General features: G+C 56.5%; 41 protein-coding genes, 1 tRNA gene and 1 pseudogene (2 of these 43 only partly in view). 32 read left to right on the top strand and 11 right to left on the bottom strand.

Translation table 11 applies throughout. The features are described from left to right. Nucleotides 1-491 carry the 5' portion of an HD domain-containing protein gene (locus tag Q3H59_RS19635; RefSeq protein WP_110867889.1) on the bottom strand. Its footprint begins 103 nt before the window's first position, so the window shows 491 of its 594 coding nt (coding positions 1-491); its start codon is at nucleotides 489-491; the stop codon falls past the left edge of the window. A 62-nt stretch (nucleotides 492-553) separates the two neighbouring features. On the opposite strand from Q3H59_RS19635, the gene Q3H59_RS19630 reads away from it, so the two are divergent. The 18 genes from Q3H59_RS19630 (at nucleotide 554) to Q3H59_RS19545 (ending at nucleotide 23036) form a co-directional block, all read left to right on the top strand. Next, nucleotides 554-1018, top strand: coding sequence for a MarR family winged helix-turn-helix transcriptional regulator (locus tag Q3H59_RS19630; RefSeq protein WP_101763807.1), 465 nt, complete (start codon nucleotides 554-556; stop codon nucleotides 1016-1018). Between the two features lie 99 nt (nucleotides 1019-1117). After that, the gene (locus Q3H59_RS19625; RefSeq protein WP_101763806.1) at nucleotides 1118-1546 is read left to right on the top strand and encodes an organic hydroperoxide resistance protein; all 429 of its coding nucleotides are present in this window, start codon (nucleotides 1118-1120) and stop codon (nucleotides 1544-1546) included. Nucleotides 1547-1815: 269 nt separating this feature from the next. Further along, nucleotides 1816-3507, top strand: coding sequence for a kdo(2)-lipid A phosphoethanolamine 7''-transferase (gene eptB, locus Q3H59_RS19620; protein ID WP_309836467.1), 1692 nt, complete (start codon nucleotides 1816-1818; stop codon nucleotides 3505-3507). 103 nt (nucleotides 3508-3610) lie between these two features. Continuing rightward, a tRNA-Pro gene (locus Q3H59_RS19615) sits at nucleotides 3611-3687 on the top strand. 957 nt (nucleotides 3688-4644) lie between these two features. Then, the gene (gene dppA, locus Q3H59_RS19610) at nucleotides 4645-6255 is read left to right on the top strand and encodes a dipeptide ABC transporter periplasmic-binding protein DppA (protein WP_137384883.1); all 1611 of its coding nucleotides are present in this window, start codon (nucleotides 4645-4647) and stop codon (nucleotides 6253-6255) included. Between the two features lie 198 nt (nucleotides 6256-6453). After that, nucleotides 6454-7473 (top strand): dipeptide ABC transporter permease DppB, encoded by a 1020-nt coding sequence (gene dppB / locus Q3H59_RS19605; protein ID WP_101763803.1) that lies wholly within the window; start codon nucleotides 6454-6456, stop codon nucleotides 7471-7473. 9 nt (nucleotides 7474-7482) lie between these two features. Beyond that, nucleotides 7483-8385 (top strand): dipeptide ABC transporter permease DppC, encoded by a 903-nt coding sequence (gene dppC, locus Q3H59_RS19600; RefSeq protein WP_101763802.1) that lies wholly within the window; start codon nucleotides 7483-7485, stop codon nucleotides 8383-8385. 12 nt (nucleotides 8386-8397) lie between these two features. Then, nucleotides 8398-9384, top strand: coding sequence for a dipeptide ABC transporter ATP-binding protein (gene dppD, locus Q3H59_RS19595; protein WP_008104610.1), 987 nt, complete (start codon nucleotides 8398-8400; stop codon nucleotides 9382-9384). After that, nucleotides 9374-10384, top strand: coding sequence for a dipeptide ABC transporter ATP-binding subunit DppF (gene dppF / locus Q3H59_RS19590; protein WP_137384884.1), 1011 nt, complete (start codon nucleotides 9374-9376; stop codon nucleotides 10382-10384). The genes dppD and dppF overlap by 11 nt, the downstream gene beginning before the upstream one ends. 473 nt (nucleotides 10385-10857) lie before the next feature. Continuing rightward, on the top strand, nucleotides 10858-11517 hold the full coding sequence (gene bcsO / locus Q3H59_RS19585; protein ID WP_309836463.1) for a cellulose biosynthesis protein BcsO: 660 nt from the start codon (nucleotides 10858-10860) through the stop codon (nucleotides 11515-11517). Beyond that, complete coding sequence (gene bcsQ, locus Q3H59_RS19580) at nucleotides 11508-12308, top strand: cellulose biosynthesis protein BcsQ (RefSeq protein WP_101763799.1); 801 nt, start codon at nucleotides 11508-11510, stop codon at nucleotides 12306-12308. Before bcsO ends, bcsQ (Q3H59_RS19580) begins: the two co-directional genes overlap by 10 nt. 54 nt (nucleotides 12309-12362) lie before the next feature. Then, nucleotides 12363-14468 carry a UDP-forming cellulose synthase catalytic subunit gene (bcsA, locus tag Q3H59_RS19575; protein ID WP_101763798.1) on the top strand — a complete coding sequence of 702 codons (2106 nt, stop codon included), beginning with the start codon at nucleotides 12363-12365 and terminating at the stop codon, nucleotides 14466-14468. Then, the gene (gene bcsB / locus Q3H59_RS19570) at nucleotides 14465-17002 is read left to right on the top strand and encodes a cellulose biosynthesis cyclic di-GMP-binding regulatory protein BcsB (RefSeq protein ID WP_309836461.1); all 2538 of its coding nucleotides are present in this window, start codon (nucleotides 14465-14467) and stop codon (nucleotides 17000-17002) included. Before bcsA (Q3H59_RS19575) ends, bcsB (Q3H59_RS19570) begins: the two co-directional genes overlap by 4 nt. A gap of 11 nt (nucleotides 17003-17013) precedes the next feature. Continuing rightward, nucleotides 17014-20817 (top strand): cellulose synthase subunit BcsC-related outer membrane protein, encoded by a 3804-nt coding sequence (locus Q3H59_RS19565; protein ID WP_309836458.1) that lies wholly within the window; start codon nucleotides 17014-17016, stop codon nucleotides 20815-20817. Further along, nucleotides 20817-21263, top strand: a complete 447-nt coding sequence (bcsD, locus tag Q3H59_RS19560) for a cellulose biosynthesis protein BcsD (protein WP_008104594.1) — start codon at nucleotides 20817-20819, stop codon at nucleotides 21261-21263. Before Q3H59_RS19565 ends, bcsD begins: the two co-directional genes overlap by 1 nt. Nucleotides 21264-21272: 9 nt before the next feature. After that, nucleotides 21273-22277, top strand: a complete 1005-nt coding sequence (locus Q3H59_RS19555; RefSeq protein WP_309836456.1) for a glycosyl hydrolase family 8 — start codon at nucleotides 21273-21275, stop codon at nucleotides 22275-22277. A gap of 176 nt (nucleotides 22278-22453) precedes the next feature. Continuing rightward, nucleotides 22454-22747 carry a BrnT family toxin gene (locus Q3H59_RS19550; RefSeq protein WP_110867898.1) on the top strand — a complete coding sequence of 98 codons (294 nt, stop codon included), beginning with the start codon at nucleotides 22454-22456 and terminating at the stop codon, nucleotides 22745-22747. Continuing rightward, nucleotides 22734-23036, top strand: coding sequence for a BrnA antitoxin family protein (locus Q3H59_RS19545; protein ID WP_192236869.1), 303 nt, complete (start codon nucleotides 22734-22736; stop codon nucleotides 23034-23036). The genes Q3H59_RS19550 and Q3H59_RS19545 overlap by 14 nt, the downstream gene beginning before the upstream one ends. A 26-nt stretch (nucleotides 23037-23062) precedes the next feature. Here the strand turns inward: Q3H59_RS19545 and bcsC are convergent, their stop codons facing one another. The 5 genes from bcsC to bcsR are packed head-to-tail and all read right to left on the bottom strand — an operon-like array spanning nucleotide 23063 to nucleotide 32271. Beyond that, nucleotides 23063-26452, bottom strand: a complete 3390-nt coding sequence (gene bcsC, locus Q3H59_RS19540) for a cellulose synthase complex outer membrane protein BcsC (protein ID WP_309836452.1) — start codon at nucleotides 26450-26452, stop codon at nucleotides 23063-23065. Then, nucleotides 26445-28736 carry a cellulose biosynthesis cyclic di-GMP-binding regulatory protein BcsB gene (bcsB, locus tag Q3H59_RS19535; RefSeq protein WP_405042125.1) on the bottom strand — a complete coding sequence of 764 codons (2292 nt, stop codon included), beginning with the start codon at nucleotides 28734-28736 and terminating at the stop codon, nucleotides 26445-26447. The genes bcsC and bcsB (Q3H59_RS19535) overlap by 8 nt, the downstream gene beginning before the upstream one ends. Nucleotides 28737-28745: 9 nt before the next feature. Next, nucleotides 28746-31349 (bottom strand): UDP-forming cellulose synthase catalytic subunit, encoded by a 2604-nt coding sequence (gene bcsA / locus Q3H59_RS19530; RefSeq protein ID WP_309836448.1) that lies wholly within the window; start codon nucleotides 31347-31349, stop codon nucleotides 28746-28748. Next, nucleotides 31346-32077, bottom strand: a complete 732-nt coding sequence (gene bcsQ / locus Q3H59_RS19525; RefSeq protein ID WP_309836446.1) for a cellulose biosynthesis protein BcsQ — start codon at nucleotides 32075-32077, stop codon at nucleotides 31346-31348. The genes bcsA (Q3H59_RS19530) and bcsQ (Q3H59_RS19525) overlap by 4 nt, the downstream gene beginning before the upstream one ends. Further along, nucleotides 32077-32271 carry a cellulose biosynthesis protein BcsR gene (gene bcsR, locus Q3H59_RS19520; RefSeq protein ID WP_061719343.1) on the bottom strand — a complete coding sequence of 65 codons (195 nt, stop codon included), beginning with the start codon at nucleotides 32269-32271 and terminating at the stop codon, nucleotides 32077-32079. The genes bcsQ (Q3H59_RS19525) and bcsR overlap by 1 nt, the downstream gene beginning before the upstream one ends. Before the next feature lie 195 nt (nucleotides 32272-32466). Here bcsR and bcsE point away from each other — a divergent pair. The 6 genes and pseudogenes from bcsE (at nucleotide 32467) to Q3H59_RS19490 (ending at nucleotide 41641) form a co-directional block, all read left to right on the top strand. Then, nucleotides 32467-34016, top strand: a pseudogene (gene bcsE, locus Q3H59_RS19515) (cellulose biosynthesis protein BcsE). Continuing rightward, nucleotides 34013-34201: a cellulose biosynthesis protein BcsF gene (locus tag Q3H59_RS19510; RefSeq protein WP_192414390.1), complete on the top strand. Its 189-nt coding sequence runs from the start codon at nucleotides 34013-34015 to the stop codon at nucleotides 34199-34201. The pseudogene bcsE and the gene Q3H59_RS19510 overlap by 4 nt, the downstream one beginning before the upstream one ends. Continuing rightward, nucleotides 34194-35825, top strand: coding sequence for a cellulose biosynthesis protein BcsG (bcsG, locus tag Q3H59_RS19505; protein ID WP_309836443.1), 1632 nt, complete (start codon nucleotides 34194-34196; stop codon nucleotides 35823-35825). The genes Q3H59_RS19510 and bcsG overlap by 8 nt, the downstream gene beginning before the upstream one ends. A gap of 540 nt (nucleotides 35826-36365) precedes the next feature. Next, a complete protein-coding gene (hmsP, locus tag Q3H59_RS19500; protein ID WP_271460988.1) occupies nucleotides 36366-38378 on the top strand; it encodes a biofilm formation regulator HmsP in 2013 nt (670 codons plus the stop codon). A 228-nt stretch (nucleotides 38379-38606) separates the two neighbouring features. Continuing rightward, entirely contained in the window at nucleotides 38607-39887 is a 1281-nt protein-coding gene (locus Q3H59_RS19495) for a dicarboxylate/amino acid:cation symporter (RefSeq protein ID WP_101763784.1), read from the top strand. A 245-nt stretch (nucleotides 39888-40132) separates the two neighbouring features. Next, nucleotides 40133-41641, top strand: a complete 1509-nt coding sequence (locus Q3H59_RS19490; RefSeq protein WP_101763783.1) for a pitrilysin family protein — start codon at nucleotides 40133-40135, stop codon at nucleotides 41639-41641. 3 nt (nucleotides 41642-41644) lie between these two features. Here the strand turns inward: Q3H59_RS19490 and Q3H59_RS19485 are convergent, their stop codons facing one another. Both Q3H59_RS19485 and Q3H59_RS19480 read right to left on the bottom strand, forming a co-directional pair. Next, nucleotides 41645-42517, bottom strand: a complete 873-nt coding sequence (locus Q3H59_RS19485) for an alpha/beta hydrolase (protein ID WP_137384896.1) — start codon at nucleotides 42515-42517, stop codon at nucleotides 41645-41647. 397 nt (nucleotides 42518-42914) lie between these two features. Beyond that, on the bottom strand, nucleotides 42915-43844 hold the full coding sequence (locus tag Q3H59_RS19480; protein ID WP_309836440.1) for a sugar kinase: 930 nt from the start codon (nucleotides 43842-43844) through the stop codon (nucleotides 42915-42917). Nucleotides 43845-44126: 282 nt separating this feature from the next. On the opposite strand from Q3H59_RS19480, the gene pdeH reads away from it, so the two are divergent. Both pdeH and Q3H59_RS19470 read left to right on the top strand, forming a co-directional pair. Next, entirely contained in the window at nucleotides 44127-44900 is a 774-nt protein-coding gene (gene pdeH / locus Q3H59_RS19475) for a cyclic-guanylate-specific phosphodiesterase (protein ID WP_101763780.1), read from the top strand. Nucleotides 44901-44961: 61 nt separating this feature from the next. Further along, the gene (locus Q3H59_RS19470) at nucleotides 44962-47022 is read left to right on the top strand and encodes an AsmA family protein (RefSeq protein ID WP_309836438.1); all 2061 of its coding nucleotides are present in this window, start codon (nucleotides 44962-44964) and stop codon (nucleotides 47020-47022) included. Here the strand turns inward: Q3H59_RS19470 and ppiC are convergent, their stop codons facing one another. Further along, nucleotides 47023-47304, bottom strand: a complete 282-nt coding sequence (gene ppiC, locus Q3H59_RS19465; protein ID WP_008105734.1) for a peptidylprolyl isomerase PpiC — start codon at nucleotides 47302-47304, stop codon at nucleotides 47023-47025. Between the two features lie 72 nt (nucleotides 47305-47376). Between ppiC and rep the strand changes: the two genes are divergently transcribed. Next, nucleotides 47377-49398, top strand: coding sequence for a DNA helicase Rep (gene rep / locus Q3H59_RS19460; protein WP_309836436.1), 2022 nt, complete (start codon nucleotides 47377-47379; stop codon nucleotides 49396-49398). A gap of 184 nt (nucleotides 49399-49582) precedes the next feature. Here the strand turns inward: rep and gppA are convergent, their stop codons facing one another. Then, a complete protein-coding gene (gppA, locus tag Q3H59_RS19455; RefSeq protein ID WP_309836434.1) occupies nucleotides 49583-51067 on the bottom strand; it encodes a guanosine-5'-triphosphate,3'-diphosphate diphosphatase in 1485 nt (494 codons plus the stop codon). 7 nt (nucleotides 51068-51074) lie between these two features. After that, nucleotides 51075-52370, bottom strand: coding sequence for an ATP-dependent RNA helicase RhlB (gene rhlB / locus Q3H59_RS19450; protein ID WP_110867909.1), 1296 nt, complete (start codon nucleotides 52368-52370; stop codon nucleotides 51075-51077). 117 nt (nucleotides 52371-52487) lie between these two features. Here rhlB and trxA point away from each other — a divergent pair, with 117 nt between their 5' ends. The 5 genes from trxA to wecB all read left to right on the top strand — a co-directional run. Further along, a complete protein-coding gene (trxA, locus tag Q3H59_RS19445) occupies nucleotides 52488-52820 on the top strand; it encodes a thioredoxin TrxA (protein ID WP_008105741.1) in 333 nt (110 codons plus the stop codon). Nucleotides 52821-53165: 345 nt separating this feature from the next. Beyond that, nucleotides 53166-54425: a transcription termination factor Rho gene (rho, locus tag Q3H59_RS19440; protein WP_008105744.1), complete on the top strand. Its 1260-nt coding sequence runs from the start codon at nucleotides 53166-53168 to the stop codon at nucleotides 54423-54425. A 278-nt stretch (nucleotides 54426-54703) separates the two neighbouring features. Then, nucleotides 54704-55777: a UDP-N-acetylglucosamine--undecaprenyl-phosphate N-acetylglucosaminephosphotransferase gene (wecA, locus tag Q3H59_RS19435; RefSeq protein ID WP_101763775.1), complete on the top strand. Its 1074-nt coding sequence runs from the start codon at nucleotides 54704-54706 to the stop codon at nucleotides 55775-55777. Between the two features lie 34 nt (nucleotides 55778-55811). Then, a complete protein-coding gene (gene wzzE / locus Q3H59_RS19430) occupies nucleotides 55812-56861 on the top strand; it encodes an ECA polysaccharide chain length modulation protein (RefSeq protein ID WP_309836429.1) in 1050 nt (349 codons plus the stop codon). A 10-nt stretch (nucleotides 56862-56871) separates the two neighbouring features. Next, on the top strand, nucleotides 56872-57671 hold the 5' portion of the coding sequence (gene wecB / locus Q3H59_RS19425) for a non-hydrolyzing UDP-N-acetylglucosamine 2-epimerase (protein ID WP_309836428.1). The gene runs 325 nt beyond the window's last position; 800 of the gene's 1125 nt are visible here — the first part of the coding sequence; the start codon lies at nucleotides 56872-56874; its stop codon lies off the right edge, out of view.

The following is a 57671-nucleotide window of genomic DNA, read 5'->3' as shown; positions in this document are numbered from 1 at the left end:
TCTGCCTGCCGCCAAAGATGGCTATCGCCCTGGCGTAACAGCTGAATCTGAATTTGCTTTTCCACCAGATAGACGCGCGCAAAGTCGGCATCGTACTGCACGATGGCGCGGGTGTTGTCGATGATGTCGGCCAGCTTGATGGTTTGCGCTTGGGGCGAGGCATCGGCGGTGTGGCGAAAATGCGCCAGCTTGCGTGCGGCGCGGTTTTTTGCCGCAGGCTGCGCGCTGTCGGTGAGCTGGTCCACCAGTTCCGCCACGCGCGGGCCGAAATGGCGTTCGATATCGTCAATGGTGCTGGGCGTGTCTTCTACCGTGTCATGCAGCCAGGCGGCGGCAATCATCTGTTCATCATCGGTAACGCTACGCACTAATTCGGCGACGGCAGCCGGATGCACAATGTAAGGCTCGTCAGTGTATTTGCGACGTTGACCCGCAGCGGCATGCGCCTCAGTGGCATAACGGCGCGCTTGCTCTTCCAGTGAATCTCGCATATTTCACTCTCCCAGAGAAAAGTCGCTTGCAATTATCTAGCGCGCTATTTATATTGAAACCCATGAACAGTAATCAAGATGACAAAAAAGTGAAGCAGGCGCCACTTCAGTTAGATCAGCAGCTCTGCTTTGCACTGTATTCGGCGAATCTCGCGATGCACAAAGTCTATCGCCAGCTGCTATCAAAGCTGGAGATTACCTATCCGCAATATCTGGTGATGCTGGTGCTGTGGAGTCAGGACGATGTGACGGTCTCTGAGATTGGCGAGCAGCTGTTTCTTGATTCAGCTACGCTGACGCCGCTGTTGAAACGTCTGGAGAGCGCGGGTTTATTGCATCGCCAGCGTTCCCGTCAGGATGAGCGTCAGGTTGTGGTAACGCTGACCGATGAAGGTCGTGCGTTGCGTGACAAAGCAGAAAGTATTCCGGAAGCCATTCAGTGCGCAACAGCCTGCGATGACCAGGTGATGGCATCTCTGAAAGCTCAGTTAGACGAGTTGCGCGATAGCCTTTACCGCGCCAATTAATAAACAGGGGAAGTCGCTGTCCCGACAACCCAAAAGATGACGTTCAGGTTTGCGCATAATAAGTAGTGCGCGATTATATAGCGAATTAATGAGGTTATTATGTCTTTAGAAAAAGTTGTTTACACTGCAAAAGCTAAAGCTACCGGCGGTCGTGATGGTCGTGCTACTTCTTCCGACAACGTACTGGATGTAAAACTGGGCGTGCCAAAAGAGATGGGCGGCGCAGGCGGCGAAGTGACTAACCCAGAGCAGCTGTTTGCTGCAGGTTATTCAGCGTGTTTCCTCGGAGCGATGAAGTTTGTGGCTGGCCGCGACAAGATTTCGATGCCGAAAGATGCGTGGATTGAAGGCGAAGTTGGCATTGGCCCAATCCCGAACGGTTTCGGTATTGAAGCCAAACTGAATATTCATCTGCCAGAGATGGATGCAGCTGAAGCGCAGAAGCTGGTGGATGCGGCACACATCGTTTGCCCATACTCAAACGCAACGCGTGGCAATATCGACGTGACGCTGAACATCATCAACTAATTGATGTTGTTCACGATAACAGGCTCCTGCGGGAGCCTTTTTCACATCTGAATAAAACGCTAACCGGTTCGATTAGAAAATTTATCTGGTCTTACCATTGGTTAAATGTTCTACTGCTCGGCTTCGCGCCATCGCCCTTTCGCCAGTCGGAATCGTCCCGATCCTGCATCTTGCGTCACGCTTTTACTGCGGTTTAGCGAACTCTGCTGTCTTTAAACAGTCACATAACGGTTGATACAACGACACCAGGTCGGGAATAGAAAATTTTCATGAATTATATTAAAAGTTTAACGCAGCAAAAGCTGTCTCTGCTGCTTGCGTTATATCTCGGTATCTTACTGAATTTACCGATATTTTATCGCCGCTTTGACGGCTTCTTATCGAAATCCAATATCTCTAACTGGCTCTCTGCAGCGGCGGAAGTTATGGCAGCGGTACTGCTGACTTTCTTCCTGATGCGCTTGCTGTCGCTGGGCGGCAAATGGGTTTACCGCATTCTCGCCACACTCACCGTGATCATCTCTGTTGCCGCCGCTTATTACATGGCGTTCTTCAACGTGGTGATTGGCTACGGCATTATCGCCTCGGTGATGACCACCGATATCGATCTCTCTAAAGAAGTGATTGGTCTGCATTTCGTGCTGTGGATGGTGCTGGTGAGTGCGTTGCCGCTGCTGCTTATCTGGCGCAATAAGCTTAGCCAGACACTGATTGAACAACTTAAAACGCCTGGCCAACGTCTTAAGCCGGTAGCCGTTATGCTGCTGAGCGTGGCGCTGGTCTGGCTGCCGATTCGCTATTTCGACAAGCTGCAGAAGGTGAATGAAGAGATCACCAACATCGATTTGCCGAGCTATGGCGGCGTGGTGGCGCACTCGTATCTGCCATCCAACTGGATTGCCGCGCTGGGCCTGTTCGCCTGGACCAAAGTTGATGAAGAGTGGGATGGCCAGAAGTTACTCGATCCGGCAAAAGAGTTTACTTACGTCGCGCCTGCGGGCATCGACGATACCTATATGGTGTTTGTGATTGGCGAAACCACGCGCTGGGATCACATGGGCATGCTCGGCTACGATCGTGATACCACGCCGAAGCTGTCGAAAGAGAAGAACCTGGTCGCGTTCCGTGGTGAATCTTGTGATACCGCCACCAAGCTGTCGCTGCGCTGCATGTTCGTGCGCGAAGGCGGCACCATGGATAATCCGGGCCGCACGTTGAAAGAACAAAATGTTTTCGCCGTGTTGAAAGAGCTGGGCTTCACGTCTGAGCTGTTCGCGATGCAGAGCGAAGTGTGGTTCTACGATAACGCTGACACCAATAACTTCTCGTTCCGTGAGCAGATTGGTTCAGAGAAGCGTAATCAGGGCAAAGCGGTCGATGACATGCTGTTAGTGCCGGAGTTGCAGGCATCGTTACAGCGCTTCCCGAAAGGCAAGCACGTGGTGATTCTGCACACCAAAGGCTCGCACTACCTTTATTCTCAGCGTTACCCGCGAGACTTCGCGCGCTATCAGCCGGAGTGCATGGGCGTTGATGAGAAGTGCAGTAAAGCGCAGTTGATTAACGCCTACGACAACTCGATTTTATACGTTGATACCATGCTGGATAGCGTGCTCGATCAGTTGCGTGATAAGAAGGCGATTGTGTTCTACGCCTCCGATCACGGTGAATCAATCAGCGAGAATATGCACTTGCACGGTACGCCGCGCGAGATGGCGCCACCGGAGCAGTTCCGTGTACCGATGATGGTGTGGGCTTCTGATAAGTATCTTGAAGATCCAACCAACCGCAGCAACTTCGAACGTTTACAGGCCCAGCAGCGCGTGGGTAAAACCCACCGTCATTTTGAGCTGTTCGACACCATCATGGGTTGCCTCGGCTACACCTCGCCGGACGGCGGAATTAAAGACGCAAACAACTGGTGTTCAGCACCTGCGGCCGCGCCTGCTAAAGCGCTGTGATTTTTTGGGGTTGTTGACCGCTGCTTGCTTTCCAGGCGATCAGTTGGGTTTTCGGTAAAAGGCATTGACGCTTTTTTAGCAGCGCAGTAATATGCGCCCCCATCGGCGAGTAGCGCAGCTTGGTAGCGCAACTGGTTTGGGACCAGTGGGTCGGAGGTTCGAATCCTCTCTCGCCGACCATCTTTGAAGAAACCTGCTTTTATAAGCAGGTTTTTTTTCGTCTGTAATTTGTTGGGTCTTGTGCCGATCAGGCTGAAATACAGGGCCGCTCCGTAAAGTCGCCGTGGACACATCCCTGTGGGCTCTGCCGGCGCATCCCTGCGCCGGAAGCTTTACTCCGCGGCCCTGTATTCCATCCTTCTTCAAACTCCTCTGCATTTTTTTAACAGCAAAACAGAAGCCAACCTGGCGATGGGAAGGCGGCTCGGTTAGCAAAGCGTCCGCCGCAGGGATGCGGCGGTCGAGGCTACAGGGACGTATTCACGCCGACTTTGCGTTCGAGCCGCCTTTCCTGAGCAACGCACCGAGCGAACAGCAAAACCCGTCTATTTAACCCTTCCGCGCGTCAAACCAATAATAACCAGTAATATCCCCAGTTTACTCTCTGCATCCCTTGCCAAATCAAACCAACAGGCTTAATTCGCGAAACATTCTTCTTATGACCGGTTTATGCATCATGCTGATTTCTTATGCCATTTCCCTAGCACATTCCGCTGCCTGAACGTCATAACGCACGCAGAATCGTTCAGATATTCAACATTTACCAATAAGTTTTGTGTGTTTTTTAGCGGTGATAATCACTGCTATTTGACTACATAGCCAGATAATCACGCGGCATTGAGCGCTTTATCACCTTTTTTAATTTTGGCTTAGGCTGTGAAGGGTGTTTTTTATCGTTGCTTGCACTTAGTCACACTCTATGTAAATAACCCCACACTGTATTGACGTTCATTGCAACTGTTGACAAATTGATGCGTCAATAAAATGTAGAGAAGGACGTGTCTGACAGATTCCACGGTGCCAGCACAAAAAAATAACCGCTCACATTTTGCTTACTCTTAATTGACCTGCCCGAACCGCATAAAAAAATCAGAGGTCGGGCGACGCACACAACATCACATCACAATGGAGCAAAACATGATCAACTCCCTGGCTAAATCCAGGATGCTGAAGGTCGGTCTCAGCCTGATTGCTATGACCGTTGCCGCTGGTGTCCAGGCGAAAACCCTCGTTTATTGTTCAGAAGGTTCGCCGGAAGGCTTCAACCCGCAGCTCTTCACATCGGGCACCACCTACGACGCAAGCTCGGTACCGATCTACAACCGACTGGTTGAGTTCAAAACCGGTACCACCGAGCTGCAGCCAGGTCTGGCAGAAAAATGGGATGTCAGCGCGGACGGTAAAACTTATACCTTCCACCTGCGTCAGGGCGTGAAGTGGCAAACCACCAAAGACTTCAAGCCAACCCGCACCTTCAATGCCGATGACGTCGTGTTCTCCTTCGAGCGTCAGCTCGACAAAAACAACAAATATCACGGTGTTTCTGGCGGCAGCTACGAATACTTCGAAGGCATGGACATGCCTAAGCTGATCGCCAAAATCGAAAAAGTTGACGATTACACCGTACGCTTCACGCTGACTCGTCCAGAAGCGCCGTTCATTGCTGACCTCGGCATGGACTTCGCCTCAATTCTGTCAAAAGAGTACGCCGACAATATGCTGAAAGCGGGCACGCCTGAGAAGCTGGACCTCAATCCAGTGGGCACCGGTCCGTTTGTACTGCAGCAGTATCAGAAAGACTCGCGCATTCTGTATAAAGCTAACCCAGACTTCTGGGGCACCAAGCCGAAGATTGATCGCTTAGTGTTCTCCATCACGCCAGACGCCTCTGTGCGTTATGCGAAACTGCAGAAAGGCGAGTGCCAGGTCATGCCGTACCCGAACCCGGCCGACATCGCCAGCATGAAGAAAGACGACAAAATTAACCTGATGGAACAGCCTGGTTTGAACGTCGGTTACCTGTCGTTCAACACCGAGAAAAAGCCGCTGGATAACGTGAAGGTGCGTCAGGCACTGACCATGGCGGTGAACAAACAAGCCATCATTGATGCCGTTTATCAGGGCGCTGGCCAGGCCGCGAAAAACCTGATCCCACCCACCATGTGGGGCTACAACGACGACATCAAAGATTACGCTTACGATCCTGAGAAAGCCAAAGCGCTGCTGAAAGAAGCAGGCATGGCTGATGGTTTCTCCATCGACCTGTGGGCAATGCCGGTTCAGCGTCCATACAACCCGAACGCACGTCGCATGGCGGAAATGGTTCAGGCTGACTGGGCGAAAATTGGCGTGAAAGCCAAAATCGTCACCTTCGAATGGGGCGAGTACCTGAAACGGGCGAAAGCCGGTGAACACCAGACCGTGATGATGGGCTGGACCGGTGATAATGGGGATCCGGATAACTTCTTCGCCACGCTGTTCAGTTGTGCAGCGGCGAAAGACGGTTCTAACTACTCACGTTGGTGCTACAAGCCGTTTGAAGATCTGATTCAGCCAGCCCGTGCTGAAGCCGATCACAACAAACGTATTGAACTGTACAAACAGGCTCAGGTAGTGATGCATGACCAGGCTCCAGCGCTGATCATCGCTCACTCAACCGTCTACGAGCCAGTGAGTAAGAAAGTCTCTGGTTATGTGGTTGATCCATTAGGTAAACATCACTTCGAAAACGTCGATATCCAGGAATAACCTTTCGGATTATCGCGGTCAGGGCCAGCATTGCTGGCCCTCGGGCGGCACCTTCGCCGCCCGTATTCCGCTCTTTTTTTCCGGCAAATTCTACTAATGAAGCGCTTCTTGCGTCGCGTCCGCCTTCGGCTGGCTGCGAGTGTTGAGCAATGTTGTCCCCGGCGGTAACGCTGTGGGAAATGTCAGAGAACCAGGCTTATGCTGCAATTCATACTCCGACGTTTGGGCCTTGTCATCCCAACGTTCATCGGTATCACGTTATTGACCTTCGCGTTTGTCCACTTGATCCCCGGCGATCCGGTACTGATCATGGCCGGCGAACGCGGTATCTCTCCTGAACGTCACGCGCAATTGATGGCGCAGTTTGGCCTCGATCAGCCGATGTGGAAGCAATACATCACCTACATCAACGGCGTCTTACACGGTGACCTCGGCATCTCGCTGAAAAGCCGTATCCCGGTTTGGGACGAATTCGTACCACGCTTCAAAGCTACGCTGGAACTGGGCATCTGCGCCATGTTGTTCGCGGTCGCTGTCGGCATTCCTGTTGGTGTGCTGGCCGCGGTAAAACGCGGCTCGATCTTCGATCACACTGCCGTGGGCATCTCGCTCACCGGTTACTCGATGCCGATTTTCTGGTGGGGCATCATGCTGATCATGCTGGTCTCGGTGCAATGGAACCTCACGCCGGTCTCCGGGCGCGTCAGCGACATCATCTTCCTTGACGACAGTCATCCGCTCACCGGATTTATGCTGATTGATACGCTGCTGTGGGGCGAAGAGGGCGATTTTAAAGATGCGGTGATGCACATGATTCTGCCGGCCATCGTGCTCGGCACCATTCCGCTGGCGGTGATCGTGCGTATGACGCGCTCCTCGATGCTGGAAGTGCTGGGTGAAGATTACATCCGCACCGCGCGCGCCAAAGGGCTGACGCGTATGCGTGTGATTGTGGTGCATGCGCTGCGTAACGCCATGCTGCCGGTCGTCACCGTGATTGGTTTGCAGGTTGGTACGCTGCTGGCCGGTGCGATTCTGACCGAAACCATCTTCTCGTGGCCGGGACTCGGTCGCTGGCTGATCGAAGCGCTGCAACGCCGTGATTATCCGGTGGTGCAGGGCGGCGTGCTGCTGGTGGCGATTCTGATCATCGTGGTCAACCTGCTGGTTGATCTGTTGTACGGCGTGGTCAATCCACGTATCCGTCATAAGAAATAAGGGGGAATCATGTCTGCTGTTGATCCCGCAAGCGTAACTGCTGCACCCAAGCCGATGACCCCGTTGCAGGAATTCTGGCACTACTTCAGGCGTAACAAAGGCGCGGTTATCGGCCTGATTTACATCGTTCTGATGCTGTTAATCGCTATCTTTGCTGATGTGCTGGCACCGCACGCACCGGCTGAGCAATTCCGTGATGCCTTGCTGCATCCGCCAGTTTGGCAGGAAGGTGGCAGCTGGAGCTACATCCTCGGTACCGATGACGTGGGCCGCGATGTGCTGTCGCGCCTGATGTACGGCGCGCGCCTGTCGCTGCTGGTTGGCTGCATGGTGGTGGTGCTGTCGCTGATTCTCGGCGTGATATTTGGCCTGATGGCCGGCTACCTTGGCGGCGTGGTTGACGCCATCATTATGCGTGTGGTCGATATCATGCTGGCGCTGCCAAGCCTGCTGCTGGCATTGGTGCTGGTGGCAATCTTCGGTCCGTCGATCGTTAATGCCTCGCTGGCGATTACCTTCGTCGCCTTGCCGCACTATATCCGTCTGACGCGTGCTGCGGTGCTGGTTGAAGTTAACCGCGACTACGTTACCGCCTCAAGCGTGGCGGGTGCCGGTACGCTGCGCCAGATGTTCATCAATATTCTGCCTAACTGCCTGGCACCGCTGATCGTGCAGGCATCATTAGGTTTCTCCAACGCCATCCTCGATATGGCGGCGTTGGGCTTTCTCGGTATGGGGGCGCAGCCGCCAACGCCGGAGTGGGGCACCATGCTCTCCGACGTGTTGCAGTATGCGCAAAGTGCCTGGTGGGTGGTGACATTCCCTGGAGTGACCATTCTGCTAACGGTTCTGGCATTCAACCTCATGGGCGATGGTTTGCGTGATGCACTCGACCCGAAACTCAAGCAGTAAAGAGGCACCGAGATGGCGTTATTAAATGTAGACAAATTATCGGTGCATTTCGGCGACGAAAAAACACCGTTCCGTGCGGTTGACCGCATCAGCTATCAGGTCGAGCAAGGCCAGGTAGTCGGCATCGTCGGGGAATCCGGTTCCGGTAAATCGGTCAGTTCGCTGGCGATTATGGGCCTGATTGATTATCCTGGCCGCGTGATGGCCGAGAAACTGGAATTCAATCAGCGCGACCTGCAGAAAATCTCCGAAAAAGAGCGCCGCCAGTTGGTGGGCGCCGAAGTAGCGATGATCTTCCAGGACCCGATGACCAGCCTCAACCCTTGCTACACCGTGGGTTTCCAGATCATGGAAGCGCTCAAGGTGCATCAGGGCGGCAGCAAACGTACCCGTCGTCAGCGTGCGATTGATCTGCTCGATCAGGTGGGCATTCCCGACCCGGCTTCTCGCCTGGATGTGTATCCGCATCAGCTGTCGGGCGGGATGAGCCAGCGCGTAATGATCGCGATGGCGATTGCCTGCAAACCGAAGCTGCTGATCGCCGATGAGCCGACCACCGCGCTCGACGTGACCATTCAGGCGCAAATCATCGAACTGCTGCTGGAGTTGCAGAAGCAGGAGAATATGGCGCTGATCCTGATTACCCACGATCTGGCGCTGGTGGCCGAAGCGGCTCAGCACATCATCGTGATGTATGCCGGACAAGTGGTGGAGAGCGGTAAAGCGGTGGATATCTTCAAAGCGCCGCGTCATCCCTACACGCAAGCCTTGCTGCGCGCGCTGCCGGAGTTTGCTGCGGACAAAGCGCGTCTGGCCTCGCTGCCTGGCGTGGTGCCGGGTAAATACGACCGCCCAACCGGCTGCCTGTTAAATCCGCGCTGCCCGTATGTGACCGATCGCTGCCGCCGCGAAGAGCCGGAGCTGCGCGACATTCCTGGCCGCCAGGCCAAATGTCACTTCCCACTGGATGATGCCGGGAGACCGACTTATGAGTCTTGATAACGATAAGCAGGATTACCTGCTGCAGGCGATTGACCTGAAAAAACACTACCCGGTGAAGAAAGGTCTGTTTGGCCAGGAACGTCTGGTCAAAGCGCTGGATGGCGTCTCGTTCAACCTCGAACGCGGCAAAACGCTGGCGGTGGTGGGTGAATCCGGCTGTGGTAAATCCACGCTGGGCCGCTTGCTGACGATGATTGAAACGCCGACCGAAGGCCAGCTGTTCTGGCACGGTCAGGATCTGTTGAAACACGATCCGCAGGCGCAGAAACTGCGTCGCCAGAAAATTCAGATCGTGTTCCAGAACCCGTATGGCTCGCTCAATCCGCGTAAGAAAATCAGCCAGATTCTGGAAGAGCCGCTGGTGATCAACACCTCGCTGACCAAAGCGGAGCGCAAGGAAAAAACGCTGGAGATGATGGCGAAGGTTGGCCTGAAAACCGAGCATTACGATCGCTATCCGCACATGTTCTCGGGCGGCCAGCGTCAGCGTATCGCTATCGCGCGTGGTTTGATGCTCGATCCTGATGTGCTGATCGCCGATGAGCCGGTCTCGGCGCTCGACGTGTCGGTGCGAGCGCAGGTGTTGAATCTGATGATGGATTTGCAGCAGGATTTAGGTTTGTCCTACGTCTTCATCTCGCACGATCTCTCCGTGGTGGAACACATCGCCGATGAGGTGATGGTGATGTATCTCGGCCGCTGCGTTGAGAAGGGCAGCAAAGAGGCGATCTTCAGCAATCCGCGTCATCCTTACACGCAAGCACTGCTGTCGGCGACACCACGCCTCAACCCGGACGATCGCCGCGAGCGCATCAAACTGACGGGCGAGTTGCCAAGCCCGCTCAATCCGCCGCCGGGCTGTGCGTTTAACGCGCGCTGCCGTCGTCGTTTTGGCACCTGCGTTCAGCTGCAGCCAAAACTGAAGCAATATGGCGATCAGCAAATCGCCTGCTTCGCGGTGGATCAGGATGAAAATCAGCCGGTAGGCGTGTCATAAATTACTGCCATAAATGAATCAAGGCTCCTGCGGGAGCCTTTCTTTTTGCTGATTAATACATGAGATAAATTAACGACAAAAAGGGTTACCGCGAAAGCCCTGGCAAAAGCATTACGCCACTGCATCTGTGAACAATTGGTCCTGATTAAGATATATAGCGTAAAGGCAAATTCCTATTTTCATCATCATTGTGTGAGCAATGTCACTGTGGAATAAAACCCATAACTTGCAGCGCAGTAGAGGTTTTTCAGTAGCTTAGGTTAAAATCCCCTGCGTGATTATTTCTGTTAATTGATATTAATTAATCTCCGTCCATAAATAACTGCATGCTTTTTGCATTCCCGCTTTTTCAATCTTAAAGATAGAATTCTTTTATTGAATGCGCTGTTTTAGTAATCAGATTTGTCTCACCGTCTTTTAATGTGTGTGATATATTCGCGGAAAATTCCCTCCCGCTTTTACAGGCTCTGATCATGAAGAATTACGACGATCTGCAGCGTTTTAAAGAGAAAACGCAGACGCTTGACATCGCTTTTAAGGATATGTCCGGTCAATCGCAGGAAGCCGATCAAAGTCAGTGGGCGTTACTGCGTCAATTGACCACCGAACAAGAGCCTGAATTAGGCAGCGGTCAGCGCATCGATATGCCGCAACCACAGCCGATTCGCGGGGATGAATTCAGCGCACCGCCGGAACCGGCTCAGGCTGCATCAGCCAGCCCGGCGCGGGCATCGATTCTCGATAGCCTGAACGCACCTGCCGCCGCGCAACCGGAGAGCGGCTCATCACTGTTTCCGCCCGCGCCGTCGGTTAAGCCGCTCTCCTCTGCGACGCCATTAGCGCCGAAAGCCACGCTGGTCGAGCGCCAGGCGACAACCTCACTGTTTCCACCAGCAAAACCTGCCGTCGCGCCAGTCGCTCAGCCTGCTGCTGTTGCCGCACCGGCAGCTCCCGCGCCAATCGCGCCAGTGCCTGCGCCAACCCTGGCCGCTGCGGTTGAACCGGCACGTCCGGCTGCGCCGGCCCCGTCTCGCTTTGGTGCGCTGTTCCGCTCGCGTCCAGCCGAGCCGGCTAACCTGTCAAAAGAAACACCGTTAAAACCGCTACTGGAGAAGATTGCGCTATGCCGTTAGTTTGTGTGTGCTCGCCAAAAGGGGGAGTAGGGAAAACCACCATGGCGGCCAACCTTGCGTGGAGTCTGGCTCGCGCTGGCAGCAAGGTATTGGCAATCGATTTCGATGTTCAGAACGCCTTGCGCCTGCATTTCGGTGTACCGCTGAATGATGGTCGCGGCTTTGTGGCACGCTCTGAAGATCAGGCTGACTGGAGCCAATCGATTCTGACCACCGGCGGCAATATTTTCGTCATGCCGTATGGCGAGGTGAGCGAAGAGCAGCGTGAACGCTTTGAAGAAAACCTGGTAAAAGATCCCCATTTCCTTAAACGCGGGCTGGATACGGTGCTGAATTATCCGGGGCTGGTGATTATCGCCGATTTTCCCCCCGGTCCGGGTCCGGCGCTTAAAGCAATGCAGGCACTTGCCGATATGCATTTAGTGGTGATGTTAGCGGATACCGCATCGGTCTCGTTGCTGCCGCAAATAGAAAATGACCGCATGATCGGTCGACCGCTGAATAATAAACGCGGTCACTATTTTGTCCTTAACCAGAGCGATAACCGCCGCAATATTAGCCGTGAAGTCACCGCTTTTATGCAGCAGCGCCTGGGTGAGAACTTATTAGGCGTGGTACATCGTGATGAAAGCGTCGCGGAAGCCAATGCCTCGCAACAATCGGTTTATGATTTCAGCCCAGCGTCTGCAGCTGCGTTTGATATCGAATTAGTGGCAAAACGCGTAGCCAATATACTGGATATCACCGTGGGTAACGGCGAAGTTCAGGCACCTTTTCGCAGCCACTATTAATAATGAGGCCGACTCCGGCCACATAATAACAACACAGCTTCTTCAGGGTGAATCATGAGTAAACTCGGGTTTTACCTGCTGCTGCTGGTGCTTGCACCGGTGGCGGCGGTAATCGTCATCACGCCTATGGACAGCCAGAAGCAATATATATTTGGCTTAATCAGCATCGGGATGATGTTTTTACTGGGCTTCAGCAAAAGCCGCAAAATAACCATCGTTATGGTTATCTTATCCGCGCTGATGTCGACCCGATATATCTGGTGGCGTACTACGGAGACGCTGCAATTTAATTCTGAGATTGAAGCCATTCTCGGTATCGGCTTATATCTGGCCGAACTGTATGTCTGGCTGATCTTAATTCTCGGCTTCCTGCAAACCACCTGGCCATTAAAACGCACCATCGAACCTTTGCCGGATGATACCAGCCTGTGGCCGACGGTTGATGTTTATGTTCCAACCTACAACGAAAGCCTCGATGTGGTGCGTGATACCGTGCTGGCGGCGCAGTGTATTGATTACCCGCGCGACAAGCTGAAGGTCTATTTGCTGGATGACGGTAAGCGCAGTGAGTTTGCGGTATTTGCCGCCGATGTTGGCGTGGGTTACATCACCCGTGACGACAATAATCACGCTAAAGCCGGCAACCTCAACCACGCGATGAAGATCACCAAAGGTGAGCTGATTTGCATCTTCGACTGCGATCACGTGGCCACGCGCACCTTCCTGCAGGCAACGGTCGGTCCGTTCCTGAAAGACCCAAAGCTGGCGCTGCTGCAAACCCCGCACTACTTCTATTCGCCGGATCCGTTCGAGCGTAACCTGCGCGCGGCGCGCAGCATCCCGAACGAAGGTTCACTGTTCTACGGCCCGGTGCAGCAGGGTAACGATAACTGGAACGCCACCTTCTTCTGCGGTTCTTGTGCGGTGATTCGCCGTAGCGCGCTGGAAGAGATCGGTGGTTTTGCGGTGGAAACCGTGACCGAAGATGCGCATACCGCGCTGAAAATGCAGCGTCGCGGTTGGGGATCGGCCTTCCTGGCAATTCCGCTGGCGGCCGGTCTGGCGACCGAGCGTCTTGGCCTGCACGTCGTGCAGCGTAACCGCTGGGCGCGTGGCATGACGCAGATCTTCCGCGTTGATAATCCGCTGTTTGGCCGTGGATTGAAGTGGCAGCAGCGTCTGTGCTACCTCAACGCCATGCTGCACTTCCAGTTTGGCTTGCCGCGCGTGGCGTTCCTGACGGCACCGCTGGCCTACCTGCTGTTTAACCTGAATATCATTCATTCGTCAGCCTCGCTGATTTTCGCCTACGTCCTGCCGCATCTGGTGATGTCCCTCTACGTCAACTCGCGAATGAACGGCAAGTTCCGTTACACCTTCTGGGGCGAAATCTACGAAACCGTGATGTGCTTCCACCTCGTCATCCCAACGCTGCTCACCATGCTGGCACCGAAGCGCGGTAAGTTTAACGTAACGGATAAAGGCGGCCTGCTCGATCAGGGCTTCTTCGACTTCCACATCGTGCGTCCACATGTGATTGTCGCGGTGCTGCTGTCGATCGGCATCATCGCGGGCGTGGTGCGCGCCACCGCGCATGACTACTTTGGCGTTGATCCTTACGTTATTGCGCTCAACGTCGGCTGGGCGGTATTCAGCCTGGTTATCCTGATGGCGGCGATTGCCGTGGCGCGCGAAACCAAGCAGGTGCGTAAAACCATTCGTATTGAGGTGCAGATCCCGGCGGTGATTCACTACGCCAGCGGCATCTCGTCACGCACGAAAACCAGCGATCTGTCGATGGGCGGCGCGCAGCTGGATGCGCCGGACAATCGTCACGAGCACGATGAAATTGAAGAGATCGATCTGCTGCTGAAGTCGGGCACCATCACCATTCCGGTGAACAAAATCTCCGGCGATGAGGAGAGCATCCGTCTGCGCTTTGGCGATATGCCGCTGTCGCGCCGCCGTGAGCTGGTGCGCGTGGTACTGGCGCGTGCCGATGCGTGGATTCAGCCGGAGTATAAGCAAGACAATCCACTGGTTTCGCTTGGCACCATTATTCGTACCGTCTTTGAGCTGTTCTGGCTGACCTGGAAAGATCGCCGTGAGAAGCGTAAGCGTGACAACCAGCCCGCAGTAAAAGAGGACAGCGCTGCATGAAGAATTTGACGCAAAGGTTGCTGGCAAGCTCGCTGGCAACGGCGCTGCTGCTCGCGCCAGCGTGGGCCGAAACCCCGCCAGTCACTCAGGATAGCGCTGCACTTTCAGACGTGCCGCCGCCGCAAGGTATTGAAAGCGCTGCCGATCCGCAGCTGCAACAGGCGGCGGGCGCTGCACCTTATGCGCCAGCGGAAACCGCACCGCAAACTGCTCCGGAAACCGCACCGGAAACCGTACCGACAACGGAAAACGACGCGCCTGCTGAACCTGCGGCCAGCGAACCTGCTGCTGCTGCCGCACCAGAAATGGTGCTGCCAACGGTAGCGCCAACCGCACCGGCGATGATGCCAGAAACGTCTTCCGTGACGCTTAACCAGCCAATCAGCAGCACCGTTTCGGTGGCGCAGATGGGCCAGCCGCGCGGCATTACGCTGACCGGCGGCCAGCTGCAATCCGGTATCATGTTCACGCTACCCAGCGATGAAGTGATCACCAACGCGCGTCTTAATCTGTCGCTGCGCGTCTCGGCGGCGCTGGCCGCGCGCAACACCTCGCTGCAGCTGATGCTGAACGGTCAGCCGCTGGGTACCTTGCCTTTGGGCGCCAGCGACAGCGATGTCAGCGATTACCAGCTGGATATTCCGGCGGCGATGGTGGTCTCCAGCAACAACCTTAGCTTCAAGATTAACGATGCCGACAAGCTGCTGTGCGAGAAAGAGAGCGCGCAGCAGTATCAGGTGTCGATTTTGCCGAAGACCACGCTGAGCCTCGAAGGGCAGCAGCTGAACATCGGCACCAGCCTGCGTAACTTCCCGCGTCCGTTTATTGATGCGCAGCGCATGACGCCCGCCAGCGTCACCTTTGGCTTTGCCGCCAATGTCGCGCCGGACAGCATCAGCGCCGCTGCGCTGGTGGCATCGTGGATGGGCATTCAGTCGGATTATCGTGGCATCCGTTTCCCGGTGGTGCGCGGCGATCTGCCTGAACACAACGGCATTCTGGTCGGCCATCCGGGCGACAAAATTGGCACCGTAACCTTGCCAGCCACCAACGGTCCGCTGCTGCAGGTGATCGATAACCCGAACAATCCGGTCTACAAATTGCTGCTGGTGGTGGGCGCGAATGACGAGCAGCTGCGTCAGGCCGCTAACCGTTTAACCACTCAGCCGCTGGCGACCGATGCCAGCAGCCTTAACGTGCAGCCACAGCCGATTGGCGTGCGTAAGCCGTACGATGCGCCGCGCTGGATCAACACCACGCGCCCGGTGCGTTTGAGCGAACTGCTGCGCAAAGATCAGAGCCTGACCACCACCGGCATCTGGCACGATGCGCTGAGCGTCAACTTCCGCGCGGCGCCGGACCTGTTCCTGTGGGATGGCGACACCATTCCGGTGGAGCTGCACTATCGCTTCCCATCCGAAAGCTGGATTGATGAGGACAACTCGTTCCTTAACGTCATGATTAACGGCACGTTCCTGCGCAATCTTACGGTGAATAAAGTCGGTTTGCTGGAGAGCGCCTGGCATCGGCTGGGCGGCGACGCGCGTCAGGAGCATTACACCCTGAAGCTCGAACCGTACCTGATTTACGGTGACAACCAGCTGGCGCTCTACTTCAACATCAAGCCGAAAGCGGATGCGCCGTGCGGCGTGCTGCTGAACAACAACATTAAGAGCCGCATCGAAGAGGATTCGTGGATCGATCTGAGCCATACGCGCCACTTCACCATGCTGCCAAATCTCTCTTACTTTGTTGGCGCTTCGTTCCCGTTCTCGCGTCTGGCGGACTTCTCGCAGACCACGCTGCTGTTGCCGGAACAACCAAGCGATGCGGAGATCGCCACGCTGCTGGATATGGCCTCACGCGCCGGTAACGCTACCGGCGTACCGCTGCTGCAAAATCAGGTGCTGTTTGGCCTGCCAAACGGCGGCACCAACATGACGCTCCTGCAGCAGAGCGATCTGCTGGCGGTCAGCACCACGCAGAACAACGACTTCAACCAGGCCATGCTGGCCAACACGCCGTTCGATACCAGCGGCAACACGCTGGGCGTGAAAGAGCCCACCACCTGGGACAAACTGCGTGGCTGGCTGACCGGCGACTGGTATCGCCAGCCGCTGGATGCCGATCGTTACTTCTCCTCCAACGAAGCGTGGCGCGGCTTTGTCAGCTATCGATCGCCGTGGAACCCGGATCGCTTAGTGGTGATGACGGTGGCGACCAGCGATCAACAACTGCTGCGCCTGCATGAAGACCTGAATTCTGCACGCATCAACGCCGGGATTCGCGGCGATACCGCCATCATCACCGATGAGAACGGCATTCGCAGCTTCCGCGTCGGCCCGCAATTCCCGAGCGGCGAAATGCCGTGGTACATGATGGTGGTGTGGTATGCCAACCAGCACTCGGTGCTGATGGCGCTGGCGGCGCTGCTGCTTTCAGCGCTGGTCGGCGGCGGTGCGTGGGTGATGCTGAAACGTCATGCGTGGCGTCGTCTCAACCCAAAAGTTGATAGCAAGTCCGGCAAGAAGTAAGGATAAAAACAATGAAAAAACATCTGTTAAGTGCCGGTATTCGCCATGCCTTGATTCTGGGTGGCGCGCTGACGCTCTCTCAGCCGCTGCTGGCGGCGGAGAGCAGTAACCCTGCGTTACAGGCGCTGTTCGATCAGGCGACTTACTGGCACCAGAAAGCGCATGACGATTTGGCCAAAGCCTCGCTGCAGAAAGTGCTGATGGTTGAGCCCAACAACACGCAGGCGCTCTATCTGCTGGCGCTCTATTCACAGCAGAGCGGCGGTACGGCGGAAGCGGCGCAGTGGCGTGCGCGCCTGAGCGCGGCCTCGCCGAACGATCCGCATCTCACCGAGCTGGATAACGCCCGCCAGCTGCAAACCATTCCGCAGGCGCAGCTGCAGTTAGCGCGCCAGCAGGCACGCAGCGGCAACATCGCGGCGTCGCTGCAAACCTGGCGTAACACCTTCAGCGGCAACGAACCGCCGCCAAGCGTGGCAGCCGAATATTATCTGACCATGGCGGGCGATCGTTCGCTGCTGCCGCAGGCGGTTGAAGCGCTGCGTCAGTTCTCCGCCGATCATCCGCAGGATACCGGTGCCAAGCTGGCGCTGGGTAAAGCGCTGACCTATCAGGAAGCAACGCGTCGTCAGGGTATCGATGTGCTCGCCAGCCTGGCAGACGGCAACAAAGAAGCGGACCGTTCGCTGCGTCAGGCGCTGTTGTGGCTGGGTCCGCAGGCGTCTGATGCATCGCTGTATCAAACCTGGCAGCAGCGCCATCCGCAAGACAACGCGGTGCTGGATTACTACCGTAAAAACGTTGGCGGTGCGGAGAAGGGCGCGGGCTTTACCGCGCTGAACAGCGGCGACGTCAGCAACGCGCAGAACAACTTTGAGAAAGTACTGCAAGCTAATCCGCAAGATGCGGATGCGCTGGCCGGTATGGGCTATGTGGCCCAGCGCGCCGGGCGTTATGCCGAAGCGGCGGATTACCTGACGCGCGCGGCGCAGATGGGTGGCGATCAGAGCGACACGCGCCAGAAGCAGGCCGCCGATGCACGTTTCTACGCGCAGCTGGCCTCCGCGCAGCAGGCGCTGAAAAATGGCGACAGCGCGCAGGCGTTGGCGCTGAGCGAACCGCTGGCGCAGGCCGACGGTGAGAAAGGCGTTTCCGCCAAACTGTTCCGCGCCGATGTGCAGCGTCGCAGCAATCAGCTCGATCAGGCGGAGCAAACCTATCGCGCCATCCTGCAAAGCGATGCCAATAACCGCAACGCCAAAGAAGGCTTGTTCTACGTGCTGCGTCAGCAGAACCGGGGCGCAGAAGCCAATACGCTGCTGGCATCACTGCCCGACAGCGTGCGTCAAAGCGTGGCACCGCGCGGCAGCAGCACCGATCCGATTCGTGCCCAGGCCAAACGTGAAGTGGCGGCGGGCAATAACAGCGCCGCCATCGCCACCTTGACCTCGGGTATTCAGCGCTATCCCAACGATGGCTGGCTGCGTCTCGATCTGGCACGTCTCTACCGCGCGCAGGGCAATAACATGATGGCGGCCAATATCATGCAGCCCACTATGCGCAGCGGCGCCAGCACCACCGAACTCTATGCAGGTGCGTTAAACGCCAGCGAAAGCAGCGCGTGGCAGCAGGCGAGTCAGTTGCTGTCTCGCATTCCCAACAGCAGCAAAAACAGCGATATGCGCGAGCTGGCGCAGCGCGTCAACTTCAACCTGCAGATGGCTACCACCGATCAGTATCTGGCGCAGGGCTCGAACGCGGCAGCGGCCAACACCCTGCGTGCGCTGGCCTCTACGCCGCCCGCCAATCCGGTGGATGCCGGTAACCTGGCGCAGAAGCTGGCGAAAGCCGGCGATCTCACCAGCGCGGTGTCCGTGGTGCGCAACAATATGCAGCGCGGCATTCAGGGCAATGCCGGTGATTACGCCGCGCAGGTGGCGGTGCTGAATCAGGCCGGGCTGAATACCGAAGCGCAGAGCTTCCTCAGCAGCCCGGAACTGCAGGCACGCAGCACGCCAACCCAGCTGGCGGGCATCCGCAACGGCTACGTGATCAACGAAGTGGATCGTCTGCGCGAGCAGAAACAGTACGCCGCCGCTTACGACAAGCTGGTGGGCGCGCTGCAGCACGATCCGCAGAACCGCGATCTAATGTTCGCCATGGCGCGACTCTACCAGTCCGGCAAGATGAACAAAGAAGCGGGCGTGGTATACGACTACCTGATGACGCAGGATACGCCGACGCAAGACGCGCGCACCGGCGCCATCAACGTGGCGCTGGCGCAGAATGACGTCAACAAAGCCAATACCTTAACGCGCGGCCTGCGCAACGAGCAGTCGCCGGATCGCTTGCTGCTGTTAGCCCGCGTGGCCGAAGCCAACGGCGAACACAGCCAGGCGATGAGCTACCTGCGCACCGCGCGCGGTCAGCTGATTGGTCTGCAGGGCGCAGAAACCGGCAGCGTGCCAAGCGTAGGTGGTCTGGCGCTGGCCGACAATCCGTTTATCAATCGCGGCACCTCGCCGGTGGGGCGTACGCCTTCCAGCTATGGCGCGGTGATGCCGTGGCAGTCGGCACCGGCGGCCACCAGCAGCGCCGAAGGCGTGACGTTGGCGAGCAACACCCCGGCGGTTCAGCAAAGCCAGACGCTGCGCCAAATCGACAACATGATGGATGACCTGCAAGAGAAAACCGGCACCTGGGTGCAGGGTGAAATGCAGGTACGCGGTCGTGATGGCGAATCAGGCTTGAGCAAACTCACCGAAGCCAAAGCGCCGCTCACCTTCTCCACCGTGCCGTTTGGCGAGTCGCGCTTCGACTTCACCATGACGCCGGTTTCCCTCACCGCCGGCAGCGCCGGTGGCGACGCGTGGCGTCGATTCGGCACCAACGCGCTGGTGCAGGGCAACGTGGTTGCCTCCGGTGCGGCGAAAATTGATGATACGCCCAACTCCACCACCGATTCGCAATCCGCGACCGGCGTGGAGCTGAACATGGCGCTGAAGGGCGACAGCTACAAGATTGACCTCGGCAGCACGCCGCTGGGTCAGGACTTGAGTACGCTGGTTGGCGGCGTGCAGTGGTCGCCGAAGCTGACCGACTTCCTGACGCTGATCCTTACCGGTGAACGCCGCGCGATGACCGACAGCTTGCTGTCGTATGTCGGCGTCGAAGACAAAACCAGCGGTAAACGCTGGGGCCGCGTGACTAAAAACGGCGGTAACGCCTTGCTGAGTTACGACAACGGCGATGCCGGTTTTTATGTCGGCGGCGGCGCGTACAGCTACATCGGCGAAAACGTGGCGACCAATAACAGCGTGCAGGCGACCGCAGGCGCGTATGTGCGTCCGTATCACCTCGACGATCGCGAGCTGAAAGTCGGCATGAGCTTGTCGTGGATGGATTACTCGAAAAACCTCAGCTACTTCAGCTACGGTCAGGGCGGTTACTTCAGCCCACAGAACTATGCGTCGGTGTCGTTCCCTATCGAATTCAGCCGCAAGTTTGACGATCTGAAAGTGAACGTCGGCGGTTCGGTGGGTTATCAATCCTACAGTCAGGATAAGAGCGCCTACTTCCCGAATAATCCGTCGTTGCAGGCGCAGCTGCAAAGTCTGGCCGATCAAGGCTACGTGAAGGATGCGTTCTACAGCGGCGACAGCAAAAACGGCATTGGCTACAACCTGCATGCCGGTGCGGATTATAAGATCAACAAAGATGTCACCGTGGGCGGTCAGCTCGGCTACGACACCTTTGGCGATTACAACGAGAGCACCGCCAATCTGTACTTCCGTTACATGTTCGGAGATTACTAATGAGTGAGCAAGTAACCGCACGCGTCAGCCATCCGCATCAGCCGGGCTGGTTTGATTTGGTGAGCGCGATGATTGAGAGCATGCTGGACAACGCGGGCGAGGAAGCGGAAGGCTTTCTCAACGGCGTCGGCGTATCGCTGGCAACACGCTATCCTTTACCCGACGCGCGCACCGTGCAGGATCTGGAGCGTGAAATGAATTTGCAGCTGGCGCGATTTAACTGGGGCTTTGTGCAGTTACAGCCGCAGGAGAATGCCATTCTGATTCAGCACCACGCGCTGCCGCAGGGCGACAGCAACGTCGGTGTTGAACGTTGGCAGCTGGCGTTGAGCGCGGTGCTGGCGGGCGTGTATGCGCAGTGGCTGCAGGCACAAGGCGGCAGCGCGGCGGTGCCGGTGACGCTGGAGAACAACGACGGCGGCACGCTGCACTATCGATATCAATAGGATGCTGTAATGAGAGTGATGCGGTTCTGGCGTCAATGGATGCTGTGTTTCATGGTGATGTTTTTTAGCGCTCAGGCGGCCGCAGATGGCTGGAGTACCTATAAAAGCCGTTTTATGGGCAGCGATGGCCGAATCAGCGATACGGCCAACAACAACGTTAGCCATACCGAAGGGCAAGGCTACGGCATGTTGCTGGCGGTGGCGCATGACGATCGCGCCACTTTCGATCTGCTGTGGCAGTGGACGCGCAGCCATCTGCGTAATCCGCAAAACGATCTGTTCTACTGGCGCTACACGCCGGGCGCCGTCGATCCGATTGCCGACAAAAACAACGCTTCCGATGGTGATGTTCTGATTGCCTGGGCGCTGCAACGTGCGGCACAGAAGTGGGGCGGCGATTATCAGCAGGCCTCCGACCGCATTCAGCGTGCGATCGTGAAGCTGAATGTGATCAGCTACGGCGGACATAAAGTGATGTTGCCGGGCGCGCAGGGCTTCAACAAAACCAGCTACGTGGTGCTTAATCCCTCTTATTTCCTGTTTGAGGCCTGGCGCGAATTTGCGGAACACAGCCATCTGCGTATCTGGAATGAGCTGAATGATGACGGCATGGATTTGCTGGGTGAGATGCACTTCGGCAAAACCGGCCTGCCGCTCGATTGGGTGGCGCTGAATGCTGATGGTTCTGTGGCACCGGCGGTCGGCTATTCCAATCGCTTCAGCTATGACGCGATCCGTATTCCGCTAAATATCTGGTGGTACGACCCGCAAAGCCTGCGTCTGGTGCCGTTCCAGCGTGTCTGGCAAGGTTCGGCGCGCATGACCACGCCCGCCTGGTATGATGTGTTGGGCAACACGCCAGCGCCGTACAACATGGAGGGGGGATTGATTGCGGTGCGCGATTTAACCCTGGGCCAAACCCAGTATCTCAATGACACGCTGGCAGCGGATCAAAACTACTTTTCCGCCAGCCTGCAGCTGCTGACCTGGCTGGCATATCAGGAAAAGCGCTAAATCTCATTTTTGGCCTGGTCGACATAAATGACGGCCAGGCCATATTTTCCAGCCTTGTCTGAATCTCATTTCATTGTGCTGCTTATCTTTGATTTCTTGAACGCGATCAAAATGGCAGCACTGACACACATGCAAATTTGTCATGCTAAAATGTATAGACAAAAGTGTATGGTAAAATGCAAACGGAACTGGAATTTGAGTGGGACCTTAGCAAAGCAGAGTCTAATCACCGCAAGCATGGCATCCGCTTCGAAATTGCCGTGCGCGTGTTTGATGATCCTTTTCATCTGTCTAGCCAGGATCGTTGTGAGAATGGCGAATATCGCTGGCAATCAATAGGTAATGTTATGGGCCATATTATTATTTTGGTGGCCCACACGGTACGTTTCGAGCAGGGCACTGAGATTATTCGCATCATTAGTGCACGTCCTGCCACGCGCAATGAGAGGAGACGCTATGAGCAAGGTTAGGTTTAAACGCAGCGAATTACCGCCGCTTTCGGATAGCCTGCAATCTGAACTGGACGCGCTGAGTCAAAAGCCGGATAGCGAGATTGATTGCGGTGAAATCGCCCCGTTAAATGAACGTTTCTGGAACAGTGCTTCCAGCGGGCGATTTTATCGTCCGATTAAAACACAGGCTTCAGTCAGAATTGACGCGGATGTGCTTGAGTGGTTGAAAGCGCCGGGTAAAGGGTACCAGACGCGTTTGAACGCCATTTTGCGCGCGGCGATGCTGCGCGAATTAGAAAGCAAATAGTGCCCAGGCGGCTTAACAAGCCGCCGCTATTTAAAAGCCGCATACGGCGTCAGCGGTTGTGGCGGCATATCCATATCGCCATTCCAGCCGGACATTGAGTAGCGCATGAAAATCAAACCGTGGCTTGGGGTGTAATCTTTCGCTTGCTGTATATCCATCGCCAAGCCCACCGACCAATGCGGCGTAATGCGTCGCTCCACCAGCGCCTGCAGCGTGTAGCCAAAACCTCTACCCGAACTGCTGTCTGAGGTGGGATTCGACGCCAGCGTAAAGCCTGGATTGACCGGATAGCGCTGCTGCCCGTCGGTATGCGATTGCGACCAGGAAACCGAGCCGCCGAGATCAAACGACCAGTTCTCTGTGCGCTGGCGATAGGTCACCGGCAGCGACAGCGAGAAATATTGCTGCGGGCTGTAATAGCCGCCCTGACCGAAGGTGTAGTCGCTGAGATCCTTCTGGTAATGCCACAGCATGCTGTTCAGTCCCACGGTGGCGCGGCGATTATCGTCATTAATCAGCTTGTAATAATAGCCCGCCATCAGGCGTTCGCGGCTGTTATCCGCAACGTTATCACCGCTGAGTTGATGCGCACTGATATCGCCCCACACGCCATGCGCGCCGCCCTGATCGTAACTCAGTCCGAGCGAGCCGCCGGTTGCGACTACGCCGCCCCAGGTTTTGCCGCCGCTCGCCGCGGGATCGCGCGCGCCTGCGTAAGCCAGCAGCGAGCTGGAGATCGGTCGGCGTGATGCGGTGAACGTCAGGCCAATGTCTTTGACGTCGGTTTTCCAGCTGACGCCGCCGACCCAGTTGCGGGTCTCGAAGCCGAGCGGCGTGGTGCCGAAGTCTGCCGACCAGCGATCGTTATGCCAGCCCACGCCTAGCGCGGTACCTTCATCGCGCTGAGTAAAGTCGCGGCTGCATCTGCCGGAATTGTCATCGTTACAGCTGCCGAACTGCTCGCTGTGGCTGCCGTTGCTGGTGGAGAAAGTGCCGGCTGAAACCCGCACATGATCGACACGCACAAAGCTGTGGCCATCGGCCAGCGGTGTTTCCGCCTGCATCATGGTGGTATGGGCGGTGAAATCGGAAGTGCCGCCGTTGCCTTTGTTGCGCGAGTAATCCTGCTCCAGCGTGAACGTGGTGTCCTGCTGACGATAAAGATCGGCGGCGTCGCTGCGGATGCTACGTTTCAGCCAGTCATCCTGCGCCTGATTGCGGGTTAATTGCGTATAACGATCGTTATCCTGTGGCACATCCGGGCTGATGCCGCTCGCGGCCATCGCCCGTTGATAATCCTGCTGCGCTGGTGCGGGTTGTTGCAGCTGCGTTTCCAGCCGCGCCGCATCGCGAAACACCAACGCTTTTTCCTGTGACGCGGCCTGTTGCGCCGCGCGGGTTTTCAGCTCAGCAAAAATCTGTTGAGCACGAACCGCATCGCCACTGTTCTGCCAGGCGAGCGCCACGCGCCGACCGCTGTTCACACTTTGCTGCGCCACGCCTGGCGGCAAGGCTTGTAACGCGCGTTGCGCTTCAGCAGGGCGTTTTAAGGCGATCAAGGCTTCGATACGACCCAGCGCCGCATCGCCGTTTTTACGGTCTTGCTGCTGCACCTGTTGATAGCTCGCCAGCGCACTGCGGGCGTCGCCGCGCTCCAGCGCCCAATCGGCCAGCGTGATATCGCGGCGGATAGAAGCGGGTTGCTGTTGTAGTAATGCAATCGCCGCCGTTTCATCGCCGCGCGTGCGTAAATCACTGGCGCGGGTAAACACTTTGTCCTGCTCGAGACGATCGGCCAGCTCATGCATGTTGCTGTCCCAGCGCGCAGCGGGCAGGCGATGCAAGGTGGCCAGCGCCGCGTCATCGCGGTCGCCGGAAGCCAGCCACAGCGCCGATGCATACAGCGCTGTGGGTTCCTGTGGATGCTGGCGCACCATCGCGTCCATCACCTGCGCGCCCTGAGTTTCTTCGCCGCCGTTGCGCAGCGCGCCAGCCAGTCGATAAACCAGCCAGATATCATCAGGATTCGCCTGCGCTACCTGGCGATACTTCTCCGCCGCCTGATGCCATTGGCCTTGCTGCGCCAACGCATCGGCTTCGGCCATCAGCACATCGGTGCGCAGCTGTAGCAGACGACGTTTCGCCGTGCTATTGCTGCGATCTAAGCGCAGCGCCTGCTGCCAATAACGCTCTGCCTGCGCAGAATTTTTACCCGCCAGCGCGGCATCACCCAAGCCAATCAGCGCCCAGCTATCGCGATTATCCAACCCTTGCGCGCTGCGGTAATAGCCTTCCGCCGCGGCGATATCGCCTTTTTTCAGCGCCGCATCACCGTTGTTGATCGCCAACCAGTAACGGTTGGTTTGCAGCAGCGACTGCCATTTGCCGATCTGCGTGCTGGCCTGACCGGCCTGTATCGCTTTCTCCAGCCAGCGAATGGCGGCGGCGCGATTGTTGGCTCGCGCCTGCGCCTGGCCCATCGCGCCCATCAATTCAGCATCGTTGGGATTGGCGGTTAGCGCGGCATTGAGCGCGGCAATCGCATTGGCGCCGCCACCGGCATCCACCAGCGCTAAGCCACGCATCCGCTGGCGATACGCCGGATCGGCGAGCAGTTGTTGCTGACGCGCCAGCTCTTGCTGACCGCGCTGCTGGGCATCGCCCTCGGTAAAGGTTTGCAGATATTGCTGCAGGCTGGCGACGCTGCTTTCGCTCACCGGCTGATTCTGGATCTGCTGCAGCCACAGCTCGGAAGCGGCATCGCGCCCGCCGTTGCGGTTGGCGAGACGACGCAGCTGGGTAAAGGCTTCGCCCGGCTGATTGTTATCAAACGCCATGCGCGCCAGCTGCAGTTCTACGCCGATGTTGCCGGGGTAGCGCTGCTCCAGCGCCTGCAACTGTTGATACGCTTGCGGCTGCTGGCCGGGTAAACGCGCGACCAGCCGCCAATACTCCAGCTCGGTATTCACATCGGGGAACACGCCTTGGAACAGCGCGTCCCACGCGGCTTTGGCTTCGACGACATGCCCGGCAGTGGCCAGCAGTCGCGCCTGCTGCAGCTGCTGACGCCCTTCCGCAGTCACCAGACGCAAGCCGGCTGCTGATTCACGCGTGGCGGCGGCATTCGGTGCCACGCGCTTCAGTTCATCCAGCAGTTTTTGCGCTTTGGCCTGGTCGCCCTGGCGCAGTGCCATGCGGATTTGCGCCGCCAGCACCTGCGGATTTTCGGGATCGATTTTTTCCAGTCGATAGAGCGATTGCTGTACCAGATCGATTTTGTTGGTCGATTCGCCGGTACGAATCTGCATCAGCAGCCACTCAACCGGCGAAACCTGGGGACCGATCGGGGCGGCAGTCGCGCCTGCCAACACCCCGAGCGTGCTACTGATCAGCAATCCCAGCTGCAGCTTATTCATCGTCATCCAGCTCGGCCAGACGGCGACGGCTGACCATGCGCATTAAACGCCACGCCATCAGCGCAAACAGAACCACGACCACCACCGCGCAAATCGCCAGCCACACCGGATGGGTGGCCAGCAGATTCCACAGGCGTTCCCACCACGGCAGGTGACCGACGTAATAGGTATCGCCGACGCGGATGCTGTTAACGCCCGATTCACGGATCACCGTGGCGGTACCGAACACTGCCGCGCGTTTGCCGCTGTCGAGCAGCGCGTTATTCAGCAATTCCCAGCCGCGCGGGCTGTCGGCCAGCAATGCCACGACGCTGCGTTGATCGTTGAACGGTGACTGGAACCCGACAATCGCGCCCATCGGCCCACGTGAGCTAATGGTGGTTTGGCTTTCTACCGCGCGTTCACTGTCAGAAATCGGTACGTTAGCTGCTGCGTTGCTGCGTGCAGGCATGCTGATCCAGCTGCGGGCGGCATCGGCCAGCAGCGGGATCTTCGTGTCGTCCTGCAGATCCTGCGGAATGCCGCCGATCATCAACATATCCGCATCCGCCGATTTCGCTTTGCTCCAGTCATCGCTCATCTGCACGCGCAGCGCCGGATAACCGGTTTGTGCGCCGATGCTGCCGAGCGCATTCAGCAGCGTGCTGACTTCGTCATTGCTCGGCTTGAATGGCACCAGCACCAGCGTTTGCGCCAGATCGGCGTAGCGGCTGTACGGGAAACCGGCGTTGGCGAACGCGCCCAGCGACGGCATTTCGATGTAGTGACGATAGCCGGAGAAATCGATACTCGAGGTATCGTCAATCACCACGTGATGTCCGACGGCGGTGACGGTTTCACAGCGGCCATCGGCGGTACCGCCAATAAAGGTGTTGGCGTAATCAAAGTTAAAGCGCAGCTGATTCACTACGCCAAGGCGCAGCGCCGGAATGGTCAACTGGCGATTGCTGTCCTGCAAACCCTGCATCAGCGGGATGCGCATCAGCTGCTGGCCGGCGGTATCTTTCTGCGTCAGCGGATAATCCTGCATGAACTGATTGTTGAGATGCACCGCGAGGCGCGAACCATCCTGCTGAATCGGCGAGGTGTAGCGGTAGCGCAGATCCATATCGATGCCGCGTGCGCGCACCAGGAACAGATCCGGCGGCAGATTCAGCGTCAGGCTGATCGGATTCGGCTGCAAACCGTTGCCCTGTAGCTGGTTTTGATACTGCGTCAGCTCGGCAAAGGTGGTGCGGCGATCGGTGCGCACCCAGTTCGGCGCGTCGTACGGCTGGCGTGCAGCAAGCAGTTTTACGCTGTCGATGGTTGAGCTGTCGCCGCGCAGCAGCAGCTGGCCTTGCGCAATGCCTTCGACGGCGGTCAGCAGGTCATTATCGTCACGGCCGAGGATCAGCAGCATCTTCTCGTACGGATTATCCGGCTGATTCACCATCTCCACCGTCGGTTTCTCCACCGGCGGCAGATCTTTCAGGAAGTCGGGGCGATGATCGTTGGTGGCAAACACCACCGCATGCTGCTCTTTGGGCAGCTGGTTATACAGCACCGGGAAAGATTGTCCGCGCCACTGCGCTTTGCTGCCAAACCAGGAAGCCAGAATCCCGGCCGCACGCTGTTGCAGCAGATTCGGCTGGGCGTTGAAGACCATCGGCAACTGCAACGGACGGCTGTCACGCGTATCTAAGAACGGCTCCGGGAAATGCGACAGATCGTTCTTCAGCGGCAGCTTCTGCAGCGTCAAATCGAGTTTGCTGGCTTTGCCGATATCCAGCCAGATGGTGCTGTTGGCCGGGTTTTCACATACGTTGGCATAGTGACCTACCAGCTCAAGCCGCACGCGGTTGAAGTCGCTGATAAAGCGCGGATCGATAGGGATTTGCGTTTGGTTCTCTTTGCCGAGCTGCTCGGCGGTGACCGTCACCAATCCCACCAGTTCATCGTTGAGATAGACTTTGAGCTGCGACAGCGTCGGAATCAGCGCCGGCGAGGGACGATAGCTCAGATTCAGCAGCGCGCGCGTCACCACTTCATCGCTGCGCACGCCGAACTCAATCTGGCTGCTCGGTTCGGTACCGCGCAGCGTCATGCTACCGGGCGGCGGAGCGACCTGATTAAACACCAGCTGGCTGTCACGCAGCGGCGCGTTGGCGTCGACCTGCGCGTTCACCTCCGGTAACGGCTGCGGCGCAGTCATGGCGCCAGAAATCAGCGGCGCGGCCTGCACCACAGAGACGCAGCCCAGCAGCAGGGCGGTGAACCAACTCAGTTTTTTCGTCATGGTCATATCATCAACTTAAGTAAAATCGGTTTTGATCGTCGCAGGCTGGCGGTCAATACGCTGCGGTAGCAGTGTCGCCAGCCAACTCACCAGCGCGGTGAGGCCACGGAATAAGCGGCGCAGCGGCGCAGGTCCATACTCGGCCAGACGCAGATAGCCTTTAAAACCCAGCACCATAATGTCGGCCAGACTTTGCACCGGTTTATCTTCCGGGAAGCCGTCCTGCCACAGCGCCCAGGTATCGGCGCGAGCGAAGGTGCACTGAATAAATTCAATGTGTTGGCGCGTCGTGAGTTGATGCAGGCGAATCCCGGCGCGACGGCCAAACACGCGCTGCACCTGACACGGGAAGCTGAACTCTTGCTGACCACGGCGCAGCAGCAGCGACACGGTTTCGTCCTCTTTCAGCGCATCGGCTTCGCGCAGCTCAACGCCCACGCCGCCGTCGGAATAGTCACGCAGGGTGCACGGCACCATGTGTCCATCTTCACGTGCGATGGCGGCAGGCATGGCGATTTCCACACGATGCGCTTCGCGGATCTGGCGCGCTTCAACCGATACCGCCACCGCGCCGCCGAGGATAATCATGTTGTAAATCACCCACACCAAACTGACCCAAATGGTGAGCATTTCGTTGGCCGGACCGTACGCCATGCGCCAGAAGGCCATGCCAATACCGGCGATATTCAGCAGCACCAGCATCATGTACGGCTTGGTAATCACCCAATCGAGATGACGTTCAGCCACCAAACCACCTTTGGCGGTAACGTTGAATTTGCCTTTGTGCGGATTAAACAGCGCCACCGTGGTTGGCCGCGCGATGTACCACGCCAGCACAGTTTCATACACTTCGCTCCAGAACGAATGTCGCCAGCGGCCCTGAATGCGCGAGTTGGTCAAACTGGTGTGCAGCATGTGCGGCAACACGTAGATGGCGATCGCCAGCGCGGGCGCGTAGATGATGTAGGCGTGGAACAGCAGAAACGCCAGCGGTGCCAGCAGGAAGATCAGACGCGGAATCCCGGCGAGAAAGTGCAGCATGGCGTTGGCGTAACACAGGCGCTGCACCAGCTTTAATCCTTTACCGAACAGCGGGTTATCGAGGCGGAAAATCTGCACCATACCGCGCGCCCAGCGGATACGCTGGCCGATATGCGCGGACAAACTCTCGGTGGCCAGACCGGCAGCCTGCGGAATACGGATATACGCCGAGGTGTAACCCTGACGATGCAGGCGCAGCGAGGTGTGCGCATCTTCGGTGACGGTTTCTACCGCAATGCCGCCGATCTGATCCAGCGCCGTTCGGCGCAATATGGCGCAAGAGCCGCAGAAGAACGCCGCATCCCAGGTATCGTTGCCATCCTGCACCAAACCGTAAAATAGCGAGCCTTCGTTAGGCGTCTGGCGGAAGCGACCGAGGTTACGTTCAAACGGATCGGGTGAGAAGAAGTGGTGCGGCGTTTGCAGCATCGCCAGCCGATGATCTTTCAGGAACCAGCCCATTGTGAGCTGCAGGAACGAGCGCGTCGGCACATGGTCGCAGTCAAAAATGGCAACATATTCGCTGCGGCACACGGCTTTCAAAGCATGGTTGATGTTGCCCGCTTTGGCGTGTTCGTGGGTGGGACGCACCACGTAATTGACGCCGACGCTGGCGGCAAACTCGCGGAACTCTTCGCGCGTGCCGTCGTCCAGCAGGTAGATATTGAGTTTGTCCTGCGGCCAGTCGATGCCCATCGCCGCGTAGAGGGTCGGTTTCACGACGCTCAGCGGTTCATTGTAGGTCGGTACCAGAATATCGACACTCGGCCACGAGGTGATTTCCGGCGGCATCGAGACCGGCTGACGATTGAGCGGCCACAGCGTCTGGAAATAGCCCAGCACTAATACCGCCCACGCATAGGTTTCTGCACCTATCAGCAGCAGACCAAATGTCAGGCTGATCGGGTCGTCCCAGTTGAGGGTTTCGGTGTAGCGCCACCACAGATAACGGCAGGAAATCGTCAGCGATAACACGATCAGCATGATGGTGGACAAGCGGCCCGGCACGCGACGCACCAGCATCGCCAATCCCCATAACAGCAGCACGAAGACAAACTGCGTAGTGATGCCGAAGGGCTGCGAGATGCACAGCAGCGCCAGCAGGCTGGCGACAATCGCTGCCACGATAAACAGCAGCTGCCGCAACCACGCGGGCAGCGCCTGAATACGTTGTTCGCTGCGCTGGGCGAACCGGTTTCGTTCCAGCCGTGCCGGCAGCGCACCGAGCCACTGATAGAGCGGCTCGCGCCAGCGGAACAGCGGTTTGACGCTGAAACTTTTACGCGTGCGTTTATCCAGCGGCAATACCAGCATCAGCCACAGGCTTTGCAGTGCATAGCGCAGCGGGTCAAGCGGACGTGGGCGCAGCGGCGAAATTTGCGGGTAGTAACGTTGGCGATGTTGCAGGATGCGCTGCCATCCCGGTGTTTCCAGCCGCAACAGCGACCACGCTAGTACGCACCACATTAAATGCAGCGCGATGGTGAAACGGCCCGCGCCATGCTGATGCGCCAGCTGAGCGCGGCGTTGCAGCGCCTGCCACGCTTGCGGCATCAGCAGCCAGCGTAATGGATTCACGCCATGCCTCCCGGCACATGCAGCAGCAGCCAGTTAGCCAAGGTGTTGATCTCTTCGCTGGCCAGCGCATGCGGCCGATATTCGCCCACCGGCTGTTTCATCATCAGCGCTTCCGCCAGCGCTTCATCGCGGTGAATCACTTGGGGAATCAGGTTTTTCAGTGAGCTGCTCCACAGCTGATGCAGATCCTGCTGTAGCTGGCTGTTGGCGTTGAACTGGTTGATCAGAAACAGCGTGTGCGCAGGAAAACGCGCGTGATGCAGACGCAACTGACAGTTGGCATCCAGCGTTAGCACCTGCAGCAGACGATCGGCGGCGGTAACCAGGGATCGCTGCCACGGCAACAGATCCGCTGGCATGTCGAAAATAATCCAGTCGTAGTGCGATTTCAGGACCGGCAGCGCGTGTAGCAGCGGTGCGGCAAATTCTGCGTTGATAGCGCTGATGCTGGCGTACTGTTGCGACGTGAGTGCGCCAAACGGCAGAAAATCCAGCCCTGCTTGATAGCGCTGCGCGCACTGCTGCCACGCTTGCTGTTCGAGCAGCGCGGGCGCCCAGCCCTGAGCGCGGTCGAGCGGCATATTAAAATGGGCAGCTAGCTGATTTACCGGGGAAAAATCGATAACCAGCACCGATTGCTGCAGCGCGTTAAACGCCCAGCCGAGTGCGGCGCTCAGCGAGGTAGCGCCACAACCGCCACGCAATCCTTGTAATGCAATAACAGGCATTAACGTTCTGACTCCTGTGCGGCGCTTATTTCACGCAGCAATGGCCAGCGCGTCATAATGGTATTCAGTCGCGCTTCGCGGGCAATATCAATGTAGCGAAATGCCTTAAGGGAAAAGGCATCACTTAAGGCTGTAATGTCATCGTGCTCTTCGCTGCTAGCAGCATTCAGCGAAAATGCATTCTCTGTTTTCATTATTTTCTTGCCACCGAAAAATCGACAACGGGTGAATTGTGGTTTTATTTTTTGTAAAGTTTAAACCTGAAGTAAAGACAAATGCTATCCACAGATCAATATGATTTGCGCTAATACGCTATTTTTTATTTCACCCGTTCCAATTGTGGCTGTCTCGATTAAACTAGCCTGGATTGTATCGATCGCGAATCAAATATGAAAAAACATTATGCGCTTGGCCTGCAGCAAATTCAGCAGGAATTAAATACTCTGCAGAATCCGGGGTTTTACTGGATTATCAGCCAGCGTCAGGAAGATGCGCGAACGCTGCTGCGTCAGGTAGTTAGCCAACAAAAGGCGGCTACGCTCATCAGTGCGGATGAGAAACCGCAGGCGCTGTTGACGCCCGATCCCATCGGCGGTCCAGCGTGTATGCCGTTATTTTCACTGCCGGCTAATAAACGCAGCCTAAAGCAGCTGGAAAGTGATTTTTCCCGTGTGCTTAATAGTCGCAGTGGCCTGGTGATTTTTTATAGTAATGCCGCGCTGTGGGGGAAATTATCGCCCGATGAGTTAACCTTCTGGCTTAAGCGCATGCGCCGTTTGTTATCTAAAAACAAATTACGTTGTTAATGATCACCTCCGGTACGTCAATAATTCACCTGCGTAATCATCTGCAAGGTTATTTTCGCCAGCTTGATGGTCTCGCACATTTGGAGTTTCAGCAGGACAGTTGGCATTATCGAATTAACTGGTGGTATGCGGCAGATAAATTACTGGCCGACCGCGCTATCCGTTTGAGTTATGTCGATAATCAATTTATTGCCGTTAATCAAGCGGAACAAAATATTCCCTTAAGCCGCAATGATGAAAATCAATTCCTTGCGCAGGAAGGTGTGCTGGAAGGCGCGCCGCCGCTTTCAGCGCAGTGGCAATTGTTTAGCGATAACGAAAGCGTGTTCTCGCGTGCGCAGCAGGCGAACGCCGCCACGGTCATCTTTAGTCTGGTTCATAATCAAGACATTAATTCTTTAGCAACGATGGTCCATAGTTTGCGTCGCTCACGCGGTAGTGCGCTTAAGATTGTGGTGCGCGAAATCAGTACCACGCTGCGCTACAGTGATGAGCGTTTGCTGCTGGCCTGCGGCGTGAATGCCATTGTGCCGACCGCGGCCAGCCTGTCGCGCTTTCTTACCACGCTGGAAGGGATTCAGGGGCAGCAGTTCTCGCGCCACGTGCCTGCCAATCTCCATGACCTGATGCAGGCGCTGCAGCCGCTACAGCAGAAAGGCTATTTACCGCTGGATGCATTTTGCGCGGCGGTGCAGCAGTTGATGAGCAATACGCTGCTGCCGGAAAATGACAAAGGCTTGATGGTGGCGCTGCGCGCGGTGCCGCAGCTGAAACCCGAACAGATTCTGACGCTGTGTAAACCGCGCCGCTTCGGCGATTTGGTGACGCTGGTGAACGACCGCATCTATCTGTTCCTCTCTTCATGCCGATTCAATGATTTGGATATCGCGCTGAAGTCGATCTTCTCGCTGCCGCACGACGAGCTGTTTAGCAATCGCATCGTCTGGTTTGAAGACAATCAGATCGTGTCGGAGGCGGACAAAATTCGTCAGCTGACGCCGGTGGCGCAGCGCGACCGGCAGGCCGCGCCGCTGGCCGCTGCGCCAGTCAGCACGCAAACCGCCGCGCCTGAGCGCGGGGCACAAACGCCGCAGCCGATTACCCTTAACCTCGACGGAGTAAGCCACCAATGACACTGATGGATTGGGTGCAGGTGGCGATCCTGCTGTTACTGATTTTGCTGTTCCTGACATCACTGTTTGGGCGCGGACGAGCGCGTAGCGGCTCTAATCCGCTGCTGCGTTTGCTGCCGACACGCGCATTGAAATCAGAAGGACAGTGGCAACGCAAAACCCATAAAACGGATAAACATGAATAACAGATTCACGATGCACGGTTCGTGGTGGCGCGGCCTCGGCGGCTGGAACTTTTACTTCCTGATTAAATTTGCGCTGCTGTGGTACGGCTACCTTAATTTTCACGCGCTAAGTAACCTGGTGTTTCTGGCGTGGCTGCTGTTCCCGCTGCCGGGCGCGCGGCTGCATCGCCTGCGTCAGTGGATTTCGCTGCCGATTGGCGTGGCGTTGTTCTGGCACGATACCTGGCTGCCGGGACTCCATTCGATTATGAGCCAGGGCAGCCAGCTGGCAGGCTTCTCGCCCAGCTATCTGCTCGATCTTGCTAATCGCTTTATCAACTGGGAGATGATTGGCGCGGGCTTTGTACTGCTGGTGCTGTATCTGTTTATCGCGCAGTGGATTCGCGTCACCGTGCTGGTGTCGCTGATGCTGATCTGGCTCAACGTGCTGACGATCGCCGGACCGGCAATGAATTTACTGCCGAACAGTGCCGCCACGCCGACGGTGAAGCTCAACGATACGCCAGCGGCGAAAGCGCCAGATGGCCTCGATCAATCCGCGCCGCCAACCAGCGCCAACCTCACCGCGTGGCTCAACCGTTTTTACGATGCCGAGCGCCAGCGTGCGACCCATTTCCCGGACGCCTTGCCAGCTGATTCGCAGCCGTTCGATATTCTGGTGATCAACATCTGTTCGCTGTCGTGGTCGGATTTGAACGTCGCGCAGCTGCGTAATCATCCGCTGTGGCAGCACTTCGATATTCTGCTTAACAACTACAACTCTGCTACCGGTTACAGCGGCCCGGCGGGGATTCGTCTGCTGCGCGCCAGCTGCGGCCAGAGCTCGCACAGCGATCTGTACAAAGCCACCGATCAGCGTTGCTATCTGTTTGATAATCTGGCGAAGCTGGGCTTTAAGCAGCAATTGATGATGGATCACACCGGCGTGTTTGGTAACTATCTCAAAGAGCTACGCGAAGAGGGCAATCTGCAGGCGCCGCTGATGTCGCAGGCGGGCATCTCGCCGGAGGTGACGTCATTTGATGGCTCGCCGGTATTTAATGATGCGCAGCTGATGCAGCGCTGGCTCGACGATCGCACCAAGAGCAGCGATGCGCGCTCCGCGACCTTCTATAACCTGATTCCGCTGCATGACGGTACGCGCGAGTTGGGCAGCACGCGCAGCGCAGACTGGCAGCCGCGCGCCAAAGTGCTGTTTGATCAGCTCGATGCCTTCCTGACCAATCTGGAGAAGTCGGGCCGTCGCGTGATGGTGCTGGTGGTGCCGGAACACGGCGCGGCGCTGCAGGGCGACAAGATGCAGATGTCAGGATTGCGTGATATCCCCAGTCCGGATATCACCCATGTGCCGGTCGGCATTAAGTTTGTTGGCATGAAAGCACCGCATCAGGGCCAGCCGCTTAGCGTGGAGACGCCTACCAGCCTGATGGCGATCTCGGAAATCGTGTCGCGCGTGGTGGATGGCCAGGTATTTAACGCGCCGAACGTTAATATGTCGGTGCTGACCGATAATTTGCCGCAGACGCCGGTGGTGTCTGAGAACGATAACGCGGTGGTGATGATGTATCAGGGTAAACCGTGGATTCGCCTGAACGGCGGAGATTGGGTGCCGTATCCGCAGTAGGTCGCCATTAATGGTGTGATGCCGCTCAGTTAAGCGCGGAGCGACTTTCGTTCGCCATGTGCTGAGGCAGTTGCAGCACCTACGTGCGGCGACCGAGCAGAGGACGCCTGGCCGCGCCCTCTGCACTCCCGGGCCTTGCGCCAGCCCAACCCGCCGCTTCGCGGTGCCTTCACTCATTCACGATTCCTGACGGACCGGTGGCGATTCGCTCCTGCTCAGCGCCACCTCTCGCCGCATCCATGCGGCTCGCCCTGGAATCCCTCATTCGCTCAGCGGCTCGGGATGTCGCCTCAACACCCGCGCTGCAGCATTAACGCGTATTTTTCACTCGCAATCGCTACAAATCTCATGGGGTTGTCATCCATGACGGCCAGGCGCGCTTGAATGCGCGTCAAAACCTGCATAATTCCGAATCACTTCATAAATAACCAAACTTGCTTATTTTTCGCCTTTATCCCGGCGAAAAAAACGCGTGACCTGGGATATACTCGCTGCGAATTTCATCTCATTACACGCCTTTGGTGGCCTGGAGAAGTTTTGTTGCGCGTCAGTCGTTCTCTAACGATAAAGCAGATGGCGACGGTTTCCGCCGTGGCGATGGTGACCATCTGCATCTTTATTGTCATCCAGCTCTTTCACTTTGTGCAGCAGCGCAGGATTGACTACGCCCAGCAAATGGAAAATGTGGCGCACACCGTGCGTCAGCCACTCTCCGAAGCGGTGCTCAAAGCCGATATTCCGCAAGCCGAACGCATCCTTAATACCCTGAAACCGGCCGGTATTTTATCGCGCGCCGATGTGGTGTTGCCAAATGCCTTCCAGGCGCTGCACGCCGATTTTGCGCCGGAAAAACCGGTGCCGCGCTGGGTCGCACGCCTGTTTGAGCTGCCGGTACAAATCACGCTGCCGCTCTATTCTGTGGAGCGTTCCGGTTTGCCGAAGCCGATTGCCTATCTGGTGCTACAGGCTGATTCCTCCCGCGTCTATCAGTTCCTGCTCAGCACGTTATCCACCATGATCACCACCTATCTGCTGCTGGCGCTGATTCTCTCGATCGCCATTAGCTGGTGTATCAACCGCTTGATTGTGCATCCGCTGCGCGATATTTCGCGTGATTTACAGGAGCTGCCGCCGCAGGCGATTCTGACCCACAAAATGAAGCTGCCGAATAATCATCGCGATGATGAAATCGGCATGTTGATCCGCAGCTACAACCGCAACCAGCAGGTGCTGGAGTCGATTCACGACGAAATGAGCCGCATGACCACGCATTTTGCCGTTACGGATCTGCCCAATCGCGCGCTGTTCCTTGCGCTGCTCGAACAGCACATCAGCCATCGCCACAATCGTCAGGCGTGGGGCTTGATGGTGATTCGCATTGAAACGTTGCAGGAAGCCAACGGCGTACTGAGCGATGAGCAGCGCGATACGCTGATGCTGACGCTGGTGGAGAAGATTCGCAGCACCGTTGACGATCACTCACTGCTGGCGCAAACCGGGCCCAGCGACTTCGCCTTGCTGATGAAGCGCGCGCACAATCCGTTCCGCGCCATGCGTCTGGCGCGCAACCTGATGATTCGCATTAATCAGCCGGTGAACCTGCAACAGCTGCAGCTGCGTCCGAACGCCAGCATTGGCCTGGCGCTGCACGAAGAGAGCAGCATCTCGGCCAGCGAACAGCTCGATCGCGCCACCTCGGCGATGATGTCGGCGCGGCATCAGGGCAAAAACCAGATCCTGTTCTTCGATCCGGCGCTCACCGAGCGCGCGCAAAAGCGTTTAACGCAGGAACACGACATCTTGCAAGGTCTGCAGGACGAGCAGTTTGCTCTTTATCTCCAGCCGCAAATCAATATGGAAACCGGCGAGCTGGCCGGTGCCGAAGCGCTGCTGCGCATGCGCATGCCGGATGGCAGCTACGGATTATCGGAAGAGTTTATTGCCAGCGCCGAAGAGATTGGCGTGATCTCGGCCATTGGCCGCTGGGTGTTTGAAGAAGCCTGCCGCATTCTGGCCGGCTGGCAGAAGCAGGGCATTAACATCCCGCTCAGCGTCAATATCTCGGCGGTGCAGCTGCGTGATGCCAGCATGGTCAGCCATTTGCAGGGCTTGCTGGAGCGCCATCGCATCGCGCCGGGCAACTTCGTATTGGAAATCACCGAAACCGCGCAGATTGGCGATGCCGAACAGGCGATTGCGCTGCTGCGCTTGCTGCAGCAAACCGGCGTGGCGGTAGCGCTCGATGATTTCGGGATGGGCTACTCCAACCTCAACTATCTTCATCAGTTCAAAGCGCTGCCGGTAAATAAGCTGAAAATGGATCGCAGCTTCGTCGCCGCGCTGCCGGATGACGACACCATGGTGCGCATCGTGGCGGCGATTGCCGACATCATTCACCTCGACGTCATCGCCGAAGGTGTGGAAACCGCCGAGCAGCGCGACTGGCTGCTGGCGCGCGGAATTACTATAGGGCAAGGCTACTTATACGCTGAAGCGCTGCCGCTCCACATCTTTAACCAACGCTGGCTCAATAGCTCGCAACTCCCTGAATAATCACCTTGGTTATTGATTTTCCTTACAAAATTGTAGCGAAGCGCTGTGCTGAAGCGTTTCAGTTCATAGTTAGAGTTTTGTAACTTTTGTAAGGAATAGTAGGGGATATTAATCTTGTTAACAGGGTGTTATTTTCCTCGCCATCGGTAAGGTTTTACGCTTCTGGCGGCTTGCCGCATGCGTTCTCCACAACAATGGCGGTGCGAACCGTCTTACTGGACACCTGTTATGAAAATCTTAAAAAGCCTCTATTTTCAGGTACTGGTTGCCATCGGCATCGGCGTCCTGTTGGGCCACTTCTATCCTGAGTTAGGCGCGCAAATGAAGCCGCTTGGCGATGGTTTCGTTAAGTTGATCAAGATGATCATCGCCCCCGTGATTTTCTGTACGGTGGTGACCGGTATTGCCGGCATGGAGAGCATGAAAGCCGTTGGACGTACGGGCGCAGTGGCGCTGCTGTACTTTGAAGTGGTCAGTACCATCGCGCTGATCATCGGTTTGGTGGTGGTTAACGTGGTGCAGCCTGGCGTGGGCATGAACGTTGATCCAGCCACGCTGGATGCTAAAGCAGTCGCGGTATACGCGCAGCAGGCGGAGCAGCAAGGTGTGGTCGCCTTCCTGCTGGATGTGATCCCGAATAGCGTCATTGGTGCCTTTGCCAGCGGCAACATTCTGCAAGTGCTGCTGTTCGCTATCCTGTTCGGCTTCGCTCTGCATCGCCTGGGCAGCGCCGGCACCGTGATGTTCAACGTCATTGAGAGCTTCTCGAAAGTGATCTTCGGCGTGATCAACATGATTATGCGTCTCGCGCCAATCGGTGCCTTCGGGGCGATGGCCTTCACCATCGGTAAATATGGCGTCGGCTCGCTGGTGCAGTTGGGGCAGCTGATCATCTGCTTCTATATCACCTGCGTGCTGTTCGTGGTGGTGGTGTTGGGGCTGATTGCACGCTTCGCTGGCTTCAACATCTTTAAATTTGTCGCCTACATCAAAGAAGAGCTGCTGATTGTGCTGGGCACGTCATCTTCCGAGTCTGCGCTGCCGCGCATGCTGGATAAGATGGAGAAGCTGGGCTGTAAGAAATCGGTGGTGGGGCTGGTGATTCCAACCGGCTACTCCTTCAACCTGGATGGCACCTCGATTTACCTCACCATGGCGGCGGTGTTTATCGCTCAGGCGACCAACGCGCATATGGATGTGTTCCACCAAATCACGCTGTTAGTGGTGCTGCTGCTCTCCTCGAAAGGCGCAGCGGGTGTAACCGGCAGTGGCTTTATCGTGCTGGCGGCGACCTTGTCAGCGGTGGGACATTTACCGGTTGCGGGCCTGGCGCTGATTCTCGGTATCGACCGCTTTATGTCCGAAGCGCGTGCGCTGACCAATCTGGTGGGCAACGGCGTGGCGACCATCGTGGTGGCGAAGTGGGTCGGCCAGCTGGATGAGAAACAACTGAATGCGACGCTTTCTGCCGGGAAAAAGGTGAATAACGCACCAGAAACCGCCGCATAACCTGCTATTTGCGTTAATTTGCCGAGAAATGCCCGCTGTCGCTTGCCCTGACAGCGGGCATTTGCATAATAAACCCCATTGATTTTTTTCCCGATTTTTTGCCTCGTTGCGCGACATCCTGACCTTCTCGTGGTCAAAGAGTCTGTTATTAAATAAACGTGGCGGCACAATGCCGCGCCGGTCACCCCAGATGTGACCGAACATGCCGCGCTAACGAGCGTTGATCTGTTTGAGTAGGGGTTCACATGCAGGGCACCAGAATTCGGCTTTTGGTTGGCGGATTGCTACTGGCAGCGTCCGGTTTTGGCGTGCACGCCGAGACGCTCCAACCCGATCCCGCCTGGCAGGAAGGCAAACTGGACAATGGTTTTAGCTGGCAGCTGCTAACCACACCACAACGTCCAAGCGATCGTATTGAGCTGCGCCTGATTGTTAACACCGGTTCGCTGGTGGAGAGTGCGCAACAAACCGGCTATAGCCATCTTTTACCGCGTTTAGCGATGGTGCACAACGCCACGCTGGACACCAATCAGCAACGTGCGCTGTGGCAGCAAGCCATGGATCCGCAACGTCCGCTGCCACCCGCTATTTCGTCGTACGATTACACCCAATACAACCTGAGCTTGCCGAACAACCGCCCTGATCTGCTGAAAGAAGCGCTCAGCTGGCTGGCGGCGACCGCCGGGAAAATGACGATTAATGAGCAGGTGGTTTCTACCGCATTAATGGCGACCGATCCGATTGCCACCTGGCCTGCCAATACGCAGGATGTGTGGTGGCGCTATCGCCTGAAAGGCTCGGCGATGCTGGCGCACGATCCCGGCGAGCAACCGCGCGCGCCGGTGGATATCGCACAGCTCAACAGCTTCTATCAGCAGTGGTACACGCCCGACGGCATGACGCTGTACGTAGTAGGTAACGTCGATAGCCGCAGCATGGCGGAGCAGATCAACAAAGCTTTTGCGCCGCTGAAAGGCAAGCGTGTCGCACCTGCCGCGCTACCGACGCTGTCACCGCTGCCGCATCAGCCGGTGAATCTGGTGAATGGCGGCATGAATCAGGATCGCCTGTCGCTGGTGTGGGACACTGCATGGCAGCCGATTCGTGATTCGCAAAATTTGCAGCGCTACTGGCAGAGCGATTTAGCGCGTGAAGCGCTGTTCTGGCATGTGCAGCGCGCGCTGGCTGACAGCAAAGCGCAAAGCGTGCAGGTTGGCTTCGATTGCCGCGTGCTCTATCAACGTGCGCAGTGCTCGATCAACATGGACAGCCCGAATGCCTCTTTGCCGCAAAATATGAATCAGGTGGCGAAAGAGCTGGCAGCGGTGCGTGACAAAGGGTTACCGCAGGAGGAGTTTGATGCGCTGATGGCGCAGAAGCTGCTGGAGCTTAACAAGCTGTTTGCCACTTACGCCCGCACCGACACCGATATTCTGATGGGCCAGCGGCTGCGCTCGCAGCAAAACGCGGTGGTGGACATTGCGCCTGAGCAGTATCAGAAGCTGCGTCAAACCTTCCTCAGCGAGATGACGCGCGACCAGCTAAATCAGGAACTGCGCCAGCAACTGTCGCAGGAGCTGACCATGGTGCTGATTCAGCCGCAGGGTGAAGCCGAGACCAACGTGAAGATGCTGCAGGAAAGCTGGGATAAAGTGATGAAGCTACCCGAACCGCCAGCGGTACCCGCGAGTCCGGAAGAAGTGAAACCGGATAACAGCGCAGGCGCGGCGGATCAGACCGCGCCATCATCCTAAACATTAGGTCTTAGCACGTAGCCACTCGGTTACCAGCATCGGCCAACTGGCGAGCGGTAAATCTGCCACGCCACGGATACCAAATCCGTGGCCGCCTTTCTGGTAGAAGTGAATCTCCACCGGCACTTTGTGCTCACGCAGCGCGCTGAAGAACACCATGCTGTTGTTCACCGAAACCGATTCATCATCGGAAGCGTGAATCAGCAGCGTCGGTGGCGTTTGTGCGTGCACGCGCGTCTCCAGCGAATAAGCATCAACCATCTTCTGATCCGGCCATGCGCCGAGCAAGCGGGTGCGCGCACCTTCATGCGCCAGACCTTCACGCATGCTGATCACCGGATAGAGCAGCACCATCGCATCCGGGCGCGGTGTGAAGCTGTCGGCTTGGTCCTGCACCGGATAGAGTTTCTCGCCAAAGCGGGTGCCGAGGCTGGCGGCAACGTGTCCGCCCGCCGAGAAGCCCATCATCACGATATATTTGCCGTTCAGCCCGCGCTGCGCACGTTCACGCAGCACGCGCACCGCACGCTGCGCATCGGCCAGCGGCGCGTCTGGACCTTCATGGTGACCGTCATACGGCAGGCGATAGGTCATCACCGCCAGCGTGTAGCCCATTGACGTGAAGAAGGTGGCAAGCGCGCTGCCTTCGCGGTCGATCAACACCCGCTGATAACCGCCGCCCGGTGCCACCAGCAGCGTGATGCCGTTCGAAGTTTCCGGATGCCAGATGGCAATTTCCGGGCAGCGCACGCCGGTGGCGGCGCGGTCATAAGGTTCGTACTCTTTGGCGAGATCGACGATCTGCGGCTGAGCGCGCGAATCGCTCGCGCCTGGCGCATCACCGTGTGGCCAGATATTGATGATTTCTGTGTGCATAAGTCAGTCCTGAGCGAGTCATGTTGTCGTTATTTTTTCGCGGCCGGAGTAACAGCGTCCTGCTGTTGTTGATTAAAACATGGTCTTTTTTGCTGCTGGCGTCCAGCCGAAAACCGCCGATTTCGCCAGTTTCGGACTATGCCTGGCGGCCAGATTTCCTGCCATAACACATTGAATTTAAATCGATCTGATTAGCGCGAGTGAAGAAGTAATACCGCTTTTGTTACAGAAGTGGATGAGTCAGGTCGTTAGCGGAAATTGGCAGGGAAAAATGCTGCGTTAAGGCAAACTGCGCGGGCGGGTTGGTTAGCACAGGTAATGAATAGTGAGGAGATTTGTAGCGGCGCGATTCATCGCGCAACAAATTGCGCCGCTACGGTTGGTGCAGGTGGTTATGTCATTTCGACATCGCGCTGAGCGGGATAATCGCCCCGCGATACTGGATCACCGTGCTGGCGGTGAGATGACCGCGTGCGGCGGCATCTTCGGCGCTTCCTCCGGCTAAACGCACCGCCAGATAACCAGCGCTGAAGGAGTCGCCAGCCGCGGTGGTATCGATCACTTTCTCTTTCGCCAGCTTGATGGCGGCGACCTCGCGCAGCGGCTCATCGCCAACCGCCACCAGACAGGAGTCCGCACCGCGTTTGATGGCAATTTCCTGCACGCCCGCAGCGCGTGTGCGAGCAATCACCGCATCCAGCGGCTGCTCGCCCCACAGCAAATCTTCGTCGTCGAGCGTCAGAAATGCCATGTCGGTATGACGCAGCATCTCGGCATACGCCTGCTGAGCGCTGGCTTTATCGGCCCACAGACGCGGACGATAGTTGTTATCGAAAATCACCTTGCCACCGTTCTGACGACAGGCGCTAAGCAGCGTCATCAGTTTTTCGCGACTGGTCGCAGGCAGAATCGCCAGGCTGATGCCGCTCAAATAGAGATAATCATAGTGCGCCAGCTGCTGGCAAATCGCGTCCGCTTGCGCGCTGTCCAGCCAGAAACGGGCGGCGGCGTCGTTGCGCCAGTACCAGAAGGTCCGCTCGCCGTGGTCGTCGGTTTCGATGAAGTACAAACCCGGCATTTTATTGTCGAGGCGCTGAACCAGCGCGGTTTCGACATTTTCCTGCTGCCAGGCGGCGATCATCTGGTCACTGAAACTGTCGGTGCCGAGTGCGGTGACATAATCGACACGCAGCTGTTTATCTGACTGACGCGCCAGATACACCGCCGTGTTCAGCGTGTCGCCGCCAAAACCGCGTTTGATGTTCTCACCTTTCTCGGACAGCTCAATCATGCATTCGCCAATAATAGCGATTTTCTTCTGCGTCATGGTCTTCAGCCTGTAGTGAATTCTGCCTTAGTCTCGCGTCTGGTATGGCAGTCGTCAATGGTTTTTAAAACGATGTTTTGATTTAACTTAAGGCAGCAAACCGCCTGCGCCACGGTGATTTAGCGGCCAAAGCGCGTTTTGTTTTGCCGATTAAGTGCGAAGCACGCTGTTACACTCAACTCTTCATGGGACTAACGAGATTGATAAAGTTATCCCGGCGATCGCCGATACTTGCCGCTGAGATGCTATTTGCAGGCACTCAACACCAACCAGGAAAAAACCATGGTGATGAAGAATTTGAGTCATCGGCTGCCTGTTTCAAATGAATTGGAGCAACAACAGGAAACGCGTCTCTTCTGGCAACAGTGCCAACGATTCTATACTTTCCAGCCGATTTATCAGGTCTCAGGCCGCATGCTGGCTATTGAATTACTGACGGCGGTTACCCATCCCTCCGCGCCAGAAAAAAGGCTGTCGCCCGAAGACTATTTTGAAGCACTGACTATCGCGCAGCGCCTCGGTGTCGTCCAGGAACAACTCGAGCTGCTGATCACATGGTCAGCGTTTTTCAATCAGCGTCAGCTGGTGGCGTCGGTTAATATCGACGGTCCAACGCTGATGGAGATTGAGAAGCATGAGTCGATTCGCACGCTGATTGCGCAACTGCCGTGGGTGCGCTTCGAGCTAACGGAGCATCATGCGCTGCCGCAGGAAGAGATGGTGGCGAAGATGCCGGAACTCGGGCCGCTGTGGCTGGATGATTTTGGCTCTGGCATGGCGAACTTCTCCGCGCTGACCGAACTGCGTTACGACTACATCAAACTCTCGCGCGAGCTGTTTATGCTGCTGCGCGCCAGCGATGAAGGCCGCTCGATGTTCTCGATGCTGCTGGCGTTGATTAACCGTTACTGCAACGGCGTCATCGTTGAAGGCGTGGAAACCGAAGAGGAGTGGCAACAGGTGCGTAGCTCGCCAGCGATGGCGGCGCAGGGCTACTTCTTCTCGCGTCCGGTGCCATTCAGCGAGCTGGAACGTATGGCACTTGAGCTTCCCTGATCCCGTTCCGCGGCGTCTCGACTATCCTTAGTCAGACGTGGAAGGGCAAGGAGGAAGCAATATGTCACGTACTCGAAAGATCCTGAGCTGGGTGTTCGGGATTTTTTTGTTATTGGTTGTAGTGATTGTGGTGCTCATCGCCACCTTTGACTGGAACCGCTTGAAACCAACGATTAATCAAAAAGTTTCAGCCGAACTGAACCGACCTTTCGCGATTCGCGGCGATCTCGGCGTGGCCTGGGTTCGCAACCGTGAGGAACCTGGCTGGCGCAGTTGGGTGCCGTGGCCGCAGGTGCATGCCGATGATGTGATGCTCGGCAATCCGCCATCCATTCCTGATGTCACCATGGTGCATCTGCAGCGGGTTGAAGCGACGATTGCGCCGCTGGCGCTGCTGCATCAGCAGATCTACCTGCCGTGGATCAAGATGCAAAAGCCGGATGCGCGGCTGGTGCAAACCGCAGACAAGAAGAATAACTGGACCTTTGATCTCGCCAGCAGCCAGAACAGCGATGCTAACGCCGCGCCTTCTGCCTGGTCCTTCCGCCTCGACAATATTTTATTTGATCAGGGACAAGTGCGCTATCGCGACGCCGTCAATAAAGCCGATGTCACAGTGACCATCAATCCACTGGGCAAACCGGTGCCGTACGCCCAAGTGGCGGGGGGTGACGATCAGCAGAAAGGCGCGGGTGATTTTGTCTTTGGCTGGCAGGCGAACGGCACCTACAACAATCAGAAGCTGGATGGCGACGGTAAAATTGGCGGCATGCTATCGCTGCGCAGTAAAACCACGCCGTTCCCGCTGCAGGTGGATGTGCGTAATGGCACCACGCGCGTACGTATTGACGGTACCTTGCAGGATCCGCTCAATCTTGGCGGACTCGATGTGCGTCTGCGCTTTGCGGGCGATACGCTGGCCAATCTGTATGGCCTGACCGGCGTGCTGCTGCCCGATACGCCGCCCTATGAAACCGACGGCCATTTGATTGCGCGTTTCAATGAGGCCAAAGGGCCGCTATTCCGCTACGAGAAGTTTAACGGCCACATCGGCGACAGCGATATTCATGGCTCGCTCACCTATCGTCAGGGCAAACCGCGTCCAACGCTGACCGGTGAATTGACCTCGAACCAGCTGCGGATGGAAGATTTGGGGCCACTGATTGGCGTCAACTCCGGCAAAGGCAGCGAGAAAACGCAGCAGGCCAAAGCGCAGCGCGGCGAAGCTTCATCGCAGCCCGCCGATCGCGTGTTGCCACACGACAAGTTTGATACCAAGAGCTGGGATGTGATGGACGCGGATGTGAAGTTCAGCGGCAAGCGCATTGAACACAGCAGCAAGCTGCCGCTCAGCGATCTCTATACGCATCTGCAGCTGAAAAACGGCGACCTGTTGCTCGATCCGCTGCGCTTCGGTATGGCCGGCGGCAGCATCAACTCCACCATTCATCTGGAGGGCGACCGCAGCCCGATGCGCGGACGTGCCGATTTGCACGCGCGTAAGCTGCGTCTGCGTCAGCTGTTCCCGGATGTTACGGCGATGCAGAACAGTTTGGGCCAGCTCAACGGCGATGCCTCGCTGAGCGGCACTGGCAATTCGGTGGCGGATCTGCTCGGCACCAGCAATGGCGAACTGAAGCTACTGATGAATGATGGCCTGATCAGCCGTAGCCTGATGGAGATTGCCGGACTGAACGTCGGTAACTATGTGGTGGGTAAGCTGTTCGGCGATGATGAAGTGAAGATCAACTGCGCGGCGACCGATATGAATATTCGTCAGGGCTTAGCGACGCCGAAACTGTTCCTGCTGGATACCGAGAATGCGGTGATCAACGTGTCGGGCAACGTTAACTTCGCGAATGAACGCATGGACTTGTCGATCAATCCGGAGAGTAAAGGGATTCGCATCATCACGCTGCGTTCGCCGCTGTATGTGCGCGGCACCTTTAAAAATCCGGATGCCGGGGTGAAAGCCGGACCGCTGATTGCACGCGGTGCCGCAGCGGTGGCGCTCGGTGCGGTGGTTGCTCCCGCCGCCGCGTTGATCGCACTGATTTCGCCTAGCGATACTGACGACAATCAGTGCAGTAATGTGCTGCAGCAGATGAAGAATCAGAAGTGATCAGTTACGCCACAGCACTTTGATGATGTGGTAACCAAAGGCGGTTTTCACCGGTCCGTAAGGCTGTAGCAGCGGACAGGAGAAGACCGCCTTATCAAATGCCGGTACCATTTGTCCTTTACGGAACTCACCCAAATCACCGCCGTTGCGTCCGGATGGGCAGGTAGAGTGTTTCTTTGCCAACTGCTGGAAGTTCGCCCCTTTCTCAAGTTGCGCCAGCAGGGATTTGGCCTGCGCTTCCTCTTTCACGAGGATATGTAAAGCCGCCGCGGTTTTCGCCATGATGAAGTCCTAATGTGTATAATCCGGCCATTATAACCTCCTTTCTTTTGATTCAACTGAGCGAATTCCGTTATGCGTTTAAACCCCGGCCAACAACGAGCTGTCGAATTTGTCACCGGTCCTTGTCTGGTGCTGGCCGGTGCTGGCTCGGGTAAAACCCGCGTGATCACCAACAAAATCGCCCACCTGATCCGCGAATGTGGCTATCAGGCGCGCCATATCGCCGCCGTAACCTTTACCAATAAAGCCTCGCGCGAGATGAAAGAGCGCGTGGCGCAGACGTTGGGGCGTAAAGAGGCACGCGGCCTGATGATTTCCACCTTTCATACGCTGGGATTGGAGATCATTAAACGCGAATACAAGGCGCTGGGAATGAAAGCCAGCTTCTCGCTGTTCGACGATCAGGATCAGCTGGCCTTGCTTAAAGACCTGACCAAACAGTGGCTGGAAGAGGACAAGACGCTGTTACAGCAGCTGATTTCCACCATCTCCAACTGGAAGAACGATCTGGTCGATCCGCAGGGCGCAGCGGGTTTGGCGCAATCGCAGCGCGACCAGATTTTTGCTCACTGTTATCAGCTGTATGACCAACACCTGAAATCCTGCAACGTGCTGGATTTCGACGACTTAATCGCGCTGCCCACGCTACTGCTGCAGCGTAATCAGGAAGTGCGCGAACGCTGGCAGCAGCGCATTCGCTATCTGCTGGTGGATGAGTATCAGGACACCAATACCAGCCAATATGAGCTGGTGAAGCTGCTGGTGGGTGCGCGCGCGCGCTTTACCGTAGTGGGCGATGACGATCAGTCGATTTACTCATGGCGTGGCGCGCGTCCGCAAAACCTGGTGCTGCTGCAGCAGGATTTCCCGGCGCTGGAAGTGGTGAAGCTGGAGCAAAATTATCGCTCGACGCAGCGCATCCTGAAATCGGCCAACATCCTTATCGCCAACAATCCGCACGTATTTGAGAAGCGCCTGTTCTCAGAATTGGGGCAGGGCAGCGAGCTGAAGGTGCTGAGCGCGAATAACGAAGACCACGAAGCGGAACGCGTAGCGGGTGAATTGATCGCGCATCACTTCATCAACAAAACCGCCTACAAAGATTACGCCATTCTTTATCGCGGCAATCATCAGTCGCGCGTGTTCGAGAAGCAGCTGATGCAGAACCGTATTCCGTATCGTATCTCGGGCGGCACGTCGTTCTTTTCTCGTCAGGAAATCAAAGATTTGCTGGCTTATCTGCGCGTGCTGACCAATCAGGAAGATGACAGCGCGTTTCTGCGTATCGTGAATACGCCGCGCCGTGAGATTGGTCCGGCAACGCTGCAGAAGCTGGGCGAATGGGCCAACCTGCGCAATAAAAGCCTGTATAACGCCAGCTTCGATATGGGACTGGAGCAAACGCTGAGCGGGCGCGGGCTGGAGCATCTGCAGCGCTTTACGCACTGGCTGAGTGAAATCGTCCAGCTGACCGAACGCGAGCCGGTGAATGCGGTGCGTGATCTGATTCGCGGCATCGACTACGAAAGCTGGCTGTTTGAAACCTCGCCCAGCCCGAAAGCCGCTGAGATGCGCATGAAGAACGTTAACCTGCTGTTCCAGTGGATGACCGAGATGCTGGAAGGCGATGAGCTGAACGAGCCGATGACGCTGGCGCAGGTGGTGACGCGCTTTACGCTGCGCGACATGATGGAGCGCGGTGAAAGCGACGAAGAGCTCGATCAGGTGCAGCTGATGACGTTGCACGCCTCAAAAGGGCTGGAGTTCCCGTATGTCTATCTGGTTGGCATGGAAGAGGGGTTATTGCCGCACCAGAGCAGCATCGATGAGAACAACATTGAGGAAGAGCGGCGTCTGGCTTACGTGGGGATTACGCGAGCGCAGAAAGAGCTGACCTTTACGCTGTGCCGGGAACGCCGCCAGTATGGCGAGCTGATGCGCCCGGAACCGAGTCGCTTCCTGCTGGAGTTGCCGCAGGACGATGTAGTATGGGAGCGCGAGAAAAAAGTGGTGAGCGCCGAAGAGCGCGTGAAGACCGGGCAGACGCGCGTCGCTGGATTGAGAGCGATGCTGGAGAATGCGAAGAAGGGTTGAGTTCCCGGTCCGTGCTCGCAGTCCCCCTCCTCGATCCGTGCTCGCAGTCCCCCTCCTCGGTCCTCCCCCATGAATGGGGGAGGAAGATGCTGCAAAATGTAAGTGTTGAAGCAGCCTGTGGCAGCATCTCCTTCCCCCGCGGGCGGGGGAAGGTCGGGATGGAGGACAGCCAGCGCAATCCCAATCAGGAAATCGTCAGTAACCAGTGCACGTAGGACTGATAATGACTCTCCTGCTCTAACAGCTCAGAACGCAGCGGATGCGCTTCGCGCCAACCGGCCGGCAACGTCAAATGCAGTGCATCATCATCCGCCTGTAAACGCACGGCAGGCAAAGTGTCATCGCGACGACGACTTGAGAAGATAATCGCTAAGCGTAGCAAACGACTTAAACGCTCCGCCATGCGCGGCGGTACGGCGTTTTGCTGGGTCAGCAAGGCTAAATCGATGCTGCCGCTTTGGTTCTGCAGCAGGCAAGCCAGCATTTTTTTCTGCGCGGGAGTGAAGCCAGGAAGATCGAGATGACGAATCAGGTAAGCGGCGTGTTGCGGTGCCTGGCGGAAATCGACGCTCAGGCCAATTTCGTGGATAGAACAGGCGCTAAGGAGTAGATCGCGACATCGGTTATCCAGCTTCCAACGGCTGCTCACCTGACGGAAGAAACTTTCCGCCAACTGACGTACGCGACCGGCCTGGTCAATATCAATGGCAAAACGACGCTGCACGTTCTGCAATGTGCGGCTGCGGATATCACGATCCACCGGCAGATGCAGCATGCCATACACTAAACCTTCGCGCAGTGCGCCGCCGGCCAGCGTCATACCTTCAATGCTGAGTTCCTGGAAGATAGCGATGAGAATCGATAAACCGCTCGGGAACACTAAGGCGCGCTCCAGCGTCAATCCTTCAATTTCCAGCTCTTCCAACTTGCCGCACTGAATCGCGCGCTGTTTCAGCTGTTGCAGTTTGCTTAAGGTGATGCGCTCATCCATGCCCTGCGCCATCATAATTTCCTGCAACGCTTGTACGGTGCCCGACGCTCCGACGCAGATTTGCCAGCCTTTTTCGCGCAGCGCAGCGGCCACCGGACGGATCATCTCGCGCGCGGCCAGTTCGGCCTGCTCGAAATTCTCTTTGGCCAGATGACGGTCGCTGAAGTAGCGTTCAAGCCAGGTTACGCAACCCATCGACAAGCTGAACAGCGTGGTGGCATGTGAACCTTCGCCAGTCACCAGTTCGGTGCTGCCACCGCCGATATCGACCACTAAACGCTGATCGGAACCGCCGGTGGTATGCGCTACGCCCTGATAAATCAGGCGTGCTTCCTCTTCGCCGCTGATGACATTCACCGCGCAGCCAAGAATGTGTTCAGCCGTTGTGAGGAAATCCTGCGCATTTTCGGCAAGGCGCAGCGTGGCGGTTGCCACCACGCGGATTTGTTCCGGAGGAATATCCTGCAGCTGTTCGGAGAACAACCTCAGGCACTGCCAGCCGCGTTGCATCGCCTCAGCGGAGAGGTGATTCGCTTTGTCGAGGCCAGCCGCCAGACGCACTTTGCGCTTTATCCGCGCGACGGTCTGAATGCTGCCAGACACCTCGCGCACCACCAACATATGAAAGCTGTTAGAACCTAAATCAATCGCTGCATAAAGTGACGATGCGCTTAGCATGGTGTGCTTAACCCGAACGTTTACGGTTGCTATTGCGCGGCGCGCCGCTCCGACGGTTACTGTTGTTCCCGCCACGGCGTGGGCCGTTACCCGAGCGGCTGCGTTGCAGACGTTTCGGCGGTGGCAGTTCGCTCATCAGCGCATCGCTGTTGTACTTGCTGACCGGAATACCGTGACCAATATACTCTTCGATTGCCGGCAGGTTCAGCGCGTACTCTTCGCACGCCAGGCTGATGGAGTGACCGCTGGCACCCGCGCGGCCAGTACGACCAATACGGTGAACGTAGTCTTCACGATCGTCAGGCAGATCGTAGTTGAACACATGCGTGACGGCAGGAATGTGTAAACCCCGTGCCGCGACGTCGGTGGCAACCAGGATATCCACATCGCCTTTGGTGAAGTCATCGAGGATACGCAGACGTTTTTTCTGCGCTACATCGCCGGTCAGCAGACCCACGCGATGACCATCGGCAGCCAGATGGCCCCAAATGTCTTCACAGCGGTGCTTGGTGTTCGCAAAGATAATGGCGCGATCTGGCCACTCTTCTTCTACCAGCGTCTGCAGCAAGCGCATTTTCTCTTCATTTGAAGGGTAGAAAAGCTCTTCTTTAATACGGTGGCCGGTTTTCTGCTCGGGTTCCACTTCCACGTATTCGGCGTTGTTCATGTGCTCAAACGCCAGTTCACGCACGCGGTAAGACAAGGTTGCAGAGAACAGCATACTCAGGCGTTGGGTGGCCGGCGGCATGCGGCGGAACAGCCAACGAATGTCTTTAATAAAACCGAGATCAAACATGCGATCGGCTTCATCCAGCACAACAACCTGAATCGCGCCCAGGTTGACATGGTTCTGCTTGGCGTAGTCGATCAGACGTCCGGTGGTGCCCACCAGAATATCGACACCATCAGCCAGCACTTTCAGCTGTTTATCGTAGCCGTCGCCACCATAAGCCAGGCCCAGCTTTAAGCCAGTGACTTTCGCTAATGGTTCTGCATCGGCATGAATTTGTACGGCGAGCTCACGCGTCGGGGCCATGATCAGCGCACGTGGCTGATTGATCTGGCGACCTTCTGCGGCAGGATGAGAAAGAAGATAATGAAACGTTGACGTCAGGAACGCCATCGTTTTGCCGGTACCGGTTTGCGCCTGACCCGCAACATCACGCCCTGAAAGCGTAAAAGGCAATGCGAGCGCCTGGATAGGCGTGCAGTTAGAAAAGCCTTTGGTATCAAGGGCTTCTACCACCTGAGGGTGCAGGGCGAAGTCGGAAAACTTCTGTTCAGTTAAGTGTGTTTTGCTCATAGTGTGGTAGAATATCAGCTTACTAGCGCTTTACGAAAGCGTATCCGATGAAATAAAGTCAACCTACGTTGGTATCATTTCCGCCAATTCGCCAGGCGCAATCTTTTGGAGTTAAACATGAGCAGCGATAAGATCGTTCACTTGACCGATGACAGTTTCGACACAGACGTACTGAAAGCAGACGGTGTCACTCTGGTAGATTTCTGGGCTGAATGGTGTGGTCCTTGCAAAATGATCGCCCCAATTCTCGACGAAGTCGCAGAAGAGTACGAAGGTAAACTTACCATCGCTAAGTTGAACATTGATGACAACCCGGGTACAGCGCCAAAATATGGCATCCGCGGTATTCCAACTCTGCTGCTGTTCAAGAACGGTGAAGTGGCGGCAACCAAGGTTGGCGCACTGTCTAAAGGACAGTTGAAAGAGTTCCTGAACGCCAACCTGGCCTAAGCCCGGCGCGGTGTTTGTTCGGCAGTGGTGAATTTTTTCGCCACTGCTGGACGTCTCACTTTAAGCGTGTTAAGTTAATTTCACTGCATTACGCTCTTACCTTGTAGTTTGCATCTAAGTTTTCCCTTGTCAGACCCTACTCGCAATGAACGTTATCGTGGTTTGGCAATCTGATGACTAGCACATTCGGCATCATCTTTCGACTGTCTCCTCGTTTCCTATCGCCACATCTGACGATAATCGTCGAGCTGAGTTGAAAAAGAGCCATTAACAGGCATGGAATTTTTGCCATACCACTCACGACAATCATTTCGAGAATTACCCCGAGTTTAAGAACCCATCACTATGAATCTTACCGAATTAAAGAATACGCCGGTTTCTGAGCTGATTACCCTCGGCGAAAATATGGGGCTGGAAAACCAGGCGCGTATGCGCAAGCAGGATATTATTTTCTCTATCCTGAAACAGCACGCAAAAAGCGGCGAAGACATCTTTGGTGATGGTGTGCTGGAGATATTACAGGATGGATTTGGTTTCCTTCGTTCTGGAGATAGCTCCTACCTCGCCGGTCCCGATGATATCTACGTCTCTCCCAGCCAAATCCGCCGCTTCAACCTCCGCACTGGTGACACCATTTCTGGCAAGATTCGCCCGCCAAAAGAGGGTGAACGCTACTTTGCGCTGTTGAAAGTTAATGAAGTTAACTATGACAAGCCGGAAAACGCGCGTAACAAGATTCTGTTCGAAAACCTTACGCCGCTGCACGCCAGCAAGCGTATGCGTATGGAACGCGGTAATGGCTCGACTGAAGATCTGACCGCACGCGTGCTGGATCTGGCTTCTCCGATTGGTCGTGGTCAGCGTGGTCTGATTGTGGCGCCGCCGAAAGCGGGTAAAACCATGCTGCTGCAGAACATCGCGCAGAGCATCGCCTACAACTATCCAGATTGCCTGCTGATGGTGCTGCTGATTGACGAACGTCCGGAAGAAGTGACCGAGATGCAGCGTCTGGTTAAAGGTGAAGTGATCGCTTCGACCTTTGATGAGCCAGCGTCACGTCACGTGCAGGTTGCTGAGATGGTGATCGAGAAGGCCAAGCGCCTGGTTGAGCACAAGAAAGATGTGATCATCCTGCTTGACTCCATCACGCGTCTGGCGCGTGCCTACAACACCGTGGTTCCAGCATCAGGTAAAGTGCTGACCGGTGGTGTGGATGCTAACGCCCTGCATCGTCCGAAGCGTTTCTTCGGTGCGGCACGTAACGTGGAAGAGGGCGGCAGCCTGACCATCATCGCGACCGCGCTGGTTGATACCGGTTCGAAGATGGACGAAGTGATTTACGAAGAGTTTAAAGGTACAGGTAACATGGAATTACACCTCTCGCGCAAAATCGCCGAGAAGCGTGTATTCCCAGCGATTGACTACAATCGTTCCGGTACCCGTAAAGAAGAGCTGCTCACTACGCAGGAAGAGCTGCAGAAGATGTGGATTCTGCGCAAAATCATCCATCCAATGGGTGAAATCGACGCGATGGAGTTCCTCATCAACAAACTGGCCATGACGAAAACCAACGACGAATTCTTCGATATGATGAAGCGTTCCTAAGTTGCGATCGGCGAGTCGCTAAGCCAAGCGGTGATTCGCACAATTTGCCAGGAAATATTGCTAACGCCACGTCTTAACGTGGCGTTTTTTATTTATGGGCATTAGGATTAGCGCAGTCAGGAAGCTTTTATATTGACTGTGACAGAGATTCGTTTGTTTTTTCAGCAATCAGACTTTTCTGTAGCAGAATTCGGAATAGGGATATACGGCAATGGCGGGTGTTTTGCATATTGTTGTCCACGATTTTAGCTGAGAGCATTAACGTGAATTTACTCACTATGAGTACTGAGCTTGGTTTAGTTTTTCTTTTTACTTTAGTGTTCCTGTTTTTTGCTCGCAAAGCAGCTAAAAAAATTGGGCTTGTGGACACACCAAACTCCAGAAAAAGGCACCATGGCGCCATTCCGTTAGTTGGCGGCATTTCCGTGTACGCGGGAATCTGCTTCGCTTTTGCCATTTCAAATTATTATTTGCCGCACGCGATGCTGTATCTGAGTTGTGCGGGCGTATTGGTGCTGGTTGGCGCACTGGACGATCGCTTCGATATCAGCGTTAAAATTCGTGCGCTGGTGCAGGCGGCGGTTGCCATCGTGATGATGGTCGGCGCCAAACTCTATTTGCTCAGTCTGGGCTTTATTATCGGGCCGGTTGAGTTAATTGTCGGTCCCTTTGGCTACGTATTGACGCTATTCGCCGTATGGGCCGCCATTAACGCGTTCAATATGGTGGATGGGATTGATGGCCTGCTTGGCGGCCTCTCCAGCGTCACTTTCGCCGCCATCGGCATCATTCTCTATTTCGACGGCCAGACCAGCCTCGCCATGTGGTGCTTCGCGATGATCGCCGCCACCATTCCTTATATCCTGCTTAATCTCGGCTTGATTGGCCGTCGCTACAAAGTGTTTATGGGCGATGCCGGTAGCACCATGATCGGTTTCACCATCATCTGGATTCTGCTGGAAACCACCCAAGGCCTGAGCCATCCGATCACGCCCGTCACTGCGCTGTGGCTGATCGCGATTCCGCTGATGGATATGGTGGCGATTATGTATCGCCGTTTGCGCAAAGGCATGAGCCCGTTTTCCGCTGACCGCCAGCACATCCACCATTTAATTATGCGCGCCGGATTCACGTCACGTCAGGCGTTCCTGCTGATTACCGTCGCCGCCGCGCTTCTGGCGGGTATTGGTGTGCTCGGCGAGTATCTGGCTTTCATCCCGGAATGGGTGATGCTGGTGCTGTTCATGATGGCATTCCTCCTTTATGGCTATTGCCTGAAACACGCATGGCGCGTGGCGCGCAAAATCCGTCGCATTAAACGTCGCTGGCAAAGCAGCGAAGATAAAAAATAAATTACCCAGAAAGTACCCTGATAAGGATTTTGTTATGACCTCTGTCGTTGTGGAGAACGAACTGGATATACGTGGCCTTGGCTGCACACTCTGGCGTGGTAAACGCTGGATTATCGGTCTGGCGCTGATGTTTGCGCTGGTCGCCTGGCTAGCATCGATGTTAATGAAGCAGGCGTGGAGCACCACGGCGGTGACCGATCGTCCAACGGTCAATATGCTGGGTGATTTCTTCGTACAGCAGCAATTCCTCAATAATCTGGATGTGCGCACCAATACGCTCAATCTCAGTTCGCCAGCGCCGACCGTGATGGATGAGGTTTATCAGGAGTTCACCATGCAGCTGGCATCATGGGATACGCGCCGTGATTTCTGGCAGCAGACCGAATACTTCAAAAGCCGCAAAAGCGGTAACGCGCACAACGATGCGGCGCTGCTCGACGACCTGATCACCAACATTCAGTTCACCGCTGCCGACCCGGCGCGCAATATCTTAGATAACATTAAGCTGGTGGCCGAAACCGCCAGCGATGCTAACAATCTGCTGCGTCAATATATCGCCTACGCCAGCGAGCGTGCGGCGCGTCATCTTAATGCGGAGCTGAAAGGCGCCTGGCAGGCGCGCAGCGTGCAGCTGGCGTCGCAGGTTAACCGCCAGCAGGAAGTGGCGCAGGCGGTATTTGAACGTCAACGTCAGCGCATCGAGCAGGCGCTGAAAGTGGCGAGCGAGCAGGGGATTAAAGAGAACCGCGCGCCGGCAACCGGCGAAGCGCTGCCAGACAGCGATCGTTTCCTGCTGGGTCAGCAAATGCTGCAGGCGCAACTCGACACCTTGCAAGCCAGCGGGCCTGCTTACGATTTAAGCTATGATCAAAACAAAGCGATGCTGAGTACGCTGCAGGCCGGTCCGCGTCTGGATAAACAATTCCAGACTTACCGCTATTTGCGCACCCCGGAAGAGCCGGTGTCGCGCGATAGTCCGCGCCGCCTGTTTATGATGATCATGTGGGGCGTAATTGGCGCGCTGGTCGGTGCGGGAGTGGCGCTGGTGCGTCGTCCGCGTTCAACGTTAGCAACGAGCCATTAAGAGAAGCCACGTGAAAGTTCTGACGGTATTTGGCACGCGTCCTGAAGCGATAAAAATGTCTCCGCTGGTGCAGGCGCTGGCGCAGGATGCTGCGTTCGAGTCACGCCTATGCGTCACCGCACAACATCGTGAAATGCTCGACCAGGTGCTGCGTTTGTTCCAGCTGCAGCCTGATTATGATCTGAATATCATGCGCCCGGAGCAAGGGCTGACGGAGATCACCAGCCGCATACTGCAGGGCATGAAAACCGTACTCGCCGATTTCCAGCCGGATGTGGTGTTAGTGCACGGCGATACCACCACCACGTTTGCGGCCAGCCTGGCGGCGTTTTATCACCAGATTCCGGTGGGTCACGTAGAAGCGGGATTGCGTACCGGCAACCTGATGTCGCCGTGGCCGGAAGAGGCCAATCGCACGCTCACCGGCCATCTCGCCAGTTATCACTTCACGCCCACGCAAAATTCGCGACAAAATCTGCTGCGCGAGAATCTGCCGGATGCGCGCATTTTCGTGACGGGCAACACGGTGATTGATGCGCTGCTGTGGGTGCGTGATCGCGTGCTGGACGATGCCGATCTCAATGCCCGCCTCGCCGCGCGCTATCCGTTCCTCGACGCTGACAAAAAACTCATTCTGGTTACGGGTCATCGCCGCGAAAGTTTTGGCGACGGCTTTGAACGCATTTGCAGTGCGCTGGCGCAAATCGCGCGCCAGCATCCGCAGGTGCAAATTGTCTATCCCGTGCACCTCAATCCCAACGTCAGCGAGCCGGTTAACCGCATTCTCAGCGGCATCGAGAATATCATCCT

Origin of the sequence: Pantoea sp. SORGH_AS_0659, from assembly GCF_031453915.1 — a bacterium.
In the GTDB taxonomy this organism is placed as follows: domain Bacteria; phylum Pseudomonadota; class Gammaproteobacteria; order Enterobacterales; family Enterobacteriaceae; genus Pantoea; species Pantoea leporis.
This window is presented reverse-complemented; position numbering and strand designations above follow the sequence as displayed.

Excerpts from the sequence above, each read along its gene's own strand:
- Q3H59_RS19630 (WP_101763807.1), top strand. The coding sequence starts at position 554 with ATGAACAGTAATCAAGATGACAAAAAAGTGAAGCAGGCGCCACTTCAG.
- Q3H59_RS19625 (WP_101763806.1), top strand. The coding sequence starts at position 1,118 with ATGTCTTTAGAAAAAGTTGTTTACACTGCAAAAGCTAAAGCTACCGGC.
- eptB (WP_309836467.1), top strand. The coding sequence starts at position 1,816 with ATGAATTATATTAAAAGTTTAACGCAGCAAAAGCTGTCTCTGCTGCTT.
- dppA (WP_137384883.1), top strand. The coding sequence starts at position 4,645 with ATGATCAACTCCCTGGCTAAATCCAGGATGCTGAAGGTCGGTCTCAGC.
- dppB (WP_101763803.1), top strand. The coding sequence starts at position 6,454 with ATGCTGCAATTCATACTCCGACGTTTGGGCCTTGTCATCCCAACGTTC.
- dppC (WP_101763802.1), top strand. The coding sequence starts at position 7,483 with ATGTCTGCTGTTGATCCCGCAAGCGTAACTGCTGCACCCAAGCCGATG.
- dppD (WP_008104610.1), top strand. The coding sequence starts at position 8,398 with ATGGCGTTATTAAATGTAGACAAATTATCGGTGCATTTCGGCGACGAA.
- dppF (WP_137384884.1), top strand. The coding sequence starts at position 9,374 with ATGAGTCTTGATAACGATAAGCAGGATTACCTGCTGCAGGCGATTGAC.
- bcsO (WP_309836463.1), top strand. The coding sequence starts at position 10,858 with ATGAAGAATTACGACGATCTGCAGCGTTTTAAAGAGAAAACGCAGACG.
- bcsQ (WP_101763799.1), top strand. The coding sequence starts at position 11,508 with ATGCCGTTAGTTTGTGTGTGCTCGCCAAAAGGGGGAGTAGGGAAAACC.
- bcsA (WP_101763798.1), top strand. The coding sequence starts at position 12,363 with ATGAGTAAACTCGGGTTTTACCTGCTGCTGCTGGTGCTTGCACCGGTG.
- bcsB (WP_309836461.1), top strand. The coding sequence starts at position 14,465 with ATGAAGAATTTGACGCAAAGGTTGCTGGCAAGCTCGCTGGCAACGGCG.
- Q3H59_RS19565 (WP_309836458.1), top strand. The coding sequence starts at position 17,014 with ATGAAAAAACATCTGTTAAGTGCCGGTATTCGCCATGCCTTGATTCTG.
- bcsD (WP_008104594.1), top strand. The coding sequence starts at position 20,817 with ATGAGTGAGCAAGTAACCGCACGCGTCAGCCATCCGCATCAGCCGGGC.
- Q3H59_RS19555 (WP_309836456.1), top strand. The coding sequence starts at position 21,273 with ATGAGAGTGATGCGGTTCTGGCGTCAATGGATGCTGTGTTTCATGGTG.
- Q3H59_RS19550 (WP_110867898.1), top strand. The coding sequence starts at position 22,454 with ATGCAAACGGAACTGGAATTTGAGTGGGACCTTAGCAAAGCAGAGTCT.
- Q3H59_RS19545 (WP_192236869.1), top strand. The coding sequence starts at position 22,734 with ATGAGCAAGGTTAGGTTTAAACGCAGCGAATTACCGCCGCTTTCGGAT.
- bcsC (WP_309836452.1), bottom strand. The coding sequence starts at position 26,452 with ATGAATAAGCTGCAGCTGGGATTGCTGATCAGTAGCACGCTCGGGGTG.
- bcsB (WP_405042125.1), bottom strand. The coding sequence starts at position 28,736 with ATGACCATGACGAAAAAACTGAGTTGGTTCACCGCCCTGCTGCTGGGC.
- bcsQ (WP_309836446.1), bottom strand. The coding sequence starts at position 32,077 with ATGCCTGTTATTGCATTACAAGGATTGCGTGGCGGTTGTGGCGCTACC.
- bcsR (WP_061719343.1), bottom strand. The coding sequence starts at position 32,271 with ATGAAAACAGAGAATGCATTTTCGCTGAATGCTGCTAGCAGCGAAGAG.
- Q3H59_RS19510 (WP_192414390.1), top strand. The coding sequence starts at position 34,013 with ATGACACTGATGGATTGGGTGCAGGTGGCGATCCTGCTGTTACTGATT.
- bcsG (WP_309836443.1), top strand. The coding sequence starts at position 34,194 with ATGAATAACAGATTCACGATGCACGGTTCGTGGTGGCGCGGCCTCGGC.
- Q3H59_RS19495 (WP_101763784.1), top strand. The coding sequence starts at position 38,607 with ATGAAAATCTTAAAAAGCCTCTATTTTCAGGTACTGGTTGCCATCGGC.
- Q3H59_RS19490 (WP_101763783.1), top strand. The coding sequence starts at position 40,133 with ATGCAGGGCACCAGAATTCGGCTTTTGGTTGGCGGATTGCTACTGGCA.
- Q3H59_RS19485 (WP_137384896.1), bottom strand. The coding sequence starts at position 42,517 with ATGCACACAGAAATCATCAATATCTGGCCACACGGTGATGCGCCAGGC.
- Q3H59_RS19480 (WP_309836440.1), bottom strand. The coding sequence starts at position 43,844 with ATGACGCAGAAGAAAATCGCTATTATTGGCGAATGCATGATTGAGCTG.
- pdeH (WP_101763780.1), top strand. The coding sequence starts at position 44,127 with ATGGTGATGAAGAATTTGAGTCATCGGCTGCCTGTTTCAAATGAATTG.
- Q3H59_RS19470 (WP_309836438.1), top strand. The coding sequence starts at position 44,962 with ATGTCACGTACTCGAAAGATCCTGAGCTGGGTGTTCGGGATTTTTTTG.
- ppiC (WP_008105734.1), bottom strand. The coding sequence starts at position 47,304 with ATGGCGAAAACCGCGGCGGCTTTACATATCCTCGTGAAAGAGGAAGCG.
- rep (WP_309836436.1), top strand. The coding sequence starts at position 47,377 with ATGCGTTTAAACCCCGGCCAACAACGAGCTGTCGAATTTGTCACCGGT.
- gppA (WP_309836434.1), bottom strand. The coding sequence starts at position 51,067 with ATGCTAAGCGCATCGTCACTTTATGCAGCGATTGATTTAGGTTCTAAC.
- rhlB (WP_110867909.1), bottom strand. The coding sequence starts at position 52,370 with ATGAGCAAAACACACTTAACTGAACAGAAGTTTTCCGACTTCGCCCTG.
- trxA (WP_008105741.1), top strand. The coding sequence starts at position 52,488 with ATGAGCAGCGATAAGATCGTTCACTTGACCGATGACAGTTTCGACACA.
- rho (WP_008105744.1), top strand. The coding sequence starts at position 53,166 with ATGAATCTTACCGAATTAAAGAATACGCCGGTTTCTGAGCTGATTACC.
- wecA (WP_101763775.1), top strand. The coding sequence starts at position 54,704 with ATGAGTACTGAGCTTGGTTTAGTTTTTCTTTTTACTTTAGTGTTCCTG.
- wzzE (WP_309836429.1), top strand. The coding sequence starts at position 55,812 with ATGACCTCTGTCGTTGTGGAGAACGAACTGGATATACGTGGCCTTGGC.